General features: G+C 71.1%; 50 protein-coding genes and 6 pseudogenes (2 of these 56 cut by a window edge). 24 read left to right on the top strand and 32 right to left on the bottom strand.

The annotated features are described in order from the left end of the window. Together ACVV2G_RS18655 and ACVV2G_RS18660 are read right to left on the bottom strand one after the other, a co-directional pair. Positions 1-217, bottom strand: the 5' end (the start) of a protein-coding gene (locus ACVV2G_RS18655; protein WP_453843849.1) for a glucose 1-dehydrogenase. Its footprint begins 830 nt before the window's first position; only the first 217 of its 1,047 coding nucleotides appear in the window; the start codon lies at positions 215-217; the stop codon falls past the left edge of the window. Positions 218-510: 293 nt separating this feature from the next. Continuing rightward, positions 511-1,119, bottom strand: coding sequence for a DUF421 domain-containing protein (locus ACVV2G_RS18660; protein ID WP_453843850.1), 609 nt, complete (start codon positions 1,117-1,119; stop codon positions 511-513). 219 nt (positions 1,120-1,338) lie between these two features. Between ACVV2G_RS18660 and ACVV2G_RS18665 the strand changes: the two are divergent. Further along, positions 1,339-1,785 (top strand): annotated as a pseudogene (locus ACVV2G_RS18665) (STAS domain-containing protein); the annotation flags it as partial. A gap of 73 nt (positions 1,786-1,858) precedes the next feature. Here ACVV2G_RS18665 and ACVV2G_RS18670 read toward each other — a convergent pair. Then, a complete protein-coding gene (locus tag ACVV2G_RS18670) occupies positions 1,859-2,281 on the bottom strand; it encodes a VOC family protein (RefSeq protein WP_453843851.1) in 423 nt (140 codons plus the stop codon). Between the two features lie 713 nt (positions 2,282-2,994). Between ACVV2G_RS18670 and ACVV2G_RS18675 the strand changes: the two genes are divergently transcribed. Then, positions 2,995-4,032 carry a tyrosine-type recombinase/integrase gene (locus ACVV2G_RS18675; protein WP_453843852.1) on the top strand — a complete coding sequence of 346 codons (1,038 nt, stop codon included), beginning with the start codon at positions 2,995-2,997 and terminating at the stop codon, positions 4,030-4,032. Positions 4,033-4,069: 37 nt separating this feature from the next. Here the strand turns inward: ACVV2G_RS18675 and ACVV2G_RS18680 are convergent, their stop codons facing one another. From ACVV2G_RS18680 to ACVV2G_RS18700, 5 genes are all read right to left on the bottom strand, one after another. After that, positions 4,070-4,285, bottom strand: coding sequence for a helix-turn-helix domain-containing protein (locus tag ACVV2G_RS18680; protein ID WP_453843853.1), 216 nt, complete (start codon positions 4,283-4,285; stop codon positions 4,070-4,072). Continuing rightward, on the bottom strand, positions 4,282-4,812 hold the full coding sequence (locus ACVV2G_RS18685) for a WhiB family transcriptional regulator (protein WP_453843854.1): 531 nt from the start codon (positions 4,810-4,812) through the stop codon (positions 4,282-4,284). Before ACVV2G_RS18685 ends, ACVV2G_RS18680 begins: the two co-directional genes overlap by 4 nt. A gap of 224 nt (positions 4,813-5,036) precedes the next feature. Continuing rightward, positions 5,037-6,722 carry an ISAzo13 family transposase gene (locus ACVV2G_RS18690; RefSeq protein WP_453843855.1) on the bottom strand — a complete coding sequence of 562 codons (1,686 nt, stop codon included), beginning with the start codon at positions 6,720-6,722 and terminating at the stop codon, positions 5,037-5,039. Positions 6,723-6,922: 200 nt separating this feature from the next. Further along, complete coding sequence (locus tag ACVV2G_RS18695) at positions 6,923-7,210, bottom strand: hypothetical protein (RefSeq protein WP_453843856.1); 288 nt, start codon at positions 7,208-7,210, stop codon at positions 6,923-6,925. A gap of 112 nt (positions 7,211-7,322) precedes the next feature. Further along, positions 7,323-12,899 carry a DNRLRE domain-containing protein gene (locus tag ACVV2G_RS18700; RefSeq protein ID WP_453843857.1) on the bottom strand — a complete coding sequence of 1,859 codons (5,577 nt, stop codon included), beginning with the start codon at positions 12,897-12,899 and terminating at the stop codon, positions 7,323-7,325. 136 nt (positions 12,900-13,035) lie between these two features. On the opposite strand from ACVV2G_RS18700, the gene ACVV2G_RS18705 reads away from it, so the two are divergent. Beyond that, positions 13,036-13,587, top strand: a complete 552-nt coding sequence (locus tag ACVV2G_RS18705; protein WP_453843858.1) for a hypothetical protein — start codon at positions 13,036-13,038, stop codon at positions 13,585-13,587. On the opposite strand, the gene ACVV2G_RS18710 is transcribed toward ACVV2G_RS18705, so the two are convergent. The 4 genes from ACVV2G_RS18710 to ACVV2G_RS18725 form a co-directional block, all read right to left on the bottom strand. Further along, positions 13,535-14,329: an IS5 family transposase gene (locus ACVV2G_RS18710; RefSeq protein ID WP_453843961.1), complete on the bottom strand. Its 795-nt coding sequence runs from the start codon at positions 14,327-14,329 to the stop codon at positions 13,535-13,537. The genes ACVV2G_RS18705 and ACVV2G_RS18710 overlap by 53 nt on opposite strands. A 282-nt stretch (positions 14,330-14,611) precedes the next feature. Next, on the bottom strand, positions 14,612-15,187 hold the full coding sequence (locus ACVV2G_RS18715; protein ID WP_453843859.1) for a hypothetical protein: 576 nt from the start codon (positions 15,185-15,187) through the stop codon (positions 14,612-14,614). A gap of 1,179 nt (positions 15,188-16,366) precedes the next feature. Next, entirely contained in the window at positions 16,367-16,900 is a 534-nt protein-coding gene (locus ACVV2G_RS18720; RefSeq protein WP_453843860.1) for a hypothetical protein, read from the bottom strand. A 939-nt stretch (positions 16,901-17,839) separates the two neighbouring features. Beyond that, entirely contained in the window at positions 17,840-18,088 is a 249-nt protein-coding gene (locus ACVV2G_RS18725; RefSeq protein ID WP_453843861.1) for a hypothetical protein, read from the bottom strand. A gap of 10 nt (positions 18,089-18,098) precedes the next feature. On the opposite strand from ACVV2G_RS18725, the gene ACVV2G_RS18730 reads away from it, so the two are divergent. The 3 genes from ACVV2G_RS18730 to ACVV2G_RS18740 all read left to right on the top strand — a co-directional run bounded on the left by ACVV2G_RS18730 (position 18,099) and on the right by ACVV2G_RS18740 (position 20,384). Next, entirely contained in the window at positions 18,099-18,251 is a 153-nt protein-coding gene (locus tag ACVV2G_RS18730) for a hypothetical protein (RefSeq protein WP_453843862.1), read from the top strand. A gap of 728 nt (positions 18,252-18,979) precedes the next feature. Beyond that, positions 18,980-19,552, top strand: coding sequence for a hypothetical protein (locus ACVV2G_RS18735; RefSeq protein WP_453843863.1), 573 nt, complete (start codon positions 18,980-18,982; stop codon positions 19,550-19,552). Between the two features lie 349 nt (positions 19,553-19,901). After that, positions 19,902-20,384, top strand: coding sequence for a hypothetical protein (locus ACVV2G_RS18740; protein WP_453843968.1), 483 nt, complete (start codon positions 19,902-19,904; stop codon positions 20,382-20,384). A gap of 11 nt (positions 20,385-20,395) precedes the next feature. Here ACVV2G_RS18740 and ACVV2G_RS18745 read toward each other — a convergent pair. From ACVV2G_RS18745 to ACVV2G_RS18765, 5 genes and pseudogenes are all read right to left on the bottom strand, one after another. Beyond that, a pseudogene (locus ACVV2G_RS18745) lies at positions 20,396-20,470 on the bottom strand (hypothetical protein); the annotation flags it as partial. Further along, the gene (locus tag ACVV2G_RS18750; RefSeq protein WP_453843864.1) at positions 20,467-21,075 is read right to left on the bottom strand and encodes an IS5 family transposase; all 609 of its coding nucleotides are present in this window, start codon (positions 21,073-21,075) and stop codon (positions 20,467-20,469) included. The pseudogene ACVV2G_RS18745 and the gene ACVV2G_RS18750, both read right to left, overlap by 4 nt. A gap of 208 nt (positions 21,076-21,283) precedes the next feature. Next, positions 21,284-22,729, bottom strand: a complete 1,446-nt coding sequence (locus ACVV2G_RS18755; RefSeq protein WP_453843865.1) for a trypsin-like serine peptidase — start codon at positions 22,727-22,729, stop codon at positions 21,284-21,286. Between the two features lie 43 nt (positions 22,730-22,772). Continuing rightward, complete coding sequence (locus tag ACVV2G_RS18760) at positions 22,773-23,126, bottom strand: trypco2 family protein (protein ID WP_453843866.1); 354 nt, start codon at positions 23,124-23,126, stop codon at positions 22,773-22,775. 280 nt (positions 23,127-23,406) lie between these two features. Next, positions 23,407-23,497: pseudogene (locus ACVV2G_RS18765) on the bottom strand (IS5/IS1182 family transposase); the annotation flags it as partial. A 458-nt stretch (positions 23,498-23,955) separates the two neighbouring features. Between ACVV2G_RS18765 and dhaK the strand changes: the two are divergent. The 3 genes from dhaK to ACVV2G_RS18780 are packed head-to-tail and all read left to right on the top strand — an operon-like array spanning position 23,956 to position 26,000. Beyond that, a complete protein-coding gene (gene dhaK, locus ACVV2G_RS18770; RefSeq protein WP_453843867.1) occupies positions 23,956-24,948 on the top strand; it encodes a dihydroxyacetone kinase subunit DhaK in 993 nt (330 codons plus the stop codon). A 49-nt stretch (positions 24,949-24,997) separates the two neighbouring features. Further along, a complete protein-coding gene (gene dhaL / locus ACVV2G_RS18775) occupies positions 24,998-25,597 on the top strand; it encodes a dihydroxyacetone kinase subunit DhaL (RefSeq protein WP_453843868.1) in 600 nt (199 codons plus the stop codon). Beyond that, positions 25,590-26,000 (top strand): PTS-dependent dihydroxyacetone kinase phosphotransferase subunit DhaM, encoded by a 411-nt coding sequence (locus ACVV2G_RS18780; protein WP_453843869.1) that lies wholly within the window; start codon positions 25,590-25,592, stop codon positions 25,998-26,000. The genes dhaL and ACVV2G_RS18780 overlap by 8 nt, the downstream gene beginning before the upstream one ends. A gap of 234 nt (positions 26,001-26,234) precedes the next feature. Here the strand turns inward: ACVV2G_RS18780 and ACVV2G_RS18785 are convergent, their stop codons facing one another. Beyond that, complete coding sequence (locus ACVV2G_RS18785; RefSeq protein WP_453843870.1) at positions 26,235-27,083, bottom strand: glycoside hydrolase family 75 protein; 849 nt, start codon at positions 27,081-27,083, stop codon at positions 26,235-26,237. Between the two features lie 517 nt (positions 27,084-27,600). On the opposite strand from ACVV2G_RS18785, the gene ACVV2G_RS18790 reads away from it, so the two are divergent. Together ACVV2G_RS18790 and ACVV2G_RS18795 are read left to right on the top strand one after the other, a co-directional pair. Further along, the gene (locus tag ACVV2G_RS18790; RefSeq protein ID WP_453843871.1) at positions 27,601-28,602 is read left to right on the top strand and encodes a fibronectin type III domain-containing protein; all 1,002 of its coding nucleotides are present in this window, start codon (positions 27,601-27,603) and stop codon (positions 28,600-28,602) included. Positions 28,603-28,767: 165 nt separating this feature from the next. Beyond that, a complete protein-coding gene (locus ACVV2G_RS18795) occupies positions 28,768-29,316 on the top strand; it encodes a hypothetical protein (RefSeq protein ID WP_453843872.1) in 549 nt (182 codons plus the stop codon). Positions 29,317-29,341: 25 nt separating this feature from the next. Here the strand turns inward: ACVV2G_RS18795 and ACVV2G_RS18800 are convergent, their stop codons facing one another. From ACVV2G_RS18800 to ACVV2G_RS18815, 4 genes are all read right to left on the bottom strand, one after another. After that, on the bottom strand, positions 29,342-29,893 hold the full coding sequence (locus ACVV2G_RS18800; protein ID WP_453843873.1) for a PadR family transcriptional regulator: 552 nt from the start codon (positions 29,891-29,893) through the stop codon (positions 29,342-29,344). Positions 29,894-30,033: 140 nt separating this feature from the next. Next, positions 30,034-32,049 carry an oxidoreductase gene (locus tag ACVV2G_RS18805; protein WP_453843874.1) on the bottom strand — a complete coding sequence of 672 codons (2,016 nt, stop codon included), beginning with the start codon at positions 32,047-32,049 and terminating at the stop codon, positions 30,034-30,036. A 113-nt stretch (positions 32,050-32,162) separates the two neighbouring features. Further along, complete coding sequence (locus ACVV2G_RS18810; RefSeq protein WP_453843875.1) at positions 32,163-32,531, bottom strand: hypothetical protein; 369 nt, start codon at positions 32,529-32,531, stop codon at positions 32,163-32,165. A 119-nt stretch (positions 32,532-32,650) separates the two neighbouring features. Next, positions 32,651-33,541, bottom strand: a complete 891-nt coding sequence (locus ACVV2G_RS18815; protein ID WP_453843876.1) for a hypothetical protein — start codon at positions 33,539-33,541, stop codon at positions 32,651-32,653. A 253-nt stretch (positions 33,542-33,794) separates the two neighbouring features. Here ACVV2G_RS18815 and ACVV2G_RS18820 point away from each other — a divergent pair, with 253 nt between their 5' ends. Further along, complete coding sequence (locus tag ACVV2G_RS18820) at positions 33,795-35,900, top strand: SpoIIE family protein phosphatase (protein ID WP_453843877.1); 2,106 nt, start codon at positions 33,795-33,797, stop codon at positions 35,898-35,900. Positions 35,901-35,915: 15 nt separating this feature from the next. Here the strand turns inward: ACVV2G_RS18820 and ACVV2G_RS18825 are convergent, their stop codons facing one another. Beyond that, entirely contained in the window at positions 35,916-36,728 is an 813-nt protein-coding gene (locus ACVV2G_RS18825; RefSeq protein WP_453843878.1) for a putative protein N(5)-glutamine methyltransferase, read from the bottom strand. 382 nt (positions 36,729-37,110) lie between these two features. Here ACVV2G_RS18825 and ACVV2G_RS18830 point away from each other — a divergent pair, with 382 nt between their 5' ends. From ACVV2G_RS18830 to ACVV2G_RS18850, 5 genes and pseudogenes are all read left to right on the top strand, one after another. Beyond that, positions 37,111-37,716 carry a sulfite oxidase-like oxidoreductase gene (locus tag ACVV2G_RS18830; protein WP_453843879.1) on the top strand — a complete coding sequence of 202 codons (606 nt, stop codon included), beginning with the start codon at positions 37,111-37,113 and terminating at the stop codon, positions 37,714-37,716. A 49-nt stretch (positions 37,717-37,765) separates the two neighbouring features. Continuing rightward, on the top strand, positions 37,766-38,485 hold the full coding sequence (locus ACVV2G_RS18835) for a ferredoxin reductase (RefSeq protein WP_453843962.1): 720 nt from the start codon (positions 37,766-37,768) through the stop codon (positions 38,483-38,485). 418 nt (positions 38,486-38,903) lie between these two features. Beyond that, positions 38,904-39,488 (top strand): Rv1733c family protein, encoded by a 585-nt coding sequence (locus ACVV2G_RS18840; RefSeq protein ID WP_453843880.1) that lies wholly within the window; start codon positions 38,904-38,906, stop codon positions 39,486-39,488. 224 nt (positions 39,489-39,712) lie between these two features. Then, entirely contained in the window at positions 39,713-40,681 is a 969-nt protein-coding gene (locus tag ACVV2G_RS18845) for an acetylxylan esterase (protein WP_453843881.1), read from the top strand. A gap of 350 nt (positions 40,682-41,031) precedes the next feature. Continuing rightward, positions 41,032-41,208: pseudogene (locus tag ACVV2G_RS18850) on the top strand (GntR family transcriptional regulator); the annotation flags it as partial. Between the two features lie 61 nt (positions 41,209-41,269). Here the strand turns inward: ACVV2G_RS18850 and ACVV2G_RS18855 are convergent. Together ACVV2G_RS18855 and ACVV2G_RS18860 are read right to left on the bottom strand one after the other, a co-directional pair. Further along, positions 41,270-41,995, bottom strand: a complete 726-nt coding sequence (locus tag ACVV2G_RS18855; RefSeq protein WP_453843882.1) for a class I SAM-dependent methyltransferase — start codon at positions 41,993-41,995, stop codon at positions 41,270-41,272. Between the two features lie 4 nt (positions 41,996-41,999). Then, positions 42,000-42,587: a PadR family transcriptional regulator gene (locus ACVV2G_RS18860; protein ID WP_453843883.1), complete on the bottom strand. Its 588-nt coding sequence runs from the start codon at positions 42,585-42,587 to the stop codon at positions 42,000-42,002. A gap of 80 nt (positions 42,588-42,667) precedes the next feature. Here ACVV2G_RS18860 and ACVV2G_RS18865 point away from each other — a divergent pair, with 80 nt between their 5' ends. From ACVV2G_RS18865 to ACVV2G_RS18880, 4 genes and pseudogenes are all read left to right on the top strand, one after another. Further along, complete coding sequence (locus ACVV2G_RS18865) at positions 42,668-43,078, top strand: nuclear transport factor 2 family protein (protein ID WP_453843884.1); 411 nt, start codon at positions 42,668-42,670, stop codon at positions 43,076-43,078. A gap of 406 nt (positions 43,079-43,484) precedes the next feature. After that, the gene (gene rho / locus ACVV2G_RS18870; protein ID WP_453843885.1) at positions 43,485-44,624 is read left to right on the top strand and encodes a transcription termination factor Rho; all 1,140 of its coding nucleotides are present in this window, start codon (positions 43,485-43,487) and stop codon (positions 44,622-44,624) included. 264 nt (positions 44,625-44,888) lie between these two features. Next, a complete protein-coding gene (locus tag ACVV2G_RS18875; RefSeq protein ID WP_453843886.1) occupies positions 44,889-46,067 on the top strand; it encodes a D-alanyl-D-alanine carboxypeptidase family protein in 1,179 nt (392 codons plus the stop codon). Positions 46,068-46,198: 131 nt separating this feature from the next. Continuing rightward, positions 46,199-46,381: pseudogene (locus ACVV2G_RS18880) on the top strand (acyl-CoA desaturase); the annotation flags it as partial. Positions 46,382-46,418: 37 nt separating this feature from the next. Here the strand turns inward: ACVV2G_RS18880 and ACVV2G_RS18885 are convergent. From ACVV2G_RS18885 to ACVV2G_RS18895, 3 genes and pseudogenes are all read right to left on the bottom strand, one after another. Then, the gene (locus ACVV2G_RS18885) at positions 46,419-47,255 is read right to left on the bottom strand and encodes an undecaprenyl-diphosphate phosphatase (RefSeq protein WP_453843887.1); all 837 of its coding nucleotides are present in this window, start codon (positions 47,253-47,255) and stop codon (positions 46,419-46,421) included. An 87-nt stretch (positions 47,256-47,342) separates the two neighbouring features. After that, positions 47,343-47,717, bottom strand: coding sequence for a fluoride efflux transporter CrcB (crcB, locus tag ACVV2G_RS18890; protein WP_453843888.1), 375 nt, complete (start codon positions 47,715-47,717; stop codon positions 47,343-47,345). A gap of 104 nt (positions 47,718-47,821) precedes the next feature. Next, positions 47,822-48,280, bottom strand: a pseudogene (locus ACVV2G_RS18895) (fluoride efflux transporter FluC); the annotation flags it as partial. Between the two features lie 247 nt (positions 48,281-48,527). On the opposite strand from ACVV2G_RS18895, the gene ACVV2G_RS18900 reads away from it, so the two are divergent. Beyond that, positions 48,528-48,923 (top strand): MarR family winged helix-turn-helix transcriptional regulator, encoded by a 396-nt coding sequence (locus ACVV2G_RS18900; RefSeq protein WP_453843889.1) that lies wholly within the window; start codon positions 48,528-48,530, stop codon positions 48,921-48,923. A 9-nt stretch (positions 48,924-48,932) separates the two neighbouring features. On the opposite strand, the gene ACVV2G_RS18905 is transcribed toward ACVV2G_RS18900, so the two are convergent. Then, the gene (locus ACVV2G_RS18905; RefSeq protein WP_453843890.1) at positions 48,933-49,334 is read right to left on the bottom strand and encodes an SseB family protein; all 402 of its coding nucleotides are present in this window, start codon (positions 49,332-49,334) and stop codon (positions 48,933-48,935) included. 289 nt (positions 49,335-49,623) lie between these two features. On the opposite strand from ACVV2G_RS18905, the gene ACVV2G_RS18910 reads away from it, so the two are divergent. Together ACVV2G_RS18910 and ACVV2G_RS18915 are read left to right on the top strand one after the other, a co-directional pair. Then, positions 49,624-51,069, top strand: a complete 1,446-nt coding sequence (locus ACVV2G_RS18910; RefSeq protein ID WP_453843891.1) for a glyceraldehyde-3-phosphate dehydrogenase — start codon at positions 49,624-49,626, stop codon at positions 51,067-51,069. A gap of 169 nt (positions 51,070-51,238) precedes the next feature. Next, positions 51,239-53,470, top strand: coding sequence for a phosphoinositide-specific phospholipase C-related protein (locus ACVV2G_RS18915; RefSeq protein ID WP_453843892.1), 2,232 nt, complete (start codon positions 51,239-51,241; stop codon positions 53,468-53,470). Positions 53,471-53,573: 103 nt separating this feature from the next. On the opposite strand, the gene ACVV2G_RS18920 is transcribed toward ACVV2G_RS18915, so the two are convergent. The 3 genes from ACVV2G_RS18920 to ACVV2G_RS18930 form a co-directional block, all read right to left on the bottom strand. Beyond that, positions 53,574-53,738, bottom strand: a complete 165-nt coding sequence (locus tag ACVV2G_RS18920) for a hypothetical protein (RefSeq protein WP_453843893.1) — start codon at positions 53,736-53,738, stop codon at positions 53,574-53,576. Between the two features lie 80 nt (positions 53,739-53,818). Beyond that, on the bottom strand, positions 53,819-55,264 hold the full coding sequence (gene argG, locus ACVV2G_RS18925) for an argininosuccinate synthase (RefSeq protein WP_453843894.1): 1,446 nt from the start codon (positions 55,262-55,264) through the stop codon (positions 53,819-53,821). 46 nt (positions 55,265-55,310) lie between these two features. Then, positions 55,311-56,084, bottom strand: partial view of an NAD-dependent succinate-semialdehyde dehydrogenase gene (locus ACVV2G_RS18930; protein WP_453843963.1) — the 3' portion only. The gene runs 666 nt beyond the window's last position; 774 of the gene's 1,440 nt are visible here — the last part of the coding sequence; the start codon falls outside the window, past its right edge — the gene reads right to left on this strand; its stop codon occupies positions 55,311-55,313.

Below are 56,084 nucleotides of genomic sequence, written 5' to 3' on the forward strand. Positions count from 1 at the left end.
CCTGGCGCACCTGTCCGAGGGACTCGTGCCCCAGCACCAGCCAGTCGCGGCCCGGCGGAGCCCACCCGTATTCACCCCGGGCGATCTCCCTGTCCGTTCCGCACACTCCCACCGCCAAGCCCTGCACCAGCAGTTCGCCGTCGGCGGGGGCGGGGTCGGGCACCTCCCGTACCTCCAGGGAATCCTGCTCTCCGGGCCGCACGGTCAGTGCACGCATCGCCCACCTCATCCTCTCGTCACGCGGTGCCTCATGCCGGGCGCGCGGCTGCCTGCCGTCCGCCTCGGCTTTACGTGTCTCCCGTTCACGTGTGTCCCGCTCAGGCCTTTTCAGCACCGGCCACACGGCCTCGTCCTTCCCGGACTCCTCCGGACACGGAGACGCGCGGGCCCTCGCGCGCTGCTCGGGCCGGGGGACGCGCGCGTTCCGGCATGCCGCGTTCCCCTCATGCGGCAGATGGGCGCCGGGGTCCAGGGTCACTCCTGCGGCAGATGGGTGCCGGGGTCCGCGGGTCACTCCCGCGGGGCGTCCTGCCGACGCCCGCCGGGGTCGGGTCCATGCCGGTCACCGTGCTCGCGGACGGGCTGCCGTTCCCCGTCGTGGTGGCGCTCCTGCCCCTGCGGCACGTTGTCCATGGCGCTTCCCGAACCGTACTGCGAGCGGGAGATCACGCTGAGACTGCCGTCCGTCTCCAGGACCACCGCGTGCACCAGGTCCAACGCCCCGGTCCCCTGGGCGCGGACCGCCTGGCGCACCTCGTCCGGTGTGACCCGTTGGCGTCGCATCGCCTCGTGGAGCAGGCGGCCCTCGTGCAGCAGCAGGGTCGGATCGGCCTTGACCAGCCGGCGGACGCCCCGGAAGCGGACCGACGCCCAGGCGGTGACGAACTGCAGCGTCACCAGCGAGCCCAGGGCGAGGGCCCCTTCCCAGAGGGCCACCTGCCGGTTGAGCAGGATGGTGGCCAGGGTCGATCCCAGCGCGACCGTGACCACCAGGTCGAAGGCGTTCATCTTCGACAGTGTCCGCTTGCCCGACGCGCGTACCGCGGCGATGAGGAGCGGGTAGGCCAGCGCCGCCATGACGAGTACGCGGAAGATTTCATTCCAGGAATCGAAGAACACGGTTCCACTGGTACCCGGTGCGAGGGTTTCCTCCCCGGAGTCCGCGTCCGAAGACGGATCCGTCAGGTCGGCGGCGACCTCGGCGTCGTCCGGCCGCGCCTCGGACGCCTTCCGGCCCCGTGCCTGCCGCCGGGAGCGCGGCCTGCTTCGTGGTCAGGCCGGCCGCCGGCTCGACCGGCCCTGCCTTTCGAGACCGCCGACGAGGCGCGTGCCGTCGCGCCGACCCTCAAGCGGATGCCTGCGGGTGAGATCGGCGTCATGGTCATCACCGTGGTCGCCGTGGTCGCCACCCACGACCTCGCCATCGGCGTCGTCGTCGGCGCGATCACCGCCATGGTCATCCTCGCCAAGCGGGTCGCCCACCTCGCCGAGGTCACCGCCGTCACCGACCCCGACCACTCCACGGTCGTCTACCGGGTCACCGGTGAGCTGTTCCTCGCCTGCTCCAACGACCTCGTCGGCCAGTTCGACTACGCCGGCGCCCCGGAGAAGGCCGTCATCGACCTCTCCGCCGCCCACGTCTGGGACGCCTCCTCCGTGGCCGCTCTGGACGCCATCGAGACCAAGTACGCCCAACGCGGCAAGACTGTCGAGATCACCGGCCTGAATGACCCGAGTGCCGACCTACACGGCAAGCTCACCGGCGAACTCGCGGGCAGCCACTGACCTGCGCGCCGCACGCCCACAGCAGAGGACCCCGGCCCAGCCGGCCGGGGTCCGCCCGTCTCGTCCTGGCGCTCTACTCCGGTGAAGGACCTCGGTAGGTGCCGAAGGTCCACAGATTGCCCTCCGCGTCCTGCACCGTGCACACGTACGCCGCGGCACCCGACCCGAACCGGGTCTCATGCGGCGCTTCGACCACCTCGCCGCCGGCGTCGACCACCCGCCGGTGCACCGCGTCCACGTCGTCGCTCACCACGTATACCGCGCTGGTGCCCGCCCGCATCCGCCCGTGCACGCTCTCCGTGTGCCGGGTCGAACCGAACACCAGCGCACCACCGCCGGGCCACCGCAGCTCAGCATGCCCGACCCCGCCGTGCTCATCCGGCGCGGCGACCACCTGCTCGAACCCCAGCACGTCGACCAGGAATCGCAGCGCCACCCTCGTGTCGTCGTAGTGCAGGACCGGCCATACGGAGGACGGAGAGACATCAGGCACCATGCCGCTCATCGTAGGCCCGAAGGCCACTACCTCCCAGAGCCCCGGCCACCGGCGGAACGAACCACCCCCCTGGTACCCCGGAGCTCTGATCAGTGCTCCTACAGAGGAACCCGAATACACCGGGTCCCACACCTCGAACGGCAGATCGCCGAGCTCGCCACACCGACCCCAACGGACTGCCCTTCGGGATCGACGTCGACCTTGACGTCAACCGGGGTTGTCCGGCGTCTGGCCTGGGCGCCGTCGGTGGCGGTCCTGCCGCTGCCGGAACGGTGCCGGCGGCGCCGGCAAGCGGCGCGCCAGGGCAACGGCGTGCGGCCGTAACCGCACGGTTCCTGACGGACCGGGGCGCGCCCATGCCCAGCTCGCGTGACCTTCGCTGCCGCAAGGCCGATACTGCCCACAGCAGGAATCCCGACCAGGCCGCACCCAACCGTCCGGCCGACCTGACGAGCCGTCACAAAGGACAGTGTCGAGTCAGCGTCAGTACCGCACGAACCCGCTTCGAGCCGTCACGAAACGCCAGGACCGAGAACCGCTCCCACCCACTCTGAACAGCAAAGACGCAGGTCAGTGACTGGCCTGTCAGGCTTCCCAGGAGGTACCCATGAGGATGCTCATCAACGTCCCGTAGTTTGGCGCGGCCGCAGGTCACGACCATGCTCGGAGGCACTTGGTCAGCAAACTCCCAGCATGAGTCAGGAGACGTGTACTTGGCGACCCAGCTCGTCCGCGGAATGGGCAGCTTCTTCAAGAGTTGCGCCTGCGCCCGCCAGAACCGTTGCGCCCACCCGTACATCATTCGCTATCGCGATGCCGCCGGACGCCAACGCGAGGAGACTGGGTACTCGACACAGCAGACGGCGCTCGACCGACTGACCAAGGTCTACGAAGAGAAACGGACCACTCCTCGCGCCCAAGCCGACCTCAAGCGTGAGATCGGCAAGCAACGTTTCAAGCACTACGCTTCCGCTTGGCTGACGCGGCAGCGTCATTACGCGGCTGGCAGCGTACGCACGGTCAAGCAGGTACTCGACCGCCAGATCTTGCCCGTGCTCGAGTCCCGGCGGATCAACACGTTCACGGCGACGGTGGTCGACGACTTCATCATGTCGATGGAGGAACGTTCCGTCGGGCTGGCAGCACAACAGAACGCCTTCGACACCCTGAAGAAGATCCTTCTCGACGCGCGACGCCGCGGCGGCATCGCCGAGGACCCCTTTGAGGGAGTCATCCCGCCCGAGTACATCCCCCGGAAGATCACCATCCCAACCTTGGACGAGATCCACGCCCTCAAGGCCGCCGCAAACGATGGCCTCGGGCTCGTAATCGACCTCATGTCCGGTTGCGGTCTCCGCAACGGGGAGGCATACGCCGCAAACACGGAGCGGATGGTCGCCGACGACGTCTACCGCATCACCGAACAGATTGAAGGGAAGACGCGTGAGCGGGTACCTCTCACTGACACGAACGGCTACCTTTTGCGAACCCAGCGCTCCTCCTACTGGGCACACACGACGCTCGACTATCAATGGAGCGCCGCGAAGAAGCGAGCAGGGATCACCAGGAGATTCACCACCTACTCCCTGCGTCACTTCTTCGCATCCAACTGCCTGGCCAGAGGGATACCCATCACGGATGTCGCCGAATGGATGGGACACAGGAATATCAACATGACATTCAAGATCTACCGGCACCTCATGCCAGCATCGATCGGGCGCGCTGCGAAGCTCTTGAACGAGGGCTTGTAGCACGAAGGGGGGCGGTACTCCACCCGCCCCCCCTTTATTAATAGAAGACCTTTTGCTGACGAGCCCAACTATCCAGGTCGTCAACTCTGAATCTGAGCTTTCCACCGAAGTAGTACCGTGGTACTCCGTGACGTTGAGAGTCCCGATACATCCAACGTCGACTAACGCTGAGGTAGGACGCTGCTTCGTCTACTCCCACGTACCGACGCCTCGTCTCATACCGAGTTTCTCGATCCAGCCCATCTCCGTTCATGCTGCTGCCTCGAGGGCGGCTTGCCCAGTGATTGAGGTGCCTGCCGATCCGTCAGCATCGACGTCGGTACGACGCTCCAGACGGAGCAGCTTCTGCACATGCGCCTCAGAAACCTTGAGAACTCTGGCGAGCAGCAGAGTCGATGTGTTAGAAGCTACAGCCCACCGGATCAGTTCCTGCTTTTCCCTTCTGGTGAGATGTACATCTCTCCCAGCCAGCGCTGCCGCGACTCTAGCGGGATCACACCGCAGGTCGAACTTCTGCCGGACTGCCCGACGCTCCGCCTCCGTCAGACCGCCTCGTATGCCGGCAGCGTCTCTGCATTCCAACGCCGCTTCAAGGCACGTCTTTCTCACTGCGCAGGATGAGCAGACTTCTTTTGCGAGCAGAATATGCTCGTCGTTCGCGACCGGGCTGGGAAAGAAGAGATCAGGGTCTCTCATCACCTCAACTGCCCTGGCGCATGCAGCGCGCTGCTGCCAGGTCTGGTCCCCTCTAGCCCTGATAGCGGGGCGTTCTTCGCTCATCACTGGCGCTTCCTGTTCGATGCCTACGTGCAACCTGTCGACCCGAGGCGGTCGGCAGAGACACAAGCATCCGTACATACGCCGGTTTTGCTAACCGGCAATCGTCGGCTATGTTGGCTGGCCTCGCCGCGCCTTCGAGCCCGCCCCTGTTGGTCGACCATGGTCGACGGAATGCCTCCGCCCGCAGGCTTATCCGCCACGCTTCTCTTAGGGCTCGCAGAGAATCAACATGTTGGTTTGATCTTCGTGGGGTTGCTGTTGGCGAGGAACGCGGTGACGTCAGCAGGTGTCCGGAATCTGGCTGTCGAAGGTGGGATGGTGCAGCCTTGCTCGGCCAGGAGGGGCTGGACTTGGTGAACGGCCCTGGTGAGGGTGCTGGTGTTGACTCCGAAGAGCTGGGCGAGGAGGTCGCGGGTGCCGAGTTTGCGCAGGTAGAGCACGGTGGCCAGGACTCTGTCGGCGGTGGTCAGCTTGTCCTTGGCCCCAGCGCCCCGGGCACGGATGCGCTGGCCTCCTCGCTGCCGGAGCCGTCCTTGCTCACGTAACTCATCCAATTTCCCGGCCAGTTGGCTGATGAGTTCGTCCAGCGCCGGTTCGGGCATGCCGGTCAGCTCCGGGTTGCGCAGACACCCGGCGCAGGGCTGTGGGGACGGGGCACCGGCCGGTGGTGGGGTCGTGGCTGCGCTGGTGGTGTCGCGAGGTCGGGGGTGGAGGGTGTAGTTCCAGTCGCCGTGGAAACGATGCCGGTGCATGGGCAGAGCGTCGATGTCGCTGTCGGTCACCTTGATGCCGGTGTCGTAGGTGCCCGGGTCGAGTTCGGCGTGGACGGTCAGCCCGGTGCGGGTGGTGGTCGCCGCGATGCTGTTCACGATGACGTCGTGGCTGGTCAGCGGGCGGCCACGCCAGTTCATGGAGATGTGGGAGAACAGCCGGTGCTCGATCTTGTTCCACTTCGAAGTGCCCGGCGGCATGTGGCAGACCGTGATGTCCAAGTGCGTCTCGGCAGCCAGGGCGGCGAGTTCGGTCTTCCAGGCGCGGGTGCGGTAGCCGTTGGACCCGCCCGCGTCCGCGGTGATCAGCAGACGGGTGGCGGCCGGGTAGTCGTGCCGGCCCCGGGCCTGCCACCAGCGGCGGATGGAGGCGACGGCGAACGCGGCGGTGTCGTGATCAGTGCCCACGGTGACCCAGCCGGTGTTCGCGGCGATGTCATAGATTCCGTAGGGGATCGCCTTGCCCGGTCCCTGCCGGTCCGGGAAGTCGTGCGTCTTGACCAGGGCCGGCTCACCGGCCGGCCGCCACTGGCGGCCCGCGTTCTTGTAGTCGCCGACGAGTTCCTTCTTCTTTGTGTCCACGCTGATCACCGGCTGGCCGGCGCCCATGTGTCCTCTGGCCTGCTCGTTGATGTAGCGGAACTGGGCGTCGCGATCCGGGTGCTGCCTGCCCTCGAGGGTCTTGGCGCCGGCCTGCAGGCTGAAGCCCTCCTCACGCAGCAGGTCCCCGACCGTGTCCGCGCTCACTCGGTGCCCCTGACCGGTGAGCTCGGCCGCGAGGTTTCTGGTCGACTTCACCGTCCAGCGCAGCGGCGACATCGGATCACCCCGTTCGTCGGGTTCCACCAGGGCCAGCAGCGCGGGCCGCAGCCCCGGATCAAGATCCGCGGACCTCTTCCGGCCACCACCGGGCCTGCGCACCCGGCCCAGGGGTTCCTCGCCGGTCTCCAGCTCGTCCACGCCCTTGCGGACCGTCGTCTCGCTGACCCGGGCCGCCCGCGCGACCGCCCGGATACCGCCGTGGCCCAGGATCCGGGCTTCGGCCCCCATCATCAGCCGCCGCTGTCGCTCGTCGAGGTGCGGGAATAACACCTCGAATCTCATGGCGAGTTGACTGCGAACCTCGTCAGAGACGCTCATACCACAACAACGAGCCGCATCACGGGAAGCAACACCTTGATTCTCTGCGAGCCCTTAGCCAAGCGAGATCCCGGCTGGTTGGGGGAGGCCAGCCGGGGCAGCTCAGGGGCACGGATGCCCGAAGGTCGTCGCCTCTCGAGGGCAGGCGACCAGCGCCTGCAACCGGACGATCCTCCCCGGGGAAGCTTCAGATGTGTTGATCAACGACTGGTGTGCTGTGCTTTGGCCAGGTCTCGGCGCTGCCGTGCGGCCCGGATTTCCGTCAGCGCCACGACGATGGCAGCGGCGTTGAAGGGAAAGGACACTGCGTTTGCCACTTCCGGCAGGCCGAAGGCACGCAGGAGGCTTGCAATGGCGGAGGCGAAGAGGAGGGCCAGCGGAAGACAGCGGCGCCACCGGGGGAGGTCCCGTATCCGGAACACGGTGACGGAGCCCCAGAGGGTGAAGGCGAACAGGGCGATGCCGAGGGCGGCGACGGCGAAGAGCATTGGGGGGGTTCCTGTCGGGCGGTGGCGAGGTCGGCTTGCACACTGTAGATCGTCGACGATGGCTCGGGGTGGGGTGCCGTGCACCCCACCCCGATCGGTCAGTGCTCAGGCATCATCCCTTGGTGTAGACGATGCGATAGCTGGAGACGTAGGTCCGTGATGTCCGAGCCCAGCTCCAGCCGCCGGTACGGGTCCACTTCTTGCCGGTGAAGGCTATCCGGTAGGTGGTGCGGTCCCGGTAGGAGTACTGGTAGCGGGTCTCGTGGGTGGCCAGGATCTTCTGCTTGCCCCAGCCGTACCAGGCCACGACCTTGCACTTGAAGACGTACTGCTTGCGGTAGCGGTACTGGCGCTTCCACGCGGTGATCGGCAGCGGACCCCAGTCGCCGCTGACGACGTCCCAGCCCCAGTGATAGTTGTAGTTCTGCCAACTGCCGTAGGTCCACCGGGTGGTCCGCAGGACCTTGGTGAAGCTACGGCCGGTCCACGCGTGCTTGGGCACCCGGCAGGTGGCGCAGCCGGTGACGTCGTCGCTGTTGACCGGGTCGGCGCAGGCATAGTCGTAGGCGTTGCAGCTACCGCCGGGTATCGGGTCGCCGGTCAGGAACCGGCCGGTGGCCGGGTTGTACAGGCGCACGCCCATGAGCAGGAGGTTGGTGCGTGTTTCTGCTGAGCGGTGCTGACCGCCGTGCCAGCCGTAGCGGACCGTGCTCGATCCTTCGGTGCGGTTGCCGAATTCGTCCGTGGTCAGGACCGTGGCGACCTGCCCGCTCGCGGTCGGGAGCTGGAGCACCACGTCACCGTGCAGGTTGACCAGCTGGAGCACGGTGCTGCCGGTCTTGGTGGTGGTGGCTGCCAGGTTTCCGTCGAAGCCGTTGACGTTGCGGGTGAGCGCTCCGCTCGTGGTGTCTTCGACGATCCAGCGAGGGCTGTCGGCGTCCGAGCTGTAGTGGTTCAGCTTGGACTGTGTCCGGGCCCAGCTACCGGAGGCGTTGGATTCGACCGTCCACCCGCGGAAGCGCAGTTGGGAGTCGAGGGACCACGTCTGCCGCTCGGAACCGGCTGTCTGCTGACGTACCAGGTCGTTGTTGTGGTACGCGAGCGTGGTGCCGGGCGCGGTCGTGGTGCGGCCGAAGGCGTCGTAGCCGTAGCCGCTGTCGACGAGCCGGTCGGCGCTGTCGTAGGCGTGGGTGGTGGTGGTAGCGCCGCTGGTGGTGCACTCCAGCCCGGGTGCGGCGGCCGCAGTGGCACGCGTTTTGCGGTTGGAGTTCTTGTCGAAGGTGTAGCTGCGGGTCACGCAGACGGCGTCGACCGTGTCGTCCTCGGTCTTGGTGAGTCGGCCTGCCTTGTCGTAGGTGAAGGTCTGGTTGGCGGTCTGTCCGGCGGAGCCAGTGTAGGTGGCGCGCTGGCCGTGCACCGTGGGCAGCAGGTTCTCGGAGAAGAGGACCGCCCCGTCGATGTCGCGGCTGTAGGTGCGCTCGGTCGGCTGGCCGGCCGGGTTGGTGGTCTGGCGCATGGTGAAGCCACCGGGCAGCTTCTGGGTCTGCACTTGGCCGTCGGCGTCGTAACTGACGGTGAAGGTGCCAGCCACTGAGTCGGTGATGGTGGATGGCAGACCGCGGGGGTCGCTGGTGGTGTCGTAGCCGTAGGTGGTGCTCGAGGGCACGTTGTCGCTCACCTGGAGCGGGTGGCCCTCGGCGTCGTAGGTGCTGGTGGTGACACCGCCGTCGGCGTCGGTGTACGAGAGCAGGCGACCCAGCTTGTCGTAGGTCTTCCTGATCGTGCCGCCGTCGGCCGAGGTGATGGTGGCTGCCTTGCCACTGGTCGCGTCGTACGTGGTGGTGACCGCGGGGACAGCGGTGCCGAGGCCGCCGGTGACGGCAACCTTGCTGGCGCGGCCGGCCGCGTCGTACTCAGTCGTCTTCAGGCGGGTACTGCCGCCTGCGGTCTCCGTGAGCTTGGAGGTTTCGCCCCAGCGGTCGTACTCGGCCAGAGTGGTGACCAACTCGGCCGGGTTGCTGCCGCCTCCGGTGATGGTGGCGGCGGGCCGGGTGCGGCACACCTCGTCGGCCCACTCAGGTCGGCCCGCGCAGACGCCGGTGCCATCACCGGTGTAGTACTCGGTGATCAGGGTGCCGGCGTCCGAACCGGTGGAGGCGGGCAGGCTGCGGCTGATCTGCCGGCCGGCCGCGTCGTAGGTGGCCTTCTCAGTGATGGCCAGGCCGCCGGGGTCCTGAATGGTGCTGGTGGGCTGGCCCTTGGCCCAGTCGAAGACCGTCTGGGTGACGCGGGCGTCGGCCATCAACGTCGGCCAGTTGCGCGGCTGCCCGCCCTCGGTCGTCTTGGTGACCTTGTCGGAAACGGTGGCGGTGCCGTCGGTAGGGCGTCCGTTGTCGTACTCCATCACCGCGCGGTGACGAGCCATGAGCTGGTCGCCCGCGGCTGCCACCGTGGTGGTGCCGTCCTTCAGGTCCGTCTCGAGGACCACGCGGTGGAGCGGCCCCAGCGTTTCCAGCTCCCGCGAGCCGTCGGCGCTGTAGATGCCGCGGTTCGACAAGAGCTCTGCACGCTCGGCGGCCGGGAGGCTGCCGATGCCGAGGTCCGCCAGGGCAGCCCTTTCCGCAGCCGTGGCCCCCAGGGCGAGTGCGCGATTGGCCGCGGAGAGCTCACGGACCGCGTTGCCGAACTCGTCGTACTCGGTGGTGGTGACATTCTTGGCCGGGTCCAGGGTATTGACCTCGCGGCCGGAGGCGTTGAGGTAGGAGACCATGGCGCGACGGTAGTCCGCGGAGCTCAGGGCGCTGCCGTCGTTGGACGACGGACGTGCGTCCGTGGGGAACACTGCCGTGGCGTCGGTGGGCGCGTCGAGCTGGCCCCAGCCTCTCACGTCGGCAGCGCCCATCGCCTTGGGAGCCTTGGTGCCCGTCAGCGGCACGCCGTAGACGACGGTGGTCTGGGCGACGTTGCCGTCTGTCTCGTCGGCCGACCCCGCCTTCAGCGTGGGCCGGTTGACCTTGAGGAGCATGCCGTCACCGGCGACCGGGTCATTGCCAACCTTGCCGTAGGAGAAGGTCCACGGCAGCTGGCCGGGCGGGGTCAGCTCGGTGACACGGCCTGCCGAGTCGTAGGCGTACGCCGTCTTGAGTGCCGGCGAGATCCGTGGGTCCCAGGTCTCGCGGAGCCGCCCGGCGTCGTCGTACGCATACTTGGCGACGCTGGTCGCCGTCGAGGAAGCCGCACCGGGCGAGGTCGCCCACACCCGGATCTCGGCCACCTGGTCCTTGAAGTTCCCGAAGGCCAAGGACGTCGCGGTGGTCGAGGAGGCGTACACGAACTCCAGTACCCTGCAGCCCTTGGTGGCCGGGGTGGCTTCGCATGTGCCTACGGTGACGGCGCTGGTCGCTGCGATGATCCGCTTGGGGCGGGCGAGTACCTTGCCGTTCACGGTCACGGACTCGGAGACGACCTCGGTGGTGGAGTTGGCCTGTCCGTCGACCAGGGAACGGCTGACGGCCCACGCGGTGCCGGCGGTGCCGACCCGGCTGAACGTGGTCACGGTGCCTTCGGTGTCCGACAGTGTGAGGTCACCCGTGGCGAGGCTGCCTTTAAGCGTCAGGTTCTCCGCGCCGGGTTCGGGGATCCAGCCGGTTTTGGACGCGTTGGCGGTGAAGGAAACCGTGCCGCCGTCGGAGGCCACGACGTCCAGCGAGGTGCCCGATGTCTTGCGGATCTCGGAGTAGTCGGACTCGACGGCTTGGGCAGCGGTGCCCGTTACCCACTCCTTGCCGAAGATCGCGGCCTGCCCTTCCTGGTCGGCTCCACCGGTGGGCGTACGCGAGGAAGCACTGCGTGTGACACTCATGTCCAGCACCGAGACATCGCTGCCCGACAGGGTGTAGTCACCCGTGAGAAGGTTGAGCGAACCGGGACCGACTTCCGAGGTCGCGGCGCCGTCGGCATTTCGGTCCACCACGACGGTCAACGGCTGGGTGGCCCCGGAGGCTCCGTTCGGCCCAGTGAAGTCAGCCTTGACCTGCACAGTGCCGTCAGGCGTGACCGTGTCGGTGACGTTCCAGACGAGCGGTGCGTTCTGGCCAGTGGCCAGCGGCACAGGCCAGGCGGACAGCGGCTGGCCGCCGACCGTCACATGGCCAACTGGCATCTTTACCCATGCATCCGCGGCGGAGCGACGCCAGGAGAACGACACCTGGGCGTACTTGCTCGCGTCCGCCTCGGCGACCAGAGGCACCCGGCGCGCGGTGCGCTCACCGTCAGCGGGCTGAACGAATCCGCCCGGACCGGCATGGAAGGTGTACTCGGTGGCGTCCGAGGTGTTGGCTGCCTTATCGACGGAGCGGACCTGAAGGGTCTGGGTCCCGTCCCTGGGCGGCACGACGCTGATGGATTTGTCCGCAGCGGAGCCGCCGGTCGCAACCTTGGTCCACGTCACCCCGTCCAGCGACCACTCCAGCCAGTTGTGGTCGGTGGCGGGCGGGGTCACCGTGAAGGTGCCGGACTGGCCCGCGCCCTTTACCCAGGCGTTCGTCGGGTAATCCGTAGAAGTGATCTTCGTGGGGGCCGAGGGAGCGCTAGTGTCGACGGTGAAGGTCTTCCACGCCGACCAGCCGACGTTGTAGTGCGCACCGTCATACGGCGAGGTGCGGAACTTGTACGTCTTGCCGTTGGTCAGCACACCGGACGGCACGGTCACCGATGCTGGCTGGCCGGACGGCACGTACGGGGAGACGATGGCGTTGCCGACCTGGGCGTTGGTGGCGCTGTCGAAGATCTGGAAGGTTCCGTTGACCTTGTCCCCGTCGGCGTCGATGAAGGTGTCACGCAGTGTCGGCGTGGTGGTGTTGACCATGTAGGCGCCGCTGTAGGAGTAGTACGGCGGTCCGGCTTCCTGCTTGGTCCCGGTGCGCGGCCGGTAGTTGTAGTTGACCACCAGCTTCGGCGGATTGGAAGCAGCATTGGCCGAGTTCACCCGCTTCCACTGCTCGACCACGGTCTCGCTGGTCGCGCGCAGACCCATGTGCCCGCGCGCGGCCTTGCCGGAAGCCCATTCCTGGACCAGGGCGGTGACGTCGGCGTTGATCCAGCCATCGGGCGCCGAGGTACACGACGGGTTGCCCTTGGTCTCCGTCGACGTGGCCTTCTTCGCCGTCCAGGCGGGCTGTGCGGTCCATCGTGACGAGGTCGAAGCAGCGCCCGAGGACCAGACCTCCCACGGGTATGCCTTGCAGTCGGTGTTGCCGGAGTGGAAGTTCCACAGCGACAGCTTGGCATCCGTCACCAGCGCGTCGGCGATCGACGCGGTGTTCCACGAGATGAAGGAACGCGCGGTACGCGGGGTGCCGTCGGCGTTCTTCGTGCCGGGATTGCCGAGATCCAGCTCGACATCCGTAGACCAGTCACGGGTCTCGCCCTGCTGCACGTAGGTGTCGAAGACACTGGCCAGAGCGGAGGTCGACGGGTCCACCGTCACCGGGTACTTCGTGGCCGGGTCGGCGAGGAACTCGGCATCTGGGGTGATCACCAGGTCGACGCTGGAGCCGCTGGCCAACACCTTCATTGCGACCGGCACCCGGCGGGTGTGCTCGCCGGAACGCTCATCGACGGTGGAGTCCCACATCACCGGCGCAGGCATGAGGGCCTGCTTCTTGTTCTTCTTGTCGGTGAACAGCACGCTGCCGTCTGCCTGCTGCTTGGCCTTCAGGCCCTTAGAAGCCGTATCTCAACCGAACGTGATCCCTTGATTCCTGCTGGTCAGGCATGGTTTCGCTCGGGTTGAGGGAGGCATCGCGACGTCTTGTGTCCGCTTCATGGTCGAGGGGTGCGCGGTGGCGTCGGTGCTGGGAATGCTGGAGGAGCGAGAGGCGGCTGCCCGCGTGCGGGTGGAGGGCTTGCGGGAGGAAGTTGCGCGGTTGGCTGAGGTGTTGGAGGCTGCGGAGATCGAGCTGGACCGGCGGGTGATCGCGCGGGAGGAACTGATCGAGGCCCTGGCAGTATCTGCGGCCGAGTCCACTGCCGTGACCACGACCGAGGCGGAGGAGGAAGCGGCACCGTCGCTCGCCCCGGTGCCCGGCTCGACGGTGCCGCCCTGGCGGGAAGGGCTGCCGGTGACGGCTTTGGCGCCGGACTATCAGCGGATTGTGGGCGTGCTGGAACAGCAGCGGTCTATGGGTCACGGGCCGCTTCGAGCGAAGGAGATCGCGGTGGAGCTGGGCCTGGGGGCGACACCGGCGAAGGTCGAGGGGTTGCGGTCGAAAGCCCGGCGCCTGGCGGAGCGCGGGTGGCTCCTCCTGGAGGCGTCGGGGGCATTCAGTGCTGGCCGGCGGCCCGTGGTCGTGCCAGACGCCGGCTCATCCGCGTGACCATCGACCACCGGATCATCGCCTCGCTGCTGGCCGGCAACGTCTCGTAGTCCCGGGCCAGACGGCGGGAGTTCATCAACCATGCGAACGTGCGCTCTGCCACCCACCGCCTCGGCAGCACCACGAACCCTGTCATGTCGTCGGTGCGCTTGACGATCTCCAACGTCAGGGCGAGTTTGTCCCGGCACCAGCCGACGAGGGAGCCGGTGTAGCCGCCGTCGGCCCAGACGAGGGTGATGTCGCGGTGCAAGCCGCGCAGCCGGGCCAGCAGGCCCGCCGCGGCGTCCCGGTCGCCGATGTTCGCGGCAGTGACCGCGACGGTCAGGAGCAGGCCGAGGCAGTCGGTCACGATGTGCCGCTTGCGGCCCGGCACCTTCTTCCCGCCGTCGTAGCCGCGTGAGGCGGACGGCACCGTCGCGGCGGCCCGCACCGACTGCGCGTCGATGATCCCCGCCGTGGGCTCGGCCTCACGACCTTCGCGTTCACGGACCCTCCCACGCAGCCGATCGTGGAACTCAGTGATCAGCCCGTGCTCGCGCCAGCGGCGGAAGAAGGCGTAGACCCGGCCCCAGTCGGGAAAGTCCGCGGGCAGCGCCCGCCACGAGATCCCGCCCGCGACCAGGTAGCGGATCGCGTCCAGCAGCTGGCGGTGGCAGTAGCCCTCAGGCCGTCCGCCCCGCCCTTGGAACCAGCCCGGCACCGGCAGCAGAGGCCGGATAGCCGCCCACTCCGCGTCCGTCATGTCCGACGGATACCGGCGCACCCGCTCCGGATGGTCGGCCGCGTTGCCGTACACGTGCGCGAGGCAATCACACGATGGTGCTGCCGAGTTGAACTCGACGAGCTCGGACACGTACAACAAGGACACCAGGGCCTCCCGGCACTGCTCGGTCAGATTCGCATCCCCGAGCTACCGAGAGGCCCTGTCTCCATGCGCGCACAGCGGGAAGTTCACCCAGGCGGGAAGCCCGTTCGAACCACACGTTCCGTCATCGGTTGAGATACGGCTTCTGAGGCCCTCACCTCACAGGGAGGTGATCTCCAGGGTGAACAGACCGTAAATGCTGCTCACTTGGCCGAGGCCAAGGGTGCACAGAAGGATGTCAGTGGCCGGCCCTGTCTGGGTGGCGACGACAGAGTCGCCGGCGAAAAGCCCGGAGGTGACGGTGCCGGTGACGGTGAACAGGAGAACCGCCCCCGCCACGCTGGTCGTGTAGTTGAAGCTGATGGTGCTGGTCTGGCCCGTGTTCCAGACGATCGTCCGGGTGGCGCTGCCGCTGTCGAGAAGTTCCAGACAAGACCGGGCGCGGGGCGCACCGACGGCTGACACCGTACCTGAGGTGAGCGCCGGCACCGAGGTCGAGACACAGGGGCCGAACTGCCACTGCTGTGTTGAGGTCACGACCTGTGAGGTGCTGGTCAGCGGTGGAGTGTAGGTCGTGGTTCCGCTGCTCGGCGGGACGCAGGTCACGTCGAGCAGACCGCTTGCGGCGGCGTTGGCGGGCGCGGCAGCCACCAGCGCTCCCGCAGTCATGCACACCAGTGCCGTGATCAGCGTACTCAGCTTCTTCCAGGGCGTTGTCTGCTGTTTGTTCCTCATGCGAAAACTCCTTTTCCCGGGGATGGATAGCGTCCTGTGCTGCTCCATGTGGGCAAATCACTGCGCGAAAGGGCGGAACCCGGGCCGTGCGGACGTTTGATTGTTGGCACCCGGATGCGGGAGAGACCATGGCCTGAGGGGGCCATCCGCACACTGGCCCGTCCCGGCGTCATCGCGCCCGATCACCACACACCTGTGTGAAACGCAGATGCTGCGGTGCACGCGGCGGCTGCTGCCGAAACCACCGACCAGATAGAGGAGGCAACCCGCGGAGACGCCGTCTCTGAAACGGTCCGGACGTGGAAGGCGTCATGGCCAGGAAGCGGCGGTGCTGTAGCTGGGATCAGACGTTGACGAGGGTCAGCACGACAATGCCGCTGAGCGAGGTGATGCCTTGGGGGGGTGGCGCAGGCTGCCAGGCCAGCCACGAGACCGGGATAGGTGACCTCCTCGATGACGACCCCTCCGGAATACCGGCCAGTGGAGATGGTGCCGTTCCTGGTCACCACGACATTGCCGCCCACACTCGTGGCGCTGCGGGTGAAGGTGAACGTGCTCACTCCGCCATCGGCCCATGCGATCTGATGCGATCCCGCCCCGATGCCCAGCAGTGTCTGGCAACTTGCCTGCGAATTACCTGATTTGACCGGGTGTGTGGCTGTCGTGGTGAGGGGAAGCTCTCCCACACGCACGCAGGTCGAGTACACGCCGCTGCGCGTGAACGTGGTGTTCTGGACAGTGTTGGTCAGGCCCGGCTGAGCCGTCTGCGTCTCCACGCCCTGGCAGGTGACGCTGAGGGCTGCGGCATGAGCCGCTCCAGCCGGCAGCACCGAGACAGCCAGCGGCGTGGCGGCGGCCAGAGCGAGCACGCGCCAGCGCCTGCCGCGACGGGCCTTCGCCGAGGCGCCGGCCGCGCGGTCAGGAGACGATGTGGAGGCGGCAGGTGTGGCTGCTCCTCTCGGGGCTGTCGCCAGGCGGCGGACCGCCGGTATACCCGTGTTCACGGGCTTCCTCCTGTCGATGACTGCGTCCGGGGCCGTGCTCGGGTGCTGCGCGGCGCGGGCGATGAACTCGTCCGCAGATGTGTCCGTTCAGCCAGCGTCCAACGCCTCCTCCATGGCTCCTTCGGAGGGCCCGCCCATCCCCTCCAACAGGGTGGGCGGGGATGTGCCGGGCGGCTCAGAGGAAGGTGACGACGATGGGACCGGAGAGGGAGGTGATCCCGCCGGGGCTGAGGCAGCCGAGCAGGTCGGTCGTGACGGCCAGGGTCGTGTGGCTGGCGGTGTCGCCGGCGAAGACTCCGGAGATGACGGTTCCGACGGTGGTGAGGACTGTCTGACCGCCGGGCTTGAGGTCGATGGTCAGGGTGTAGCGGACGGTGCTGCTGGAGCCGTCGTTCCAGTGGTAGACGATGTTGAAGGCACCGGGGCTTCCTCCCACGCACGACAGTGATCCGGTTCCCTGGAACGATCCCGTTCCTCCCGTGATGGAGGGATGCGTCGCCGAGACGCAGGGACCCAGCACCAGGTTGGAGTCGAACGAGACCTGCTGCGGGAGGAGGGTCAGGCCGGGGTTGTAGGTGACGGTCTGCAGTGCCGGGCATGCGAGGTCACCCGGCAGGGCCGACGCGCTGCCCGCGCCCGGCCCGGCGACCAGCAGGCCACTGACGAGCAACCCGAGAGCGCTCAAGCGCGCGACGAGTTTCTTTACCATGATGGGCTTCCCTTCCGGGACATCGGCATCAAGGGGCCGGCATGCGGGTCGCGGCGAGGAACCCGTCAGCGTTCACGCGGTGAGGGCGGTGCGGCAGGCACCCGGCCACGCACCGCAGACCGCGATGCTGTCCGATTATCAGCACCCGGATATGCGAGGAGCCATGGCCCGAAAGGGCCACCCGCGCACTGGCCCGCCCGGGCGCACCCCGCCCGATCGCCACACACCCGTGTGAAACTGCACGACCGGGATGAGCTCCGCAGGCTTCGGACGCGAGGTGTCGGTCGACGCGTGCCTCGTGGTTCTGGATCACTTTCAGTGCCGGGGCCACGGAGGATCACCACAACCGTGATCAGGGCGTGGGCATCCGCGTGCTGCTCGCGCACCCAGTCGGACAGACGGCCCGACTGCCGTGGTTCATCCGGGGAGATCGGCGCTGGCGCCGAACTCCCCGGGGCTCGGAGGCGCGGAGGGGGGCAGTGTTCGCCGGCTCGCGCAGCTGCAGGGGGCGGTGCTGGACGACCGTCTTCCCGACGGCCCCGGCCAGCGGGCGCCCACGGGTCGCGGCGTTGCACTCCCCGTGTGAAATGCACGCCAGCCGTGTCCTTGCGCGCTCCCTGTACAGCTCCCCCCTGCGGCAAGACAGTTGAACCTGCGGAGGCGGCGAGTTCCCTGCCGGAGCAGCACGAATGCCCGAGCCGGGGATACACGCGACCGTCACCGCCTTACGGCTGTTCCCCTCCAGGGTTTACCGGAAGGCCCCGCCATGGCGAAACGTATCGGCACCTCCAGCAGAACCGGTCCACACGCCGCGCTCACCGGTGTGACGGCCTTGCTGTTCCTCCTCGTCAGTCTCCTGACCCTCATAAGGCCGGCAAGCGCACGCGAGAGCGGGCTGCTGGGCGTGACCTGCATTCCGCCCAGCAGCTCCAGCACCTCCTACAGCCCGCCGTTGACCAGCACTCCCCAGCCGAGTACGACCTCGTCGAGCTGGCAGCTGGGGCCCTGCGTCTCCGCCTCGATTCCAGGCCTGACTTCGGGGACCCACTCCGACACAGGCACGCTCCGCCCACGGTCCTGCCTGGAACTGCTGGGCAGCGGAGCACTGACCGCGGCGGTGACCTGGAACACGGGCGACACCAGTACGCTGTCGATGAACCGGACGACGACAGTGGCCGGAGCAGTCATGATCGTTACCATGACCGGCACAGTCACCAGCGGCCTGTTCGCGGGTGACACAGTCATAGTCACCTTCACCGGGCCGGCCACCGACATCTTGCTGTGCACCGCCGGACTGGGAACGGTCTCCAGCGTCTACTCAGCCATCGCCCTGGAGATCACTTCCGTGTGAGAATCCGATGCTCCTCCGGTCACACCGCTGGACTGTTCACTGGAGACGGAGACCGAGCAGCTCATCAACGAACTCCTCAACGGCTCCCGAGGGGCGAGGTCCTGTAGGTGCAGAGTCCTGCGACACGCAGTGCTGCGCAATGTCACGGGCCTCTATAGGGGCGTATCGGCATGGTGGCGGATGAGTGCTTGCCACCGGCGCTCGAAATCCACAGCCTCTTCGGCGATGAGGTCGGGGAGACGGGCTTGTTGTGCTGGCCGGTGATACCCCGGCCTGCGCAGGCTCGCGCAACCTCCGACGGCGCCGGGGCATCAGTGCGGGCCCGCTGCTCGGCCCAGACGTTGTAAACGCGCCAGCGCAGGAAGTGGCATTTCAGATTGGCCGGGCTTGTGGGCTTTTTGCCCCGTCCGGACAACCCCTTGTCTGCGCAGTAGGCCGAGAGTTCCTTATCGCTGGGCTCACTCCCCCTCTGCTCCTGGTACTCCATCCACGCGAGGTAGTACCGGTCGGGAGTGGTGAGGCCTCCGAAGAGCTTGCGCCCGGTCCCCGCCACCGAATACGCGCCGGGACGCACCGTTGCGCTCCCCGTGTGAATGGCGCGCTTCTCCTGTACTTGCGCACTCCCTGGACGCCACCACGCGCCTAGCCGACGGTGAAACCCACGGAGGCGGCCGTCCCGGCAGCCCCGAGGCACACACCTCGTCCGAGCAGACCTGACTGGAGCAGACATGGAACGAACCGACCGCCCAGTCATACGCATTGCCCGCAGGCCGGTGGTCCAGTTGGCCCGGGCGGGCGTCCTGCTGGCCGCGTTGCTCGGCGCGACCTTGCCGGCGACGGCCGCCCAGGCCGCCGGACCGTCCGCGCTCGTCACGTGTCTGGGACAGCAGGTCACCGACTACAACCCGGGCCTGCACCTGACGCAACCGCGGGACGTCATCTACCAGGCCAACGGCACCTACTCCTCCTGCCCGCTCAACGACGGCGTTACCTCCGTCACATATACGGAGAGCGGCTTCGTGCCGGACGCCACCTGCGTCGCTTTCCCGAGCACGGCGACAGCGCACCTGGACTGGAGCAACGGACAGACCTCCACCATCCAGGTCACCGGCGTGGAGATCGATGTCGCCGGAGCCACGCAGGTCTACGTCTCCCTGGGAACGGTCACGGCCGGCCGGTACGCCGGATCGACGGTCAACGTCACCACCGAAATCATTCCCGATCTGCTCAACCCCTTGCCGTGCCTCACCACGACCGGTCTGACCAGGGTGTCGGGACTGTCGACACTGCTCATCGTCTGATCTGGAACACGCCGAACCGGCGGACGGCCCGGCCAGCACGGACCAATGCTGAGCTGACCCCGGTTTCGTGGAGTCCCTGAAGCCAGGATTATGATCCTGGCCCGAAGGAGAACCACGAGCTGTGCCAGCACCACGTTAGAAGCCGTGTCTCAACCGAACATGATCGCTTGATCTCTGCTGGTCAGGCATGGTTTCGCTCGTATTGAGGGATGCATGCGGCGTCTTGTTTCCGCTCCATGAGTGAGGGGTGCGCGATGGCGTCGGTGCTGGGAATGCTGGAGGAGCGGGAGACAGCGGCCCGTGTGCGGGTGGAAGGGCTGCGGGGGAGGTCGCCCGGTTGACTGGGGTGTTGGAGGCCGCCGAGATCGAGCTGGACCGGCGGGTGATCGCGCGAGAGGAGCTCGTCGAGGCCCTGGCAGCCTCGGCTGCCGGGACCACCGCCGTGACCGGGACTGAGGCGGAGCAGAAAGCCGTGCCCTCGCCCGCGCCGGGCTCGATCGTGCCTCCTTGGCGCGAGGGATTGCCGGTGACGGTGCTGGCGCCGGACTGTCAGCGGATCCTGGGCGTGCTCGATGAGCGGCAGCCGTCGGGTCGGGGACCGCTGAAGGCCAGGGAGATCGCGAGGGAGCTGGGCCTTCAGACGACGCCGGCGAAGGTCGAGGGGGTGCGCTCAAAGACCAGACGGCTGGCGGAGCGCAGATGCGCTCGCGCAGGAGACGTCGGGGATGTTCAGCGCAGGCCGGCGGCCCGTGGTCGTGCCAGGCGCCGGCTCATCCGCGTGACCATCGACCACCGGATCATTGCCTCGCTGCTGGCGGGCAAGGTCTCGTAGTCCCGGGCCAGCCGGCGCGAATGCATCAGCCATGCGAACGTGCGCTCTGCCACCCAGCGCCTGGGCAGCACCACGAACCCCTTCATGTCGTCGGTGCGCTTGACGACCTGGAGGGTGAGCGCGAGTTTGTGCCGGCACCAGTCGACGAGGGGGCCGTGTAGCCGGCGTCGGCCCAGACGAGGGTGATGTCGCGGTGCAAGCCGCGCAGCCGGGTCAGCAGGCCCGTCGCGGCGTCGCGGTCGCCGATGTTCGCGGCGGTGACCGCGACGGTCAGGAGCAGGCCGAGGCAGTCGGTCACGATGTGCCGCTTGCGGCCCGGCACCTTCTTCCCGCCGTCGTAGCCGCGTGAGGCGGACGGCACCGAGGCCGCGGCCTTCACCGACTGCGCATCGATGATGCCGGCCGTCGGCTCCGCCTCACGGCCCTCCCGCTCACGCACCCGTCCGCGCAGCCGGTCGTGGAACTCTGTGATCAGCCCGTGCTCGCGCCAGCGGCGGAAGAAGGCGTAGACCCGGCCCCAGTCGGGGAAGTCCGCGGGCATCGCCCGCCAGGAGATCCCGCCCGCGACCAGGTAGCGGATCTCGTCCAGCAGCTGGCGGTGGCAGTAGCCCTCGGGCTGCCCGCCTCTGCCCTGGAGCCAGGCCGGCACCGGCAGCAAAGGCCGCACAGCCGCCCATTCCGCGTCCGACATGTCGGAGGGGTACCGGCGTTCCCGGTCCGGATGGTCGGCCGCGTTGCCGTACACATGCGCGAGACAATCGCACGATGGAGCAGCCGAGTTGAACTGAACGGGTTCGGACGCGTACAACAACGACACCAGGGCCTCCGGCACTGCTCGGTCAGATTCGCATCCCCGAGCTACCGAGAGGCCCTGTCATCATGCGCGTACAGCGGGAAGATCACCCCGGCGGGAAATCTGTTCGACCCGCCCGTTCCATGATCGGTTGAGATACGGCTTCTGAGACGACCGAGATGTCCTCATCGCCCAACGGTCGCATCGCGAAAGATGAAACGGACTTCGCGAATCCCAGCTCCACCTGCTCCCGTACGTAACCCAGTGCCACGTCAGATGTGACCGCGACGAGCCCAACACCCGCCGCAGCAGCTGCCAGCACCAGATCGCTCAAGAGGCCAGAGGACCGCTCCAGAGCAGCATCAGCCGCGTCGATGACCAAGACCCGAGACGGTGCCGATGTCTCTGCGAGCACGTCCTCCAGCGACATCCCCAGGGCAGCTCGCAGCTCCAAGCTGGACTGCGGCAGACTCCGGAAGTTCAACACCACTCCTTGGAACCCGGCAGGGTCTACGGCTTCCAGCTCGGCGACGGCCGACAGCGTCAGCGCACTCTTGCCGATGCCCGACTCGCCGGATACCAACAGAGCCGAAGCACGAGTACCGGCCTCGCGCAGGGCCTCGGCGAGTTGCTCGCGGCGGTCGGCGAATGAGATCTCGACCGGTCCTCCGGATGACTCATCACCGATAGTGGTCCGAACGCCGGCCGTAGCGAGCTTGCGTTGTTCAGCGAGCACCGACCACGCGTGTCGGTTTCGTGTCGCGGGCGGGTCCAGGACCAGGTGAATGTCACGGCGAAGTGTCTTGAGGTCCACCACGGTGCCCGTGCTGGTTGCCTCGGCCTGGATGGTGGTGTCGCCAGCGGTGATGTCGTCGGCTGTGCTCCGGGTGCTGGGGAAGCCGTGCTCGGTCAGCAGGGTGGTGAATCCTGGGTCGGTGAGGAGCAGGTGGACGGGTTCGGCGGTGAGACGTCGTTCGCCCATGCCGGCGCCGTATTCGACGGCGACGCCGACGAGGTGTCCGTTGGTGAAGATGGCGGTGCCGGAGGCGCCGGCCCAGGGGCGTTCCTTCTGCTGTGTGGCGGCGGGCCAGACGTGACAGTCGAGCACCCAGCGTCTGCCGGCGGTGGTCAGGGAGGCGAGTTCGCCGCGGAGGCTCTCGTACTGGACGCCGCCGCCCGAGAGGGTGGAGAACGCCGGAATCCCGATCCCGGCATAGGCCAGCGGAGCATCGCCCTGGGGCCGGCCCCAGGGCACCGCCGTCGTGTGGCCTTCGTCGGCGTCCTGGTCCAGAAGCAACAGCGCGACGTCCGGCACCCCGGCGCTATCCGGGCCGAGACCCGGGGCTGGCCAGATGACCGTCCCGGTGCGCTTGTGAAGCCCGGAGTCCGCGCGAGGATGCCCGACCCAGACGGTCGCACCAGACGCGCGAACGCCGTCGTCGTGGACGACGTGGAGCGCGGTCAGCACCAGCCGGGGCCCGATGAGATACCCCGAACCCGACCCGCCCACCGGCTGGTCGGGCTTGATGTACGCCGTTCTCTGCGCGTCCACTGTCGTTCTCCCGCTACGCCCGCGCCTCCACGTTTATAACTGCTCAGGCGTCGCCGCCAGGCGGGACATCAGCCGTCGGCTCCCCGCCGGGCGTCTCGTGCCGACGGATGCGGGCGGGCTGTCCACCCAGAGCCTCGTCGCGGACGTTCAGCGTCAACGTCAGCGTCTGCCGCTGCGTGCTCCCGCCCCCGCCTCCGGCCTCCACTGCACCCTTGGTGCCGAAGGCGCCGACTTCGACGTTGACCTTGCCGTTGCCGTCCTTGCGGAATTCGACGTCAAGACAGAGGTCAGCCTGCTCGACCTCGAACCTGAACTGCTCGTTGCCACCGGTATCAGCGGCTTTGTACAGCTCTTCGCGGAGTTCTGCCAGCGCCTCGGACAGCGTCACCTTTGCCACGATTCCCCCTCTAACGCCCCTACGGACGGTGTGCTCAACCGGCCTGAAGCGCAGTTTCCCTGACGGCATCTCGCCTACGCAGGGGGAACGCGAGATCCCAGACCACACCACCGAGGTCGCATCGCCATGGTACGGCTCGTCGGCGGCGATGCGGTCGGTAGGGGTCAGAGTGCCGCGATCACGTGATCGCCCTCGCCCCGAAATGTGGGAGTTGCCCGTATGCGGTACCACATGGCACAGGTTGTAGAGGCCGCCTATGGGCGTCCACGTCAGTCCATGGTGTAGCCCAGGCCGGTCAGAGCCTCGTGCAGGCCCGGCGCCCACGCCGCGAGAACGTCCAGGGTCTCGCCGACGTACCGCCAAGCGATGGCCGCTCCCCCTGCCACCAACGCAGAGCGGTGGAACGCCCGGCACCCGGTCGGCACGCGCATGATGGCGTACCCCAGCGTCCGGCCGGAGGACCCGCTGGCCGCTTGAACAGTTCACCAGGGGTGACCTGCTCAACCAGCGACCTGCTGGCCACGGCCCACAAGACGCCGCCATCCGGGACGGCCCGTTTCTGACCTGGGCGCGCCCATGCCGTTCTCGCGCGTGACCTTCGCTGCCGCAAGGCCGATACTGCCGACAGTAGGGATCCCGACCAAGCCGCACCCGACCGCCCGACGGACCTGACGAGCCGTCACCGAAGTCAGCATTGAGTCAGCATCAGTACCGCCAGAACCCGCTCCAAGCCGCCACGGACCGCCAAGATCGAAAACCGCACCTACCCACTCTGACCAGCAAAGACGCAGGTCAGCAACTGGCCTGCTAGGCTTTCCAGGAGGTACCCATGGAGATGCTCATCAACGTCCCGGAGACCGTGGTAGCGGACGCGCTGCGCGGGATGGCGGCGGCCCATCCCGAGTTGGCGGTCGATGTCGAGAACAGGGTGATCGTGCGGCGGGACGCTCCCGTGGCCGGGAAGGTGGCCCTGGTGTCGGGGGGCGGTTCCGGGCACGAGCCGCTGCACGGCGGGTTCGTGGGGCCCGGGATGCTGTCGGCGGCCTGTCCGGGTGAGGTGTTCACCTCGCCGGTGCCGGACCAGATGGTGCGGGCGGCGGCGGCCGTGGACAGCGGGGCCGGGGTGCTGTTCGTCGTCAAGAACTACACCGGTGACGTCCTCAACTTCGACATGGCCGCCGAACTGGCCGAGGACGAGGGCATCCAGGTCGCCAAGGTGCTGGTCAACGACGACGTGGCGGTGACGGACAGCCTCTACACCGCCGGGCGGCGCGGCACCGGGGCGACACTGTTCGTGGAGAAGATCGCCGGGGCCGCGGCGCAGGAGGGCCGGCCGCTGGAGCAGGTGGAGGCGATCGCCCGCAGGGTCAACGACGGCTCGCGCAGTTTCGGTGTGGCGCTCAGCGCCGTCACCACGCCGGCCAAGGGCAGCCCCACCTTCGACCTGCCCGCCGGTGAACTGGAACTGGGCATCGGCATCCACGGGGAGCCCGGCCGGGAGCGGCGCCCGATGATGACGTCCGGGGAGATCGCCGAGGCCGCCGTGGACGCGGTGCTGACCGACCTCACCCCGCGCAACCCCGTGCTGGTGCTGGTCAACGGCATGGGCGCGACGCCCCTCCTGGAGCTGTACGGCTTCCATGCCGAGGTGCAGCGCGTACTCGGCGAGCGAGGCGTCGCCGTCGCCCGTACCCTCGTCGGCAACTACGTCACCTCGCTGGACATGGCGGGGGTCTCGGTCACCCTCTGCGAGATCGACGAGGAACTGCTCGGACTGTGGGACGCGCCGGTGCGGACGCCGGGGCTGAGGTGGGGCATGTGACGGTGGACGGGGAAAGGAACGCGACGTACCTACCAGGCAAGGAGATCCAGTGCTCGACGCCGACTTCTTCCGCCGTTGGATGACGGCGACCGCCACGATGGTCGACCGCGAGGCGGAACGGCTCACCGCCCTCGACTCGCCCATCGGCGACGCCGACCACGGCAGCAACCTCCAGCGCGGGTTCACGGCCGTGACGGCCACGCTGGAGGAGGCGGCACCCGACACCCCCGGCGCGGTACTGACCCTCGCCGGACGGCAGCTCATCTCGACGGTCGGCGGCGCCTCGGGGCCGCTGTACGGGACCCTGCTGCGCCGTACCGGCAAGGCGCTCGGGGACGCCGCCGAGGTGAGTGTGGAGCAACTGGCCGACGCCCTGCGCACGGGAGTGGACGCGGTACGGACGCTCGGGGGTGCCGCACCCGGCGACAAGACCATGATCGACGCCTTGGTGCCGGCCGTCGACGCCCTCGGCGAGTCGTTCGCCGCGGCCCGCGCCGCGGCCGAGGAGGGGGCCGGCGCGACCGTGCCGTTGCAGGCCCGCAAGGGCAGGGCGAGTTATCTGGGCGAGCGCAGCATCGGGCACCAGGACCCGGGAGCCACCTCGGCGGCGTTGCTCGTGGCCGGACTGGAGGAGGCCGCCGGTGAGTGACGGGAAGCTGGTCGGGATCGTACTGGTGTCGCACAGTGCCGAGGTCGCCGCGTCCGTGGCCGAGCTGGCGAAGGCCCTGTCGGGCGGTGGGCCGGCGGTGCCGGTCGCGCCGGCGGGCGGTACCGCGTCCGGCGGGTTCGGAACCAGTTCCGAGCTGGTCTCGGCGGCTGCCGCGTCCGTGGACCGGGGCGCGGGTGTCGCCGTGCTCGCCGACCTCGGCAGCGCCGTGCTGACCGTCAAGGCGCTGCTCGCCGAGGGCGACGAACTGCCGCAGGACACGCGTCTGGTGGACGCTCCCTTCGTCGAGGGCGCGGTGGCCGCGGTCGTCACGGCCTCGACGGGCGCCGACCTCGCGGCCGTCGAGGCGGCGGCCACGGAGGCGTACTCCTACCGGAAGGAGTGACCGCGGCGTCCGGGCCCCGGTTCCACCCGGGAGGCGGCGGGGGACCCGCGCCCGCCGCCTCGCCGTCCGTCCGTCCGTACGGACGGACGGACGGACGGACGGACGTACGGACGCACGAACGCCGGTTCGGCCTTGTCGCACGTCTGGTGCCGACCGCGCGCGGGCCCGGTCCGGCGCCGGTCGGCCGCACCGGCGCCCTCGGCGGTGGCGGGCGCCCGTGACGGACGGGGCGGGTCACCCGCCGTCCGCGAACCGCCGCGCCAGCCGCTCCCCCGCCGTCGCGGCGGCGGCCCCGTCCTCGATGGGCTCGACCTCGGTGTCCTTGAAGACGATGTACGTCACGCCGGAGGCGACACCGCCCCCGTGCGGGTCGGCCGGGATGCCGAGCGACTGCGCGGCGGCGTAGGAGGCCTCGCCGATGATGTCGCGCGGTCCGACGTCGCCGACGACCGCGTACCGCACCCGGTCCCCGTGGACGACGGCCGCGACCGAACCGCCGCGGACGCCGTGCTCCCGGTGGTCCCAGATGTCACTCGGCCGGGGCACGACGACGTAGGGCAGGCGCTCGGCGTCCAGAGGTCCGCCGTCCGACCGGGTGTACGCGGTGGCGGGGGTGAAGTACGGGTCGGTGCGGCTGTTGCAGCGGTCGCCGGTGCGGCCGTCGCAGTCGACGTCCAGGTCGGCCTTCCAGTACACGGCGTCCTCCGTGCCGCAGACCGGGACGTCCGCCGGCGTTCCGGCATCGCTGCGGTAGCGGCCCTTCGAGACGGGGTCGCAGTCCCGCACCCTGGCCAACAGGTCGGCGGCGCGGACGGGCCCCCCGCGCCGCACCTCCCGCGTCCCCCGATCGGCCTCGGACCGTGCCCGGTCCCGCAAGGGCGCCACCGGCCCGACCCGGAACGGCGCCACCGGCCCGACCCGGGGCCCGGCCCGGTCCGCGCGGGCGGACCCGGTCTGGGGCTGCTGTCCGGAACGGTACGGAGTCTGGGGGCCGGGGCGGGGCGGGTGCGGGGCGTCGGGGAACGCCGTGGGGGCGAGCAGGGCGGCGCTGGCCGCGACCAGTGTCAGTGACTGGACACGCACGATGTGGCCTCTCCTCGGGGGCATGGACGGTCACTCGGCCACATCTGTCCCCGAATCGCTCACGCGGCCACCTTTTGTGGGCCAGACGGTGCATGCCCGGACACTCGGCACGGCACCGGGGAGGGTGCCGGGCCGGCCCACCGCGACCGCGGGACGGCGCGCGCCCGGCACGGTGGCGGGCGGCACCCGCTCGGGGCCCGGCTCCCGTGCGCGTCCGGGCGCGCGGGCGGGGCGGGCGGGCCGGGTCCGTGCAGGCTCCGGTCCGCCCGGCCGCCCGCGCCGGCGCGGAGTCAGCGACGACAGCGGTCCGCGCCGCCGGCGCGAACTCCCCGGATGCTCCGGGGAGTTCAGCGGTGAGGAACCTCAGCATACGTAACCGTTCCGGATGCCCGCCGACGACCACCCTCTTGATGTGGTCGCACCGCACCGTCATATTGGTCCGGACCATTGCCGTCGAGCCGAGGCCGGCCCGCAGGCCGAGCCGTCGTCGGACCGAAGCCGCCCTGGAGGCAGAGCCGTGCGAGGCGTTCCCGTTCCCGCTGTTCCCGCCCCTGCCTCCCTCCCGCGCCGCTGGGCCCTGCTCTGCGGAACACTCGTCCTGGTCACGTCCTGCGGCTGGGGCGCGGGAGGCGGCGACGAGGGGAGCGGCGGACTGCCCGGCGCGCCGACGGGGGTCACCGCCGAGGCGGGCAGCGCGACGACCGTGCACGTGATGTGGAACGCGGTCGACGGGGCCGAAGCCTACGAGGTGTACCGCGGCGGCACGCTGGAGAAGGAGGTGCCGGCGTCCGACCGCATGGTGGACGTCACCCGGCTGCACCCGTCGACGGCCTACGCCTTCACCGTACGGGCGCGCGCCGACGGAGGGCTCGGGCCCCGCAGCCGGGAGGTGCGGGCGAGCACTCCCGCCGCCGTGGCCGACGACTCCGCCCCGACCCGCCCGGGCGACGTCCACGGCCGGGTGGCGGGCAGCCGGGCGGTCCAGCTCACCTGGTCCGCGGCGACCGACGACCGCGGGGTGGTGTCGTACGACGTCCACCAGGGCGGCACGAAGGTCCACAGCGTCGGGGGCGGTCAGACGGCGGCGGTGGTCACGGGGCTGCGCCCGGGGACCCGCTACGCCTTCACGGTCCGGGCGCGGGACGCCGCCGACAACGTCTCCGCCGCCGGCGCCGTCGTCCGGCTCACCACCCCGGGCGCCGACGACGGCCGCGCCACCGCCCCCACCGGCCTGCGTGCGTCCTCCCGCCACGCCGACGGGGGCTACCACATCGACCTCACCTGGGTGCCGCCGCGCACGGACGGCGAGGTCACGGAGTACCAGATCCAGCTGGACGGCCGTCCGGCGACCTCACTCGTGTACGGCGGTGACGCGCCGCGCGAGCGGGCCGAGTACAGCTTCTACGCCGGGCGGGAGGCCGGTGTCACCCACCGCGTGCGCGTCCGCGCGCGGTTGTCCGACGGCACCTGGGGCGGCTTCTCGGCCGAGCGCGAGGTGACCACCGGCGAGGGCGGCTGACGTCCCGCCGTCGCGCGCCCGGCGGGGAACGCGTCACCTGGGCGGTCGCGCTCGGCATGCGGGGGCCGCCGCCGCCCTGTTGGCTGCCGGTGAGGCAGCACGGGCGTTTCCGTTTCGGCGGCGCAAGGGACGTACCGCCGACCGTGCCGCCGGAGGGCAGTCCACATGCGCATCTCATCGCCACTCCTCCGCTCCGGCCTGACCGTGGCAGCCGCCGCGCTGCCCGTCACCCTGGCCGCCGGACCGGCCGCCGCCGGCCCGGGGATCTCCGTGAGCACCACCGGGACCACGGTGTCCGTCACCACCACCGCCTGCGCCCAGCTCAACGGCAGTTGGGGCACCGCCTCCCTGCTCACCGGCAGCCAGGGAGACTTCGCCCAGGGGCGCCAGGTGGCCCTGTCCGGGACGAGTTCCGGGCAGTCCGCCAGCTGGTCGGGCATCGGCCCGGGCACGTACACGGTCATCGTCATGTGCTCCAACAACAGCACCGCGGGCACCCAGACCGTCATCGTCTCCCCGGCGCCCTCCCCCTCGCCCAGCCGCTCCGCCTCCCCCGCGCCGTCCGCGTCACCGCGGGGCGTCCTCGGCGGTCTCGGCGGTGCCGTCGAGGACTACGGGACGACCACCCTCGTGGCGGGCGGTGCGCTGGTCGGCACCGGCGTCATCGCCGCGGCCTGGTTCCTGCGCCGCCGCTCGAAGCCGTACCGTTTCTGAACGGGCCCCTCCACCCGTACCGCCGTCAGGCGGACTCCTCACCGGGCAGTTCGGCGAGCTCCGCCAGCGCGTGCCCGAGCCACCGGGTCCAGAAGGTCTCCAGGTCGATGCCGGCGCGCAGCACCAGGTGCCGCAGCCGGTCCTCGGCGCTGTCCCTGCCGGGCGGGAAGTCCCGCTCCTCGATCTCCTCGTACTCGGCCAACTGCCGCTCGTGCAGCTCCAGGTGGCGGCGCAGGTCGGCCTCGATGCCGGTGGTGCCGACCACGGCCGCGGCCCGCAGCCGCAGCAGCATCGTGTCGCGCAGGGGCTTGGGGTCCTGTGCGGCGGCGGTCCAGCGGGCCAGCTCGGCGCGGCCGGCGGGCAGGACCTCGTAGGACTTCTTCTGCCCGCGCGCCGGCTGTTGTCCGGGCAGCGCGCGGATCAGACCGTCCGCCTCCAGCTTTCCCAGCTCGCGGTAGATCTGCTGGTGTGTCGCGGACCAGAAGTAGCCGATCGACTTGTCGAAACGGCGGGTCAGCTCCAGCCCCGACGACGGCTTTTCGACCAGGGCGGTGAGGATCGCGTGCGGGAGTGACATGGGTTCATCCTAGGGACGGCCGGTGCCTCCCGGACGGCCCGCCCACCTGGACGTCCACGCCTCCCGGACCGTCGGCCCGCCCGGACGCCCGCATTCCCCGAACGGCCGGTGCCTCCCGGCCGCCCGCGTCTCCCGGACGGCTACAGCGCCGCCGCCAGCTCGGTGCCCTGCTTGATGGCGCGCTTGGCGTCCAGTTCGGCGGCCACGTCGGCGCCGCCGATGAGGTGGGCGCTGCGTCCGGCGGCGACCAGGTCGTCGTACAGGCCTCGGCTCGGCTCCTGGCCCGTGCACAGGACGACCGTGTCGACCTCCAGCACCGTGGACTCGCCGTCGACGGTGACGTGGAGCCCGGCGTCGTCGATCCGGTCGTAGCGCACGCCCGGGACCATGGTGACGCCGCGGTGCCTCAGTTCGGTGCGGTGGATCCAGCCGGTGGTCCTGCCGAGGCCGGCGCCGACCTTGGAGGTCTTGCGCTGGAGCAGGTGGACGGTGCGCGGCGGTGCCGGGCGCTCGGGCGCGGTGAGGCCGCCGGGGGCCCGGTAGCCGGTGTCGACGCCCCAGAGGCGGAAGTACGTCTCGGGGTCCTCGTGCGCCTTGTCGCCGCCGTCGGTGAGGTACTCGGCCACGTCGAAGCCGATGCCGCCCGCGCCGAGGACCGCGACCCGGGCGCCGACGGGGGCGCCGTCGCGGAGCACGTCGAGGTACCCGACGACGCTCGGGTGGTCGACGCCGGGGATGTCCGGGGTGCGCGGGGTGACGCCGGTGGCGACGACGATCTCGTCGTGGCCGGCGAGGTCGTCGGCGCCGACCCGGGTGTTCAGGCGTACGTCGACGCCGTGCGCCTCCAGCTGGGTGCGGAAGTAGCGCAGCGTCTCCTCGAACTCCTGCTTGCCGGGGACCTTGCGGGCCACGTTGAGCTGTCCGCCCGTCTCGCTCGCGGCGTCGTACAGGGTGACCTCGTGGCCGCGTTCGGCCGCACTCACCGCGCAGGCCAGTCCGGCGGGCCCCGCGCCGACGACCGCGACGCGCCTGCGCCGCCGGGTCGGAGTCAGGACCAGCTCGGTCTCGTGGCAGGCGCGCGGGTTGACCAGGCAGGAGGTGATCCGGCCGCTGAAGGTGTGGTCCAGGCAGGCCTGGTTGCAGCCGATGCACGTGTTGATCGCCTCGGGCCGGCCGGCCGCGGCCTTCGCGACGAAATCGGGGTCGGCGAGCATCGGGCGGGCCATCGACACCATGTCTGCGGTGCCCTCGGCGAGCAGTTGCTCGGCCACTTCGGGGGTGTTGATCCGGTTGGTGGTGACCAGCGGCACCGCGACCTCGCCCATCAGGCGCCTGGTCACCCAAGTGTAGGCACCGCGCGGCACGGAGGTGGCGATGGTGGGGATGCGGGCCTCGTGCCAGCCGATCCCGGTGTTGATGAGGGTCGCTCCCGCGGCCTCGACGGCCTTGGCGAGGGTGATCACCTCGTCGAGCGTGGAGCCGCCGGGCACCAGGTCGAGCATGGAGAGCCGGTAGATGAGGATGAAGTCCTCGCCGACCGCCTCGCGCACCCGGCGCACGATCTCGACGGGGAAGCGCGTGCGGTTCTCGTACGAGCCGCCCCAGCGGTCGGTGCGGTGGTTGGTCCGAGCGGCGATGAACTCGTTGATCAGGTAGCCCTCGGAGCCCATGATCTCGACGCCGTCGTAGCCGGCCTCGCGCGCCAGGCATGCCGTGCGGACGTAGTCGTCGACGGTGCGCCCGATGTCCGCGTCGGTCAGCTCCCGGGGCACGTGCGGGCTGATCGGCGCCTGCAGGGGGCTCGGCGCGACCAGGTCGGCGTGGTACGCGTAGCGGCCGAAGTGCAGGATCTGCAGCGCGATCCGGCCGCCCTCGCGGTGCACGGCGTCGGTGACGGTCCGGTGCTGTCCGGCCTCGGCCCCGGTGGTGAGCCGGGCCCCGCCCGGGTACGGCCGGCCCTCGTCGTTGGGCGCGATGCCGCCGGTGACGATCAGCCCCACTCCCCCGCGGGCCCGGGCGGCGTAGAAGGCGGCCATGCGCTCGAAGCCGTTCTCGGCCTCCTCCAGACCGACATGCATGGAACCCATCAGGACCCTGTTGGGCAGCGTGGTGAAGCCCAGGTCCAGCGGGCTCAGCAAGTGGGGGAAACGGCTCATCGGGCCCTCCGTGCGCGGTGTCGTGCCTCTGTTGTAGAGGACGGTCGCCCCTTTGTGCAACTAGTTGCACAAAGGGGCGACGCACACCACACCGCCGCACCGGCGGGCTCCGGTCAGCGGCTCTCCAGCCGTACGTGCAGTTCCCGCTCCTGGTCCCCGGAGGCCGCGCTGAGGTCGTGCACGGTGAACAGGGAGTCCAGCGTGGTGCGCAAGCGCTCGATCGCCCAGTAGCCGCCCTGCACGTCGGCCTCGACGGACGCCGTGAGCCGGGCGGGGTCGCACCCGCCGCGGGCGTCGGCCACGTCGAAGGTGCCGAGCCACACGGTGGGCCGCACCTCGTGGCAGTCCCGGGGCACCTCCTCCGCACGCCGGTCGGACGAGAAACACGCGCACAGCGCGTCGAACACGGTCCGGGCGTCCTCCTTGCTGCACCCGCTCAGCTCCACGGAGACGGACTCCGGGTGCAGTCGCTCACCGTCCATCGCGATCGCTCCTCTCGTGCCCCCTACCCGACCCATACCCCCAGAAAAGCACCACCTGGAGCACGGCGCGAAGGGGGCGGTCCGCACCCGGACCCGGCCTCCACCGGCTCGCCCGGGGCTCAGCCCCGGGTGAAGCGGTAGGTCTTGCTGTCCGTCAGTACGCAGAAGCCCGGCGAGACGACGATCACGCGCAGGGTGCCGGTACGGCGGTCGTAGTCGATGCCCTCCGTCTCGAAGTCGCCGGAGCAGGCGCTGCGCAGGGGCAGTTGACGCACGGCGGTGACGTGGCCGGCGACGTCCGCGGTGCCGTTCGGCGCGGCGGACAGGTCGATGCGCAGCAGTGGCTTGGTGACGCCGAAGAGGGTGCCCGCCGGGTCGTCGGAGGAGCACAGCAGGGTGGTCGCGTCGAGGAAGTCGCAGCCCTGGACGTCGCGCACGGCGTGGTCCAGGTGGACGGTGGCCGCCTGCGGGAGGTTCGCCGAGGGAGAGGTGACCGGGTTGACGCCGGGTGTCGGGAAGACCAGCAGCCGGTTCATGGTGCCCCACTCCCCCGCCAGCATCCACTGGCCGTCGGGGGACACGGCGGACCAGGAGTTGTTCAGCGCCTCGCCCGGGCTCAGCGTGTGCACGTACTCCGACCAGCGGCCGTCCGGCGCCTGCACGCGGAACATCTTCGTGTTGCCGCCGTCCCGCTGGTACGGCTCGACGTAGTGGCCGTCGTAGGAGGCGTCGGGGTCGCCGACGTGGTTCCAGCCGCGGCTGCTCAGGCCGAGCGGGATGGTGCCGATGCCGGTGTAGCGGTTGGGACTGCCGGCCGGCACCTCGACCGAGGCCAGGCCCTGGCTCTCGGTCAGCGGGTCGGCGCGGTCGGAGCCCACCTCGGTCCAGGTGTCCGCGGCCGGAGCGGCCGGGGTGGCCGCGGCGGCCGGGCCGGCGAGGGTGAGGGCGAGGCCGAGGGCGGCGAGTCCGGCCAGGGCGGCGTGACAACGTTGCCGGGCGTGCAGGGGCATGGGCGGGCTCCTCAGTGGGGGGGTGGCCGAGCGGCACGAACCGGGCGCTGCGCGCTCGGCGCACAGTCTGACCCGCCGATGCGGTCATGTACAGACCAACATCGGCCGTGCTCCGAGGGCGGGCGCCGCCGTGCCGGGTGATGCTGGAGGGAGACGAGGGGGCCGCCGTACGCGAGCGGCCCCGCACGCGGTCGGACGAGGAAGCCGGCATCGGCAGGGCATGCCGCGGCGAACGGTGAAGGCAGGGCGTGGGATGAGTGGAGCCGGGCCTGCCGGGTCCGAGGGCGACACGACGCCCCGCGGGCCCGAAGGCGACACGACGCCCCGCGGACCGGTACGCCCGAGCGGGCTGCTGGACGTACTGAACGTGGCCTCGGTGGTGCTGGACACCGAGGGCCGGATCGTACTGTGGAGCCCGCAGGCCGAGGAGCTGTTCGGGTACTCCGCGCCGGAGGCGCTGGGACGGTACGCCGCACGCATCATGGTCCACGAACGCCACCTCGACCTGGTCGTGAAGCTGTTCGCCGACGTCATGCGGACCGGACGCAGCTGGGCCGGGGCGTTCCCCATCCGCCGCAAGGACGGCGGTACCCGGCTGGTGGAGTTCCGCAACATGCGGCTCCTGGACGACCGGGGGGACGTCTACGCGCTGGGGCTCGCGGTCGACCGGTCGACCGTGCGCGCCCTGGAGCGCGACGTGGCGCTGTCCTCCCGGGTGATCCGGCAGTCCCCGGTCGGGCTGGCCGTCCTGGACGCCGGGCTGCGGTACGTCTCGGTCAACCCGGCCCTGGAGCGGATGAACGGCGTGCCCGCCGAGGACCACCTCGGGCGGGCGGTCCGCGAGGTGCTGCCGCAGACGATCGCGGCCCCGCTGGAGGCGTCGGCGCGCCGGGTGCTGGAGACCGGGCGTCCGGTCGTCGACCAGTCCGCGACCGGGCGGACCCCCGCCGACCCGGACGAGGACCACGCCTGGTCGGTCTCGCTGTACCGGCTGGAGGACGCCGTCGGAGCCGTGCTGGGCGTGGCCGTCTCGGTCGTGGACGTCACCGAGCAGTACCGCGCGGGTGTCGAGGCGGAGGCCGCACGGCGTCGGCTGGCGGCCGTCGCGGACGCCTCGGCGCGGATCGGCACCACGCTGGAGCTGGACCGCACCGCGCGCGAACTGGCCGAGGTGGCCGTGCCGGGCCTCGCCGACCTCGCCTCGGTGGATCTGCTGGAGGCCGTGGTGAAGGGCCGCCGCACCACGCTGGGCCCGGCCGAGCCCGCGGTGATCCGTGCGCTGGCGGTGCAGGCGGACGGCTCCCCCGAGGCGCTGCGCGCGGCCGATCCGCCGGGCCAGGTCGCCCGGTACGGGCCGCACCGCCTGGTCACCGAGTGCGTGCGCACCGGCCGGCCGGTGCTGGTGGCGCGGGTGACCGCGGCGGACCTGCCGCGCATCGCCCGCTCGCCGGAGGCGGCCGAGCTGCTGCGCCGGGCGGGCGTGCACTCCTATCTGGCCGTGCCGCTGATCGCGCGGGGCGAGGTGCTGGGCGCCCTGGACCTCAAGCGGACGGGCAACCCGCTGCCGTTCGGCGACGACGACCTGCTGCTGGCCCGGGAGCTGGCCGCCCGCGCGGCGGTGCAGATCGACAACGCCCGCTGGTACCAGAACGCCCGCAACGCGGCCCTCACCCTCCAGCGCAGCCTGCTGCCGCGCCATCCGCCGGTGACGGGCGGGCTGGAGGTCGCCTCCCGGTACCAGCCCGCCGAGGCCACCAGCGAGGTCGGCGGCGACTGGTTCGACGTGATCGAGCTGGAGGACGGCAAGACCGCGCTCGTGGTGGGCGACGTGATGGGCAGCGGCATCGCGGCGGCGGCCTCCATGGGACGCCTGCGTACGGCGACGAACACGCTGGCCGCCCTCGACCTCGATCCGGCGTTCCTGCTCGAACACCTCGACCGGACCACGGCCGGCCTGGACCAGGCCATCGCCACCTGCGTCTACGCCGTCCACGACCCCCACCGGCGGGAGTGCCGGGTCGCCAACGCCGGGCACCTGCCGCCCGTCCGCCTGCGCGCCGGCCGTCCGCCGGAACTGCTGGACCTGCCGACCGGGGTGCCGCTCGGGGTGGGCGGCGTCGCCTTCGCCACCACCACGGTCGGCCTGGAGCCGGGTGACCGGCTGGTCTTCTACACCGACGGTCTCGTGGAGACGCGCCGGCATCCGCTGGACGAGCGGCTGGACGCGCTGCTGGCCCTGCTGGAGGGGCCGGACCGTCCTCTGGAGGAGGTCTGCGACCTTCTCCTGCGCACCCTGCACGAGCCGGAGAACTCCGACGACGTGGCCCTGCTGATCGCCCGGGCCACGCCGCCGTCGTGACCACGGCGGACGCCGTCACCGCTTGACGCCGGTCACCACCTGGGCGTACAGCTCCTCGCTGACCGCCAGGCGGGTCGTCAGGCCGGCCCGGGTGAAGGCGTCGACGGCCGCCGGTGCCTGGCGTTCGCTCGTCTCGACGAGCACGCAGCCGCCGGGCGCGAGCCAGTGGGGCGCCTCGGCGGCGACCCTGCGCAGCACGTCGAGACCGTCGGCGCCGCCGTCGAGGGCGACCAGCGGCTCGTGGTCGCGGGCCTCGGAAGGCAGCAGGGCGACCTCGTCGCTGGGGACGTACGGCACGTTGGCCGCGAGGACGTCCACACGGCCGCGCAACGTGTCGGGCAGCGCGTCGAACAGGTCACCGGCGTACACCCGGCCGCCGGCGTCCGCGAGGTTGTCCCGGGCGCAGCGCACGGCGACCGGGTCGAGGTCGGCGGCGTACACCTCGGGCCGGTCGAGAGCGGCGGCCAGGGCGGCCCCGACGGCGCCGGAGCCGCAGCACAGGTCCACGACGACGGCGGCGCCCGGGGCGTGGGCGAGGGCCTCGGCCACCAGGAACTCGGTACGGCGGCGGGGGACGAAGACACCGGGGACGACGGCGATGCGCAGGCCGCGGAACTCCGCCCAGCCGAGGACGAGTTCCAGGGGCAGGCCGGTGACGCGGCGCTCCACCAGGGCGGTGAGCTCCTCGGTGGTGCGGGCCGCCGTCAGTATCAGCTCCGCCTCGTCCTCGGCGAAGACGCAGCCGGCGGCGCGCAGGGCGGCCACGACGGAGTCACGCGACGGTACGGAGGGGGAGGGAGAGGGGGAAGCGGGAGACAGTGGGGGCATGGAAGCCGAGAGCCTTTCGGGAACCGAAGGGCGCTCTCACGGTCACCTGGTGCCGGTGACCGCGCTGTCGCGAGGTGAGAGCACCCGGGCCGACACAGCGGTAATGGGTCTCACCTCCCGGAGGTCCGGCGGCCGGGACTCTCCGCGACCGCCGGTCACCCTACCCCAATGACCGGACAGCCGGCGTCCGTCCGGAAGGGAGGCCCGGTCCGCTTCGCCGCGTGTCCGCAGCGGTACGACGCGTGGCCCGGGCCGGGCGCGGCGGAGCCGGAACACCGGGGGCGGTCCGCCCGGCGTGCGGCGGCACGTACGGTTGACCGGGTACACACTGATGACGCCGGCCGCGGGCACCCCTCGCGACGGCCCGAAAGGCCCCCACCGCATGCACACCACCCGAGGCTTCACCGGACGCCCGCGCGCCACCGGACCGGCGCTGCCGCCCGGCCAGTACGACGCCGGCGACGACTGGCCCGTACTCTCCGCCGAGGTCACCCCCGACCTGTCGCCCGCCGACTGGTCCCTCCGCGTGGGCGGACTGGTGGCCGAGCCCCGTACCTGGGACTGGGCCGGGGCCCACCGGCTGCCCGCGTCGGCGTACGGGGGCGACATCCACTGCGTGACCGGCTGGTCGAAGTTCGGGGTGCGCTTCGGGGGCGTGTCCCTGGACGCCTTCCTGGACGCGGTGCGTCCACTGCCGTCCGCCACGCACGCGGTCGCCTACGCGCACACCGGCTACACGGCGAACCTGCCGCTCGCGGACCTGACCGGCGGGCGGGCCTGGATCGTGTGGGAGTACGAGGGGCGGCCGCTGGCCCCCGAGCACGGCGGGCCGGCGCGCCTGGTGGTGCCGCACCTCTACTTCTGGAAGAGCGTGAAGTGGATCGCCGGGCTGGAGCTGCTGGACCACGACGAGCCGGGCTTCTGGGAACGGAACGGCTACCACGCGCGGGGCAACCCCTGGGACGAGCAGAGGTACGCGGGTGACTGAGACGGCGGCACACACCGCAGGGGGCTTCACGCCCCCGACGCGCTTCGCGGTGCCCGGCCGCATCGAGGTGAACGGCCGGGTCGCCGGGACGTGGCAGACGGCCACCCTCACCGAGATCCGGCGCGAGACGCCCCGTGCGTCCACCTTCCGGTTCGCGGTGCCCGGGTGGGCGGGCCATCTGCCCGGCCAGCACCTGATGCTGCGGCTGACCGCCGCGGACGGGTACGTGGCCCAGCGCCACTACTCGCTGGCCTCCGCGCCGGACGACTCGGGACACATCGAGCTGACCCTCGACCACGTCGAGGACGGCGAGGTGTCCGGCTGGTTCCACAGGGTCGCCCGGCCCGGCGACCGGATCGAGGTGCGCGGTCCGCTGAGCGGGTTCTTCGCCTGGCCGGGCGACCGGCCCGCCCTGCTGCTGGGCGCGGGCTCCGGCGTCGTCCCGCTGATGTCGATGGTGCGGCACCACCGGGCACGGGACCTGACGGTGCCGCTGCGGCTGCTGGTGTCCGCGCGCGGCCCCGAGGACCTGATCTATGCCCGTGAGTTCGGCGCGGAGACGACACCGGTGTTCACCCGGAACGCGCCCGCCGGGACGCCCGTGGGCCGGATGACGGCAGCACACCTGGCGCCGCTCCTGGCCGAGCCGCCCGCGGGCGGGTGGGAGGCGTACGTGTGCGGCTCCAACTCCTTCGCGGAGCACGCCTCGCGGCTGCTGGTGGCGGCCGGCCAGCCGGTGGACCGGATCAGGATCGAGCGCTTCGGCTGACCCGGGCCCCCGGAGCGGGTTCGCGGACTCCTGCCCGGAGCGGGTTCGCGCAACCCGGCCCGCGGAGGGATCGGGCCGGTTCGACAGGCGGCTCGGTGCCCCGGCCCGGCCGAGACCGCCGACGCGACGCTACGCACCCCGGGGCGCCGTCACGCGGTGGGGGCATGTGCTCCGGGGGTGCGGGGCGCCCGGCCCGCGGCACGGATCATGGTCGTCCGGCGTTCCGGGTGGGCGACGCGGTGAGCGGAGGCCGTCGGACGGGTACCAGACCTGTGCGGGCACTCGTACGCGTGGCGCGACACGGAGACACGGCGGCCTCCCTTCCCGCGGGGCCGTCCGTCCGGCCTCCCGGTCCTCCGGTCCAACGGCGCTCCGGTCCTCCGGTCCTCCGGTCGTGATGATCCGCGAGGAGGTCGAGATGCGAACCCGGGTGCGTGGCCACCGCCTGCGGCGCAATCCGCTGCGGCGCCGGTCCGACGTCGTCGAGGCGTGGACCGTGCTGGCCGTCGCCGTTCTGCTCTTCGTGGGGGCACCGATGCTCGGGGCCGCCGTCGCCTGGTGGAGCCACGGCGAGGCCCGTGCGGTCGCGGTGGAACAACGGGCGCAGCGGCATCACGTCCGCGCCGAGGTGGTCGACAGGACCCCCGACGGCCTGCCGTCGGGGAAGGCCGTCGGGCAGCACTCGTACCGTGCGACCGTCCGCTGGAGCACGCCGGACGGTACCGAGCGGAGCACCACGGCCCAGGTCCCGGTCGGCACCCGGCACGGCGACACGGTCGACGTGTGGCTGGACCCCCGCGGCCGGAGCGTGCCACCGCCGGCGGACGACTTCACGGTGTGGCAGCACAGCGTCGCCCTCGGCGCGTGCACCACCTTCGGCACGGCGCTCACGGTGCTCCTCGCACACTGCGCCGTACGCAAGGTGGCCCTGCGACGCCGGATGGCCGAGTGGGACCGCGACTGGGCCGTCACCGAGCCCCAGTGGACGCACCGCCGCGCCTGACAGGCACCGGTGACCCGACCACCACGGGCAGTGCCCGAAGGACCGCCACCCCCGTCGTCCGCCCGCGAGGAGCGGGCCACCTCCTTGACCTGCGGTTCGACAGATCGAACATCATCGAAAACCGCATCATCGACGGCTGAGACTCTGGCGAGACCTCCGATCATTCCCGTACCGTGTGATCATCTGCACGGTTCGGTGCCGACTCCACGCAAAGGCGGTTCTCGATGGCCCTGTTCGACCTCCCGCTCGACGAGCTCCGGCGCTTGCGCAGCACGTCGACCGAGCCCGAGGACTTCGACGCGTTCTGGAGCAAGACGCTGGAGGAGGCCCGCGAGCACGATCTGGACGCCCGCTTCGAACCGGTGGACACGGGGCTGTCCACGGTGCGGGTGTACGACGTGACGTTCGCCGGGTTCGGCGGCCACCCGGTGAAGGGCTGGCTGCTCCTGCCGGCCGCCGCGACCGGGCCGCTGCCGCTGATCGTGGAGTTCGTCGGGTACGGCGGCGGGCGCGGGCTCCCGCACGAGCACCTGCTGTGGTCGTCCACGGGCCGGGCGCACTTCGTGATGGACACCCGCGGCCAGGGCAGCGCCTGGGGCGGTGGCGGCGGGACCGCGGACCCCGTGGGCGGCGCGCCCTCGTACCCGGGCTTCATGACCCGCGGCCTGGACGCCCCCGAGAACTACTACTACCGCCGCGTCTTCACCGACGCCGTGCGCGCGGTCGAGGCGGCCCGCTCCCACCCGCTGACCGATCCGGCGCGCACGGTCGTCCTCGGCGGGAGCCAGGGCGGTGGCATCACGATCGCCGTCGGCGGGCTGGTGCCGGACCTGACGGCCGTCGCACCGGACGTGCCGTTCCTCTGCGACTTCCCGCGGGCCACGAAGCTCACCGACCGGCACCCCTACCGGGAGATCGGCCTGTACCTGAAGACGCACCGCGGTCGCACCGAGGACGCGCTGCGCACCCTGTCCTACTTCGACGGCGTGCACTTCGCGGCGCGCGGCCGGGCGCCCGCTCTCTTCTCGGCGGCCCTGGAGGACCAGACCTGCCCGCCGTCGACCGTCTTCGCCGCGTTCAACGCCTGGGCGCACGAGGACAAGGAGATCGAGGTGTACGACTTCAACGACCACGAAGGGGGCGGCCCCTACCAGGAGGCCGCCAAGCTGCGCTGGCTGCGTTCGTACGTCTGAGCCGGGCGGCCCGGCCGCGCGGCCACAGCGGCCGCTTCCCGGACGCGGTCCGCGGGCTTTCGGACACGACGGCTCCGGCGGCTCCCGCAACCCGGCGGCACCCGGCTCCGGGTGCCGCCGGGTTGCGTCACGCACTTGCGCGGGGCCGCCCACCGCCGACGGTCCACGGGAGACGGCCCCGGCGGCGGCCCTGCACCGCGCCCGGTGACGAGGTGACGGCCGGGCGACGCGCGGGTGGGGTTTCGGCCGAACCGGCGGACCGCCCTTCCCGCCTGGTTTAGACCAGTGGCACCCCCGGTGGCGCACCGAGCCCACACGGCTACCGTACGTCACCCACAGAAGGGCGCGGCATGGCCCGCGCCACCTCGCACGACCACCTCCTCGCCGACGCACGGCCCCTGTACCGGCGGGTGGCCGAACGGCTGCTCGGCGAGCTGCGCGACGGCACCGTCCCGCCGGGAGAGCGGCTGCCCGGTGAGCGCCGGCTGGCCCAGCACTTCGGCGTGAGCAGGGAGACCGTACGGCAGCAGGACGCTCTGGTCCACGAGTTCACACTGCCGGCGGCCGGCTGAGCGCGCCCCGCGCACGTCACGTCAGCCGCCGGGCCACCACCAGCCGGGCACGTGGGGCGCCGTCGGGCCGGCGCCCGAACTCGGGCAGGGCGCGCAGGTCGGCCCGGAACCCGGCGCGCGCCAGCTCGCGGCCCACCTCGTGGAGCCGGAAGGTCCGGTAGTACATGACGAACGGCGGTCGCCACAGCGCGTTGCGCACCCGCATCGCCGCGTCGAAGCCGAGCAGCGTCCAGTAGTCCCGTGAGCCGAGGCGGGGCGGGGCGGCGACGGGGAAGGCGAAGCAGCCGCCCGGCCGGAGCACGGAGCGCACCTGGGTGAACAGGCCCGGCAGTTCGCGGGGCAGGAAGTGCCCGAAGGCCCCGAAACAGACCACGAGGTCGAAGGCGGGGCCGAACGGCAGGGCGCGGGCGTCCGCGCGCACCCAGGAGACCGCCGGCCCTCCGGGCGCGGTGCGCGCGCGGGCGACATCGAGCATGCCCGCGCTGAAGTCCACCCCCGTCACGCTCTCCCGGCACACCCGGGACAGCACGTCCACACCCGCGCCGGTGCCGCAGCACAGGTCGAGCCCGGCGCGGAAGGGCCCCATCGGCGCCAGCGCCGAGGCCACGGAGCCGAGTACCCGGTCCGGCGTCCGGTACGGGGTGTGGTCGAACTTCGGGGCGAGCAGGTCGTAGCCACGCTCGACCGACGACAGCGCCTGGACGGCGAGTTCACGCAGGGTGGGACCTTCCGGACTGAACATCCGGTCAGCCCCGTGCCTGCCCCGCGGGCCCCGCGGGGACGCGGCGCTCCTCCAGGACCGCGAGCACGCGCTCGCACCAACGGGCGTTCTCCCGCTCGAAGGTGATCCCGGCGAGCAGCGTGAGGTAGGGCCCGACGCGGCCGGACTCGCGCAGGTGCTGTTCCTCCGTACGGCCGTCCAGCAGACGCTCGCGGACCCGCTCGTAGCGGGCGAGCTTGCCCAGCGCCCAGGTCCTGCGCTCCTCCACCAGCGTACGGACGTCCGCGGGGTCGACACCGTCCATGGCCTGCATCTTGATCAGGAACTCGTCGCGAATGGCCGTGGGGCGCCGGGTCGGCTCGGCGGCGAAGGCGCTCAGCCGCTCCCGGCCGGCCGGGGTGAGTGTGAACAGCCGCTTGGTGGGCCTGCGTTCCTGCGGCACCGTCCGGGCCTCGATGAGCCCGTCACCCGCGAGGCGCTCCAGCTCCCGGTAGAGCTGCTGAGGCGTGGCGGGCCAGAAGTTGGCGAGCGAGACGTCGAACACCTTGGACAGCTCGTAGCCCGAGGCCTCACCCTCCAGCAGGGCCGCGAGGACGGCGTACTTGAGAGACATGTCGACACGCTAGCAAGGAACGGCTACTCTCCTGCACACCTATTCAAATAGTTTAATAGTTCGCACCCCAGGGGGCTGTGATGCAGGCATTCCGCACGGCGGTCGAGAAGCACGACCTCGACACCCTCGAGACGCTGCTGGCCGAGGACGTGGTGTTCACCAGTCCCGTCGTGTTCAAGCCCTACCGGGGCCGGGCGATCACGGTGGCCATCCTGCGCGCGGTCATCCGCGTCTTCGAGGACTTCCGCTACGAGCGCGTCATCGGCGAGGCGGACGGCCGCGACCACGCGCTGCTCTTCACCGCCCGCGTGGGCGACCGGGAGATCGGCGGCTGTGACTTCCTGCACCTCGACGAGGCCGGCCGGATCGACGAACTCACGGTGATGGTGCGCCCGCTCTCGGGGGCACAGGCGCTGCAGGAGGCGATGGGCGCGCAGTTCGAGCGGATCGCCCAGGAGGCGCGGGAGACCGCGGAGCGTTCGGGCGACTGAGCCCGGCCCGGCCCCGCCTCACCCTGTCCCGCCCTGTCTCACCCCGTTCCACTCCGTCTCGCCACGCCCCGCCCCGTCCCACCATGCTCCGCCCGTCCCGCCTCGCGCCGTCCCGTTTCTCCCCGCCTCGCACCACCCCGCCCCATCCTGTGGTACGCTGCGATCAGCACTTGCGTACGCCCGCCTTGGGCGCCAGTGCCAGTTTCCCTTCGGTTCGCCGACGCGCCCGTCCTGATACGACCGGCTCGTCCGCTTCTCAGCACACCTCGTGAGCAGGGTCTTACCCCCGCTGTGTCCGAGGCGCTGTTCCCGCCGTCCGGAGGCGTGTCGTCCGACCCCTCGCACGGCTTCTCCCCCCCTTCCTCCCGCATGCCCCGCGCCCGCGTCCTCGAAAGGACCGAACACCATGACCACCACGCTCGAACACCCCCCTGTCCAGCACGCCCCGGCCGAGACCGTGAGCGGTGTCCTCGACATCGACGCGAGCGGCAAGGGACATCTGCGGGACGAAAGCCTCCAGCCCGAGCCGACCGACCTCGCCCTCTCCCCCGCACTGATCCGCCGCCACGGTCTGCGCAAGGGCGACCTGGTCGAGGGCGTCCGCGGTGACCGGCGGACCCTGACCGACGTCGTCCGGGTGGGCGGCCGCACACCCGGCCGGCAGGGCGCCCGACGGCACTTCCACGACCTGACACCCGTGCACCCGCACGAGCGGCTGCGCCTCGAACACCCGGCGGCAGGCCTGACCGGGCGGGTCGCCGATCTGATCGCCCCGGTCGGCAAGGGCCAGCGCGGCCTGATCGTGGCCCCGCCGAAGACCGGCAAGACCGTCCTCCTCCAGCAGATCGCCGCCGCGGTCGCCGGCAACCACCCCGGCGCCCGCCTGATGGTGGTGCTGCTCGACGAACGGCCCGAGGAGGTCACGGACATGCGGCGGGCGGTGCGCGGCGAGGTGTACTCCTCGACCTTCGACCGGAGCGCCAAGCAGCACATCGCGCTCGCCGACCTGGTCATCGAGCGGGCCAAGCGGCTCGTCGAGGCCGGCGAGGACGTCGTCATCCTCCTGGACTCCCTCACCCGGCTGTGCAGGGCGCACAACAACGCCGCCTCCTCCGGGGGCCGTACCCTCAGCGGGGGCGTCGACGCCGGAGCGCTGCTCGGGCCCAAGCGGTTCTTCGGCGCCGCCCGTACGGCCGAGGAGGGCGGCTCGCTCACCATCCTCGCCACCGCCCTGGTGGAGACCGGCTCACGGGCCGACGACTTCTACTTCGAGGAACTCAAGGGCACCGGCAACATGGAGCTCCGGCTGAGCCGGGAGCTCGCCGCCCACCGGGTCTTCCCGGCCGTCGACGTGACCGGCTCCGGCACCCGCCGCGAGGAACTGCTGCTGTCGGCCACCGAGTCGACCGCCGTACGAGGGCTGCGGCGGGCCCTGCAGACCCGGGACGGACAGTCCGGCCTGGAGACGCTGCTGGAGCGGATGCGCCAGACGCCGGACAACGCCACGTTCCTGCGGCGCGTCCAGCCGACCCTGCCCGCCGGCTGACGCCACCGCGCGCCCACCGGCCTCCGGCCGGCAGCACCCACACCACCCGGACACCAACCGGCGCCTCCCGCCACCCGGACACCGGGCCGCCTACTGCTGCGGGACCGGACACCGGCCGCCTGCCGCTGCGGCACCGGGCCACCCGCCGGCGCTCACCGCGCCACCCGGTCCCCGGCCCCACCTCCTACGGCATCCGGGTACTCGCAAGCGCGACTCGGCCCGGTCAGCGTGGCGGCCCGAGGGTCCCTTCCTACGTTTTGCGGTATGACTATCGGATTCTCGTTCCGGGCGGCTCGATCCACCTGCCTGCTCTGCGTGGCGGGGCTGCTGACGCTCATGCCCGCCGCCGCGGCCGCCCGTACGGGGCGGCCGGACCCCGGCCCGCCCGGCGGGGCACGGGCGGCGGTCCAGCCGGCGCTGCTGTACCGCTCCGGTACTCAAGTCCGGCCCCGCGCCGGGGCACCCGGGATTCCCGTTGTCTCCGCACTGTCCTGGGTGGTGGCCGACGCCGGGAGCGGTGACGTGCTGGCGGCGCACGACGCCCATCGCAAGCTGCCGCCGGCCAGCACCCTCAAGACCCTGTTCGCCCTCACCGTGCTGCCGGTCCTGCCGGGCGGCATCCGCCACGAGGTGAGCGGGGACGAGCTGAACGGCATCGGTCCCGGCAGCAGCCTGGTCGGGGTCGTCGAGGGCGGCACCTACCGCGTCTCCGACCTGTGGAACGGCGTCTTCCTCAACTCCGGCAACGACGCCGTGCACGTCCTCGCCTCGCTCACCGGCGGCTGGAGCGCCACGGCCGCCCGGATGCAGGCCGAAGCCCGGGCCCTCGGCGCCCACGACACGCAGGTGCGCTCGCCCGACGGCTACGACGCGCCCGGTCAGGTGTCCTCGGCGTACGACCTGGCGGTCTTCGGCCGGGCGGGGCTGCGCAATCCGGACTTCGCGCGGTACTGCGCCAGGATCGACGCGATGTTCCCCGGCCGGAACGGGGAGGCGTACGGCATCCGGAACACCAACCGGCTGCTGACCGGGGAGGGCGGTGTGGAGCCGTACCCGGGGCTGGTCGGTATCAAGAACGGCTACACCAGCAACGCCGGCAACACGCTGGTCGCCGCCGCCCGCCGTGACGGCCGGACCCTCGTGGTGACCGTGATGAACCCGCAGGAGGGCGGCGGCCACGCCGTGTACGAGGAGGCCCGCTCCCTGCTCGACTGGGGCTTCGAGGCGGCCGGGCGCGTCGACCCGGTGGGTTCGCTGGTGTCCGGGAACGTCCGGCCGCGGCAGGGCCCCGAGGCCGTACCCGCGGCGGTCGCGCACGCACGGCCGTCCCGGCACGGCCCGGGCTGGCCGGAGACCGGCGCGATCGTGGGCGTGGGCGGACTCGGCGCGGGTGCCATGGCACTGGTCCTGCGGTTCAGGCTGGTGCGGGTGAAGGGCGGCTGAGTGCCTGCCGCCCCGGCCTCCGCGTGGGCGGGGAGACATCACCAGGGGCGGACCACCGGGTCGGGGGTGGTGCCGGCCGCACCTTTCCTCGGGGGCAGCCGTCGTTCCGCGGCCGGAGCGCCGCTCACCTCCGGATCGAGCACCACCTCTTCCCGAGCACGCCGACGCCCGCCCTCGGCAGGGCCCAGGTGATCAGCGAGCGGTACTGCGCCGAACGGGGCGTCCCGTACTGCCGAACGGGGTTGCTCGCCTCGTACCGGGGGACCCTGCGGCATCTCCGCCGTGTCGGTCAGCCGCTGCGCGACGCCCGCTGACGGCACGCGGGCCGGCGCGGGGCCCGGCGCACGACGGTCAGCTGTGCAGCACGCCCGCGCCGAGCAGCCCGAACAGCAGGACCCCGACCGCGATCCGGTAGACGACGAAGGCGTTGAAGCTGTGCCTGGCGACGAACCTCAGCAGCCAGGCGATGGAGGCGTAGGCGACCGCGAAGGACACGAGGGTGCCGACCGCCAGGGGGGCGGCGCCGGCTCCGGTGCCCAGCGCGTCCTTCAGCTCGTACAGACCGGCACCGGTCAGGGCCGGGATGCCGAGGAAGAAGGAGAGCCGCGTGGCGGCCACCCGGTCGAGGCCGAGCATCAGGGCGGTGGACATGGTGGCACCGGAGCGGGAGAAGCCCGGGAAGAGCAGGGCGAGGATCTGGGAGCCGCCGACCAGCATCGCGTCCTTGAACGAGGTGTCGTCCTCGCCCCGCTTGTGCCGGCCCGTGCGGTCCGCCGCCCACATCACGCCACTGCCGACGATCAGCGAGCCGGCCACCACCCACAGTGAGGCGAGCGGTTGCTTGATCAGCGGTTTGGCGGCCAGGCCGACGAGCACGACCGGGAGGGTCGCGCAGAGGACCCACCAGGCGAACCGGTAGTCGTGGTGGTAGCGCTCCTCCCGGTCGGTCAGTCCGCGCAGCCACGCGGAGGCGATCCGCGCGATGTCCTTGCGGAAGTAGACGAGCACGGCGGCGATCGCGCCGACCTGGATGACCGCCGAGAACGCGATGACGGCGTCGTCGTCGACGGGGACGCCCATCAGCCCTTCGACGATCTTGAGGTGGCCGGTGGAGGAGACCGGAAGGAACTCGGTCACGCCCTCGACGGCTCCGAGGACGACGGCCTGACCGATGCTGATGGCGCTCATGGGGTCCCGTTCTGCTCGGGGCGGGCGGACGCGCGGCGACAGGGGCGGAAGGGGCCAGTCCTACTACACGCGGACCGGTGCCACGCGTCACGCCCAGAGCGCGTCGGCCAGCGTCACCCCCGCGAAGGCCGCCCCCAGGCCGGCCGCCACACTGGCCACCACGTTGACGGCCGCCTGGAGGCGGGCGCCGCTCCCGGTGAGCCGGAGCGTCTCGTAGGAGAAGGTCGAATACGTCGTGAGGGCGCCGCACAGCCCGGTGCCGAGCAGCAGCCCGAGGCGGGAACCGGCGGCACCGGCGAGCGCGGCACCGGTCAGCAGGCCCAGCACCAGGCAGCCGACGACGTTCACCGCGAGGGTGCCCCAGGGGAAGCCCGAGTCGTGCCGGGAGCGCACCGCGCGGTCGGTGAGGTGGCGCAGCGGCGCGCCGACCATGGCGCCCGCGACGACCAGCAGCCAGTTCACGTACGCGGCCCGCCCTTCGTGTCCGTCGCCCCGGCTCCGGTGGCCGGCCCGCCCCGGCCGACGTGCCCGGTGGCTTCGCGGTCACCGCCCACAACCGCGGTCCGCCTCAGAACGCGGCGCGTCGCCCACGCGGCGCACGACACCGCCGCCAGTGCCGCGAGCGGCGTCGCGGCCACATGGGCCAGGCCGGTGCGGACCTGGCCGGCGGCGAACAGCTGTTGGCCGTCGACGGCGTAGGCGGAGAAGGTGGTGAAGCCGCCGAGCACGCCCGTGCCGAAGAAGGGCCGGACCAGTCGGTGGGCGGCCCACGCCTCGGTGACGACCACCATGAACACGCCGATCACGGCACAGCCGACGACGTTGGCCCAGAAGGTGGTCCAGGGGAAGCCGCCGGGCTGCGTCGGCCACCGGAGGGAGGCCGCGTAGCGCGCGGCGGCGCCGGCGCCGCCGCCGAGGGCCACGACCGCGACGACCGGTGCCTGGGCACGCCACCGCTGTCGCCCGGGGATGCCTGCTCGGGTGCCGTCGGAGCGGTTGGAGCCGTCGGCCTGCGGGGCTGTCATGGTCGTACGTCTCCTACTCGCCGGGCAGGGGGAGCCCCCGATCGCAAGTAGGGACCGTTGGCGGCGTCCGTGCCGCGGTTCGTCACGGCGGGCCCCACCGCCGCGCCGCGCACACCGGGCCGCGGCCGGTGCCAGCCTAGCGCCGGGGCGGCGTCCGGGTCACGTCCGGCGGGGCTGCCGCCCGGTCCCTTGCGCGCACACTAATTGCACACTCAATTAATGCTGGTTCCGGTGCTACCGTGCAGGTATGGCAGTCAAGACGCCCGGTGCCCGGCTCGAGGAGCGGTGGCGGGAGATCCTCTCCGTGCACGCGCGCACGATGTGCGAGATCGATCGCGCCCTGCACCCCCACGGCCTGGGCGCGAGCGACTTCGAGGTGCTCGACATCCTCGCCACCGAAGGGCCCGGGGAAGGCGCCCAGTGCCGGGTGCAGAACCTGGTCGGCCGGGTCCATCTGAGCCAGAGCGCGCTGTCCCGGCTCATCGCCCGGCTGGAGAAGGACGGGCTGGTGGAGCGCTCGATGTGCGCGGAGGACCGGCGCGGCGTCTACGTCGCCCTGACCCGCGGCGGACGCGCGCTGCACGCCGAGGTACTGCCGCTGCAGCGGGCCGTACTGGCCCGCATGCTCGGCGACGATCGGTAACGCTTGACCTCAGGGGCGGGCCAGCAGAGTGCGCACGCCGTCCGACGTGAGCGTGAGGCGGTGGTCCGAGCCGGCGTCGATGGACAGCGACAGGTCGTCGGCCGGCCACTGCGCGGCGAGGGCGCCCAGCGGCACCATGCGGTAGCGCGAGACGTACGGCAGCAGGTCGGCCATCTCCAGTTCCGAGGTGAAGACCGGCACCACCTGACGGCCGCCCTGCTGTTCCAGTACCGGCAGGGCCAGCATCCCGGGATCGGCGGCGTCCTGGGCGTTCGCGTCGTCGGGCACCGGGACGAGGACGTCGCTGCCGGCGAGCGTGTCGAGCGCCGCCGTGTCCTCGGTGTTCTCGGCGAGTGCGTCCAGCGCACGCTGGGCGGGCGAGACGGAGTTGTCGTTCGCGGGAGTTTCCATGGCAGGTCCCTGGTAGCGGCGGTGGTGGGCCCGCCCCGATGATCCGTCACGGGGCGGTTCAGGCTCGCGTACCCGATCGCCCCGGCGGCAATCATGCCCGGCCCTCCGACCGGGACGGATGTGCGAGGCGGGGCGCGTCCCGTGGAGCGACGGACGCCGGGGCGCGCGGGCCGACGGGTGCCCGGGAAGGCCGGTGAACCGATCATCTGATCGGCCGGGGGCCCACTTGATCGATCATAAGTGCGGTGGGGTTAGCATATGAGCGCCGCCTAGCTCGAAAGACAGAGACGTGACTGCCAACGACGACTCGTTCACCAACTGGAAGCACCGCGAGGAGATCGCGGAATCGATGATCCCGATGATCGGGAAGCTGCACCGGGAGCAGGACGTCACGATCCTGCTGCACAGCCGTTCCCTGGTGAACAAGTCGGTGGTCAGCATCCTCAAGACCCACCGCTTCGCCCGCCAGATCGCCGGCGCGGAGCTCTCGGTCACCGAGACGATGCCCTTCCTGCGGGCCCTCAGCACGCTCGACCTCGGTCCCTCGCAGATCGACATCGGCATGCTCGCCGCGACCCACCGGAGCGACGACCGCGGGCTGTCGGTGGAGGAGTTCACCGCCGAGGCCGTCGCCGGTGCCACCGGCACCAACAAGACCGACCGACGCGAGCCGCGCGACGTCGTCCTGTACGGCTTCGGCCGCATCGGCCGGCTCGTCGCCCGCCTGCTCATCGAGAAGGCCGGCTCGGGCAACGGTCTGCGGCTGCGCGCCATCGTGGTCCGGGGCGGCGGCGAGCAGGACCTGGTCAAGCGGGCCTCGCTGCTGCGCCGCGACTCCGTGCACGGCCAGTTCCAGGGCACGATCACCGTCGACGAGGACACCAGCACGATCCTCGCCAACGGCAACGCCGTCAAGGTGATTCACGCGGACGACCCGGCGCAGGTCGACTACACGGCGTACGGCATCAGCAACGCCATCCTCATCGACAACACCGGCAAGTGGCGCGACCGCGAAGGCCTGTCCAAGCACCTGCGTCCGGGCATCGACAAGGTCGTTCTGACCGCGCCGGGCAAGGGCGACGTCCCCAATATCGTCCACGGCGTCAACCACGACACCATCAAGCCGCAGGAGCGGATCCTGTCCTGCGCCTCCTGCACCACCAACGCGATCGTCCCGCCGCTCAAGGCCATGGCGGACGAGTACGGCGTGCTGCGTGGCCACGTGGAGACCGTCCACTCGTTCACCAACGACCAGAACCTGCTGGACAACTACCACAAGTCGGACCGCCGCGGCCGGTCCGCGCCGCTGAACATGGTCATCACGGAGACGGGTGCGGCGTCCGCCGTCGCCAAGGCCCTCCCGGACCTCCAGGCGAAGATCACCGGCAGCTCGATCCGGGTCCCGGTCCCGGACGTCTCCATCGCGATCCTCAACCTCCAGCTCGCCCGCGAGACCACCCGCGAGGACGTGCTCGACCACCTGCGCGAGGTGTCGCTGACCTCGCCGCTCAAGCGGCAGATCGACTTCATCAGCGCCCCCGACGCGGTCTCCAGTGACTTCATCGGCTCGCGCCACGCCTCGATCGTCGACGCGGGCGCGCTGAAGGTCGAGGGCGACAACGCCATCCTCTACCTCTGGTACGACAACGAGTTCGGCTACTCCTGCCAGGTGGTCCGCGTCGTCCAGCACGTCTCCGGGGTGGAGTACCCGACCTACCCGGCCCCGGCGGTCTGATCCCGGGCCCCGAACGGGGCGCGTATGTGCGCGGGGCGGCACCCGACGCCGCGCAGGAGGTGCCGGACACCGGACGACCGGCATCAGGCGGCCGGGACCGGGCAGGCGTGGGACGGCGTTCCCCCGAACGCCGTGTCGCACGTTGGCCGGCTGCAACGAGAATGGGCCCATGAACGGACTGGTTCGGCGCTCCCCCTGGGCCGGGGTGCTGATCTGGTGCGTGGCGGTCCTGAGCACGACCGTCCTGGCCGCGTCCGCCGTGGTGCGCAGCACCGTGCTCGATCCGGAGTTCTACGGCCGGGTGCTGGAGGACGAGAGGGCGTACCAGCGCTTCTACGACGAGGTGCTGGTCGACCCGGGCAGTACGCCGCTGACCAGCGACCTGCTGAACCGGCTGCCGGTCCCGCAGTCGACCATCACCTCGAACATCAAGGTCGTGGTCCCGCCGGAGACCCTGCGGGCCATGACGGACCGGCAGATCGCCGAGGTGATCCACTACCTGGAGGGCGATCGCGGCCGGCTGCGGGTCACGGTCGACCTCGAGCCCGTCGTCGCGAACGTCGAACGGCTCAGCCGGGCCTACTTCAAAGACGCGGTCGCTTCGCTGCAGCAGCGGTCCGAACCCGACTTCCAGGCCTTCGTGCAACGCCTGTCCGAACTGGCGGCGCAGGTGGTGGCCGGCGAGGCACCGCTGGAGGGCATGCCGTCGCTGCCACTCTCCCCCGACCAGTCGGTCAGGGCCACGGACGCGCTGATGCACCTGGTGCCCGACGCCGAGCGCGCCGTCCTCCGTCCGACCGTGCGGACGGCGCTGGACCGGGGGGACGTGGCCGCGGCACTGGCCGCGGTCGCGCCGGTCGCCCTGACCGACCGGGTCCGGGCGACCGCGGCGGACCTGTTGCGGGAGGCGAGGCAGGGCACCTGGGTCGTCACCGTCGATGTCGATCCCTCGCACGAGGCGCTGGCTCCGGTGGCCCGCGCGCGGTCCGTCACCCGTCTCTTCCAGGAGGTGGTGGAACCGGCGGCCGCGGTGCTCTGCGCCGCCGCGCTCACCCTGCTGTGGTTGTCCACGCCCTCCCCCGGCAGGCGCCGGCTGATGCCGCTCGGCTGGGTACCGGTCGCCGCCGCGGCGGTGATGGCGCTGACGGTGCTCCTGCTGCGCCTGGTCCCCGGGGACGCGCTGTTCGGTCCCCCGTCGTCATGGCCCCCGACCGCGGCCGGCCTCCTGGGCGACGTTCAGGCCAACGCCTTCGACCGGCTCCTGACCACCGCCACCGTGGTGGCGGTGATCCTGCTCGCCGCCGGAGCCCTGCTGATCACCGTCAGCTGGGTCTGGCAGACCAGGCCCGGCATGCCGGTCCTCACCGATCCGCGGCACGGCCCCGTCCTGACCTTCGCGGTCACCGCGTGCGCCCTCGTGGGCACCATGGTGGCGCCGGTGGCGATCACCGGCTCCTCTCCGCGCCTGTGCCAGGGCAGCGCCGAACTGTGCGACGCCCGCTACGACGAGATCGCCCAGCTCGCGTCGCACAACGCGATGGCCACGACGGCGGACCGGTTCATCGGCCCCCTGCAGGACCCGGACATCGTCGGCCAGCTCGACGCCGGGGTGCGGGTCCTGCTCCTCGACACGCACCAGTGGGAGCGGCCGGAGGAGGTCGCGGACCGTCTGAGCAGCTCGGACTTCTCCCCGGAGCTGCGGCAGTGGCTCACCCGGATCCTGGAGCGGGTGAACCCTCCCCACCCCGGTCTGTGGCTGTGCCACTCGGTGTGCGGCGCCGGAGCCCTCGATCTGGTGCCCACGCTGCGGCAGATCGGTGACTGGCTGCGCGCCCACCCCACGGAGGTCGTCACCCTGATCCTGCAGGACGGCGTCGACTCCGTGGCGAGCCAGAACGCCTTCGCACTGGCCGGACTGTCCGACCTGCTGTACGAGCCGGACACGGACCCCGACCGCCCGTGGCCCCGGCTGGGGGACATGATCGACGGCGGGCGGCGGCTGGTCGTCTTCGCGGAGAAGGCCGACGGCCCCGCACCCTGGTACCGGAACTTCTACCGGTACGGCATGGAGACGCCGTTCGCCTTCCGCAGCCCGGACGAGATGTCCTGCCTGCCCAACCGGGGCGGGACGGGCAAGCGGCTGTTCCTGCTCAACCACTTCGTCACGGCGGGCGGCGGACGGCGGCTGGACGCCGGGGTCGTCAACGCGCGGCAGCGGGTGCTGGAGCGGGCGCACACCTGCGAGCAGCGGCGCGGCAGGCCGGTGAACTTCGTCGCGGTGGACTACGCGACGATCGGCGACGCGCTCGGCGCCGTCGACGACCTCAACGCCGAGCGCCGCCGGGACGAATCCCGCTTCCCCGTCGGACGGTCGCCGGACGGGCTCCCGAGCACGGGGTGAACGCGCGCCTCGGACGGGGCCGGGGACAGGGCGGTACGACGCCCGACGGCGTGGTGGGTGCTCCGCGTCGTCGGGCGGGTGCCGCCGGCGGCCCCGGGCCGGCTCACCCGTTGATCTCGGACTGTGAGCCTGGTTCGGTCCGTACGTCCTCCTCGGCCGAGTCCGTGATCGTGACGCCGGCGGCGGCCGTCGCGGCCCGGGCACCGGCCGTGAACGGCAGCGGGAGCAGCCCGGCCGTCATCAGCCCGGCCGCGACGGCACCCGTCATGAGAAACAGAAGGGCCGGCTCCACGCCCTCTGGCGTCGAGCCGGCCCTTGCCGGCCGGGGAGTTCCCGGAGGGGACCCGGTCAGTCCGTGCCGAACTCCATCGCGGCGCGGTCGAGCAGTTCGTCGTCGCCGGAGACCTCACCGCGGGACGCGATGGCCTGGGCGCCGCCCTCCGGCATGGCGCCGATCAGTCCGGTCGCGGCGGCCTGGGCGGCGCCGATGGCGGGGTTGGCGGTGCCGATCAGACCGAGCCCGGCGTACTGCTCCAGCTTGGCGCGGGAGTCGGCGATGTCGAGGTTGCGCATGGTGAGCTGGCCGATCCGGTCGACCGGGCCGAAGGCGGAGTCCTCGGTGCGCTCCATGGACAGCTTGTCCGGGTGGTAGCTGAACGCCGGGCCCGTGGTGTCGAGGATCGAGTAGTCCTCGCCGCGCCGCAGCCGCAGGGTGACCTCACCGGTGACCGCGGAGCCGACCCAGCGCTGCAGCGACTCCCGGATCATCAGGGCCTGCGGGTCGAGCCAGCGGCCCTCGTACATCAGCCGGCCCAGCCGCCGGCCCTCGACGTGGTAGTGGGCGAGGGTGTCCTCGTTGTGGATCGCGTTGACGAGGCGCTCGTACGCCGCGTGCAGCAGGGCCATGCCCGGGGCCTCGTAGATGCCGCGGCTCTTGGCCTCGATGATCCGGTTCTCGATCTGGTCGGACATGCCCATGCCGTGCCGGCCGCCGATGGCGTTGGCCTCCGTCACCAGGTCGACCGGGGAGGCGAACTCCTTGCCGTTGACCGTCACCGGGCGGCCCTGGTCGAAGCCGATGGTGACGTCCTCGGCGGCGATCTCGACCGACGGGTCCCAGAACCGCACGCCCATGATGGGCTCCACGGTCTCCACGCCCGTGTCGAGGTGCTCCAGCGTCTTGGCCTCGTGGGTGGCGCCCCAGATGTTGGCGTCGGTGGAGTACGCCTTCTCCGCGGAGTCCCGGTAGGGGAGGTCGTGGGCGAGGAGCCACTCCGACATCTCCTTGCGGCCACCCAGCTCCGTCACGAAGTCCGCGTCCAGCCACGGCTTGTAGATCCGCAGCTGCGGGTTGGCGAGCAGGCCGTAGCGGTAGAACCGCTCGATGTCGTTGCCCTTGAAGGTGGAGCCGTCGCCCCAGATCTGGACGTCGTCCTCGAGCATCGCCCGGACCAGGAGCGTACCCGTGACGGCGCGGCCGAGCGGGGTGGTGTTGAAGTACGCCCGCCCGCCCGAGCGGATGTGGAACGCCCCGCAGGTGAGTGCGGCCAGGCCCTCCTCGACCAGCGCCGCGCGGCAGTCGACCAGGCGCGCGATCTCGGCGCCGTAGGTCTTCGCGCGGTCGGGCACCGAGGCGATGTCGGGCTCGTCGTACTGGCCGATGTCGGCGGTGTACGTGCAGGGGACGGCGCCCTTGTCACGCATCCACGCGACCGCGACCGAGGTGTCGAGGCCGCCCGAGAAGGCGATACCGACGCGCTCGCCGGTGGGGAGGGAGGTGAGGACCTTGGACATAGGAAGAGTATGCATGACAACGCATGGCCATGCAAAGCCCGGGTGGTCACCGGGCCGGCATCGCGACGTACTGGTACTCCAGGAACTCCTCGATCCCCACCGTTCCGCCTTCGCGGCCCAGCCCCGACTGCTTGACGCCGCCGAAGGGCGCGGCGGGGTGGGAGACGAGCCCGGTGTTGAGGCCGACCATGCCGGCCTCCAGGCGTTCGCTGACGCGCAGGGCCCGGTCCAGCCCCTCGGTGAAGACGTAGCCGACGAGCCCCCAGGGAGTGTCGTTGGCGCGGCGTACGGCCTCGTCCTCGTCGTCGAAGGTGAGGATCGCCGCCACGGGGCCGAAGATCTCCGTGTCCATCAGACGGCTGTCCGCACCGACGTCGGTGAGCACCGTGGGCGGGTAGAAGCAGCCGGGGCCCTCGGGCGTACGGCCGCCGCAGAGGATCCGCGCGCCGCGCCGCACCGCGTCGGCCACCAGCTCCTCGACCTTGGCCCGCCCGGCCGCGTCGATGAGCGGGCCGACGTCGACCCCGTCGCGGGTGCCGGGGCCCACGACGAGCGCCTCCATCCGTCGGGTGAGGCGCCGTGCGAACGCCTCGGCCACCGACCGGTGGACGAAGAAGCGGTTGGCTGCGGTGCACGCCTCGCCCATGTTGCGCATCTTGGCGATCATCGCGCCGTTCACGGCCACGTCCAGGTCGGCGTCGTCGAAGACGATGAAGGGCGCGTTGCCGCCCAGCTCCATCGAAGCGCGGACGACCGTGTCGGCGCACTGGGCGAGCAGGAGCCGGCCGACCCGCGTGGAGCCGGTGAAGGACAGCTTGCG

Source organism: Streptomyces sp. JK94 (genome assembly GCF_053613315.1).

Bases quoted from the DNA above. Each gene is read 5' to 3' on its own strand.
- argG (WP_453843894.1), bottom strand. From the start codon at position 55,264: ATGTCCAAGGTCCTCACCTCCCTCCCCACCGGCGAGCGCGTCGGTATC.
- ACVV2G_RS18860 (WP_453843883.1), bottom strand. From the start codon at position 42,587: ATGTCTCTCAAGTACGCCGTCCTCGCGGCCCTGCTGGAGGGTGAGGCC.
- ACVV2G_RS18865 (WP_453843884.1), top strand. From the start codon at position 42,668: ATGCAGGCATTCCGCACGGCGGTCGAGAAGCACGACCTCGACACCCTC.
- ACVV2G_RS18905 (WP_453843890.1), bottom strand. From the start codon at position 49,334: ATGGAAACTCCCGCGAACGACAACTCCGTCTCGCCCGCCCAGCGTGCG.
- ACVV2G_RS18830 (WP_453843879.1), top strand. From the start codon at position 37,111: ATGCACACCACCCGAGGCTTCACCGGACGCCCGCGCGCCACCGGACCG.
- ACVV2G_RS18695 (WP_453843856.1), bottom strand. From the start codon at position 7,210: ATGCTCTTCGCCGTCGCCGCCCTCGGCATCGCCCTGTTCGCCTTCACC.
- ACVV2G_RS18885 (WP_453843887.1), bottom strand. From the start codon at position 47,255: ATGAGCGCCATCAGCATCGGTCAGGCCGTCGTCCTCGGAGCCGTCGAG.
- ACVV2G_RS18795 (WP_453843872.1), top strand. From the start codon at position 28,768: ATGCGCATCTCATCGCCACTCCTCCGCTCCGGCCTGACCGTGGCAGCC.
- ACVV2G_RS18920 (WP_453843893.1), bottom strand. From the start codon at position 53,738: ATGACGGGTGCCGTCGCGGCCGGGCTGATGACGGCCGGGCTGCTCCCG.
- ACVV2G_RS18670 (WP_453843851.1), bottom strand. From the start codon at position 2,281: ATGGTGCCTGATGTCTCTCCGTCCTCCGTATGGCCGGTCCTGCACTAC.
- ACVV2G_RS18915 (WP_453843892.1), top strand. From the start codon at position 51,239: ATGAACGGACTGGTTCGGCGCTCCCCCTGGGCCGGGGTGCTGATCTGG.
- ACVV2G_RS18725 (WP_453843861.1), bottom strand. From the start codon at position 18,088: ATGACTGCTCCGGCCACTGTCGTCGTCCGGTTCATCGACAGCGTACTG.
- ACVV2G_RS18855 (WP_453843882.1), bottom strand. From the start codon at position 41,995: ATGTTCAGTCCGGAAGGTCCCACCCTGCGTGAACTCGCCGTCCAGGCG.
- ACVV2G_RS18900 (WP_453843889.1), top strand. From the start codon at position 48,528: ATGGCAGTCAAGACGCCCGGTGCCCGGCTCGAGGAGCGGTGGCGGGAG.
- ACVV2G_RS18875 (WP_453843886.1), top strand. From the start codon at position 44,889: ATGACTATCGGATTCTCGTTCCGGGCGGCTCGATCCACCTGCCTGCTC.
- ACVV2G_RS18815 (WP_453843876.1), bottom strand. From the start codon at position 33,541: ATGCCCCTGCACGCCCGGCAACGTTGTCACGCCGCCCTGGCCGGACTC.
- ACVV2G_RS18705 (WP_453843858.1), top strand. From the start codon at position 13,036: ATGGTCGAGGGGTGCGCGGTGGCGTCGGTGCTGGGAATGCTGGAGGAG.
- ACVV2G_RS18810 (WP_453843875.1), bottom strand. From the start codon at position 32,531: ATGGACGGTGAGCGACTGCACCCGGAGTCCGTCTCCGTGGAGCTGAGC.
- ACVV2G_RS18730 (WP_453843862.1), top strand. From the start codon at position 18,099: ATGACCGGCACAGTCACCAGCGGCCTGTTCGCGGGTGACACAGTCATA.
- ACVV2G_RS18825 (WP_453843878.1), bottom strand. From the start codon at position 36,728: ATGCCCCCACTGTCTCCCGCTTCCCCCTCTCCCTCCCCCTCCGTACCG.
- ACVV2G_RS18735 (WP_453843863.1), top strand. From the start codon at position 18,980: ATGGAACGAACCGACCGCCCAGTCATACGCATTGCCCGCAGGCCGGTG.
- ACVV2G_RS18715 (WP_453843859.1), bottom strand. From the start codon at position 15,187: ATGAGGAACAAACAGCAGACAACGCCCTGGAAGAAGCTGAGTACGCTG.
- ACVV2G_RS18805 (WP_453843874.1), bottom strand. From the start codon at position 32,049: ATGAGCCGTTTCCCCCACTTGCTGAGCCCGCTGGACCTGGGCTTCACC.
- ACVV2G_RS18845 (WP_453843881.1), top strand. From the start codon at position 39,713: ATGGCCCTGTTCGACCTCCCGCTCGACGAGCTCCGGCGCTTGCGCAGC.
- ACVV2G_RS18685 (WP_453843854.1), bottom strand. From the start codon at position 4,812: ATGAGCGAAGAACGCCCCGCTATCAGGGCTAGAGGGGACCAGACCTGG.
- ACVV2G_RS18820 (WP_453843877.1), top strand. From the start codon at position 33,795: ATGAGTGGAGCCGGGCCTGCCGGGTCCGAGGGCGACACGACGCCCCGC.
- ACVV2G_RS18720 (WP_453843860.1), bottom strand. From the start codon at position 16,900: ATGGTAAAGAAACTCGTCGCGCGCTTGAGCGCTCTCGGGTTGCTCGTC.
- ACVV2G_RS18690 (WP_453843855.1), bottom strand. From the start codon at position 6,722: ATGAGCGTCTCTGACGAGGTTCGCAGTCAACTCGCCATGAGATTCGAG.
- ACVV2G_RS18800 (WP_453843873.1), bottom strand. From the start codon at position 29,893: ATGTCACTCCCGCACGCGATCCTCACCGCCCTGGTCGAAAAGCCGTCG.
- dhaK (WP_453843867.1), top strand. From the start codon at position 23,956: ATGGAGATGCTCATCAACGTCCCGGAGACCGTGGTAGCGGACGCGCTG.
- ACVV2G_RS18840 (WP_453843880.1), top strand. From the start codon at position 38,904: ATGCGAACCCGGGTGCGTGGCCACCGCCTGCGGCGCAATCCGCTGCGG.
- ACVV2G_RS18680 (WP_453843853.1), bottom strand. From the start codon at position 4,285: ATGAACGGAGATGGGCTGGATCGAGAAACTCGGTATGAGACGAGGCGT.
- rho (WP_453843885.1), top strand. From the start codon at position 43,485: ATGACCACCACGCTCGAACACCCCCCTGTCCAGCACGCCCCGGCCGAG.
- ACVV2G_RS18710 (WP_453843961.1), bottom strand. From the start codon at position 14,329: ATGACGGACGCGGAGTGGGCGGCTATCCGGCCTCTGCTGCCGGTGCCG.
- ACVV2G_RS18750 (WP_453843864.1), bottom strand. From the start codon at position 21,075: ATGTCGGACGCGGAATGGGCGGCTGTGCGGCCTTTGCTGCCGGTGCCG.